This window comes from Verrucomicrobiia bacterium (assembly GCA_019634625.1).
Lineage (GTDB): Bacteria > Verrucomicrobiota > Verrucomicrobiia > Limisphaerales > CAIMTB01 > CAIMTB01.
Map to the genome: position 1 here is coordinate 1 of JAHCBA010000035.1, position 57,671 is coordinate 57,671.

Genomic DNA, 57,671 nt, shown 5'->3' on the forward strand with positions numbered 1-57,671 from the left:
AATTAGCCCGGCATTTTGTTATTGATGATTGACGACGGCCTGCCCGCCGACTGGGAATGGCACTTCGTTCTCATAGAAAGTGCCCGACGCTATAATTTTACTGTCAATAATAGGACCGACACTTTCTTTGGTGGTTTACAGACCGCGATCAGATCGTCCCCGGTGGCCCGAACGGGTCTACTGTGATGGTGTGATGGAGGGGGTTCCCGGCGGCTACGTGGCGTTAACAACTTTTGGCCTGACATTCTATTTGTCTTGGACCCCGGTCGCCGAACTCTCCTCCCCACCCAACCCCGCACGCCTCGACTTTCCCATCGACCGCATCGACGACGCCGGACGCCTTTTTCGCCTGGTCATTCCCTGATTTCGCTTCCCGCTTCCCATCCGCCGCCCCGCGTTCCCGCTCGCCCCCTGCCCCCTGCCCGCTAGCCTTCCCCCATGTCCGGCCCCCGTGTGGTCGTCGCCGGCGGTGGCGCGGCCGGGTTCTTCGCCGCCATCGCCTGCGCCGAAGCCAATCCAAACGCCTCGGTTCTGCTTCTGGAACGTTCCCCCCGGTTCCTCGCCAAGGTCCGCATCTCCGGCGGCGGGCGCTGCAATGTCACCCACGCCTGTTTCGATCCCCGCGAACTCGCCACCCGCTATCCCCGGGGCGGTCGCGCCCTCATCGGTCCCTTCCAAAAATTCCAGCCCCGCGACGCCCTCGCCTGGTTCGAATCCCGCGGCGTCCCCCTCAAGACCGAACCCGATGGCCGGATGTTCCCCGTCTCCGACTCCTCAGCCACCATCGTCGATGGACTCACCCGCGCCGCCCGCACCGCCGGGGTCACGCTCCGCCACTCCTGCGGTCTCGATCGCGTCACCCGCCATCCCGACGGTGGATTCGCCCTGGTCACCTCCACTGGAGAGACCCTTCACACCGACCGGTTGCTGCTTGCCCTCGGCGGACTTCGCGGTTTGGAGGCCGCCGAACCCGCCATCGCCCTCGGCCATGCCATCGAACCCCCGGTGCCCTCCCTCTTCACCTTCCGCATCGTCTCCCCCTTCCTCCGCGATCTCCCGGGCCTCTCCGTTGATCCCGTCGAACTCTCCGTCCCCGGTCTCCGCTGGCGCGAACGCGGGCCTCTCCTGATCACTCACGCCGGACTCAGCGGCCCCGCCGTGCTGCGCCTCTCGGCCTGGGCCGCCCGCGACCTGCACCACCTCGACTACCGGTTCCCCCTCCGCATCCACTGGGCCCCCGGCCTCGACGCCGCCGCCCTCGCCGATTCCCTCGCCCGCACCCGCGCCGCCTTTCCCGCCCGCCGCGTCGTCAATCAAGCGCCCCTTCCCCTCCCCGCCCGCCTCTGGCGCGCCCTTGCCCTCGCCCCCGATCTCACCCCGGAAACCCGCTGGGCCGAACTCCCCCGCGCCACGTCTCATCGCCTCGTCGAACGGCTCCTCCGCACCGAACTCCCGGTGGACGGCAAGAGCCTCAACAAGGACGAGTTCGTCACCTGTGGCGGCATCCGCCTGGCCGACGTGGATCTGCACACCATGGAAAGCCGCCTCTGCCCCAGCCTCCACTTTGCCGGCGAAATCCTCGACATCGACGGCCTCACCGGCGGCTTCAACTTCCAGGCCGCCTGGACCACCGGCTGGATCGCCGGCCGCGCCATCGCTGCCGCCCCTGCAACGGCCCCCTTCGCGCAGGGCCAAGGCCCGCGAGACCCCACCCACGCGTGATGCGGATCATGCACCCTCCCACCTCACCCCCCCCCACCACCCGGAGGACCGAACTCCGCGAGGACGCACCCACCCGATCCCCGGGCTTGCCACATCAAGCCTACGCCCGTAGTCTCCAGGCCTCCCATGGAGCAGGTCCCGCCTGACAAACCCCTCGGCCGCCTGATCGCCTGGTCCCGCCAACGCGGCGCCACCGACCTCCACGGCCGCGCCGGCCACCCCTGGATCGTCCGTGTCGAAGGACACCTCGAATCCGTTCCCCACGATGTCGCCCCCGAACCGGACGACGTCAGCCTCCATTCCTGGCTGATCGACGCTTTCAGCCCCGCCCTCGTCGCCCGCATCGTCCAGGAACGCGAGGTGGACGCCTCCTTCCAGTTCGCCGACGTCCGGTACCGCGCCAACTTCAGCAAACAGCGCGGGCGCCAGTCGCTCTCCTTCCGCGTGGTCCCCCAGCAGCGGATGCGCCTGGAAGACTGGCAACTGCCGGAATCCCTCCGCGGCATCGCCGACCTCCCCCGCGGCCTCCTCCTCCTCACCGGCCCCACCGGCCAGGGCAAAAGCACCACCGCCCGCGCCCTCATCCAGGAACTCAACGAAACCCGCGCCCTCCGCATCGTCACCATCGAAGACCCCATCGAATACGTCTTCAACGATGCCCTCAGCCATTTCGAACAGCGCGAGGTCGGCATCGACACCGCCTCCTTCGCCGACGGCATCCGCAACGCCATGCGCCAGGATCCCGATGTCCTCTTCATCGGCGAACTCCGCGACCGCGACAGCATCTGGGCCGGCATGCAGGCCGCCGAGACCGGCCATCTCGTCCTGAGCACCCTCCACGCCGATTCCGTCCCCCAGGCCATAGGCCGGATCCGCGAGTTCTACCCGGCCGACGAACAATCCGCCGTCAGCGCCCTCCTCGCCCGCAACCTCGCCGCCGTCGTCAACCAGCGCCTCCTCCCCAACGTCTCCGGCGGCCGAACCCCCTGTGTCGAAATCCTCCGGCGCGACGCCGGCGTCGAGGCCGCCATCGCGCAACACGAACTCCATCTCCTCCACGGCATCATCGAGGCCTCCCTCCACGTCGGCATGCATACCTTCGACCAGTACCTCATCGAACTCCTCGCCCAGGGTCTCATCACCGAACACACCGCCCGACGCTACGCCGTCCACCCTCACGCCCTCGACATGCGGCTCCGGGGCATCCTCAATCCCCAGGCCATCCTCCGTCCCGACCCCGGACGCTGAACCCGCCCATGCTCGCCCTTCTCCGCATCGTCTTCGGCTTCGCGCTCTTCGCCGTCCTCGGCCGCGCTGTCGAAACCGCCGGCCCCACCCCCCGGACCGACGGCATCACCGACGCCGCCTACCTCGCTGTCGCCGTCCTCCTCGGCATCGCCAATGCCGTCGTCTGGGCCCCCTGGATCGGGCGCCTCCTCGCCGACCCCCTCACAGGTGCCTTCACCGCCGGGCATCCTGGCGACATCCGCAACAGCATCCTCCAGTTCGCCAACAAACTCGCCCATCGCGGCTGGCGTCGATGTGCCCTCCTCTTCGCCTTCCTCGACGGCATCCGCCATCCCGACCTCCCCGGCGCCTTCGTCCTCGGCCTCCGCCACGCCCGCCCCGGCTCCTGGCTCGAAAAGGTCTTCGCCCGCGAAGTCTGGCGCTTCGACAACGCCGAGAACTGCCTGCGCGCCTGGCACGTCTTTCGCGCCCGCGGCCTCCATCCACCCCCCCATCGCCGCCCCGAGGTCCATCTCCTCATCCTCTCCGCCCAGCGCGAACGCCTCCCCGATCCCGAACGCCTCGAAGTCCCCCCAGCCCCGCCTCCACCCCCGCCCGAACGCGATCCGCGCATCCGCCTCTTCCAAAGCCATCCTCCCCCAGCCGGAACCCCACCCAGCCCCAGCCCCGGCCAGGACCCGCCGTCCCCAGGCCGCTGATCCCGCCATGTTCTGGTTCCTGCACTACGCCACCAAGGCCGCCCTCGGCCTCGCCCTCCTCGGCCTCGCCGCCCTGCTCTACCTCCATCGCCACTGGTTCGAACCCGCCGACGCCTGGGTCGAAACCCTCCGCCGCACCCGCACCGAAACCGTCCCCGTCCTCGGCCAGACCACCGGCATCGTCGTCCGCCTCCCCACCGGCGATTCCGTCGCCCTGCGCACCGCCAACGCCACGGTCGAAACCTACCGCCTCAATGGCATCGTCGCCCCTCCCTGGTCCCGCAACCCCCTCAGCGAACGCGCACGCACCTTCCGCCGCACCCGCGACGCCCTCGCCTCCCTCGTCCTCTCCAACGAAGTCCGCATCGCCTACACCTTCCATGTCCCCGGTCGCGGCGGCTCCGGCTCCCTCTACCGCGACGGCACCAACATCGCCCTCCCCCTCCTCCGCGAGGGTCACGTCATCGTCCATCAACCCTCCCTCCACGCCGTCCCCGTCCTCGACCAGGTCCAGTTGCTCGCCGCCGAAAAGGCCGCCCGCGACGCCGCCCGCGGCGTCTGGTCCGACCCCAATACCCTCGCCGCCCTCCGTGATCCTTGAACGATCTGCATCCCGCCCGCCTCGCCGCAGCTCCGGCCATTTCTCCCGTTGGATACGACCGGACGAAAAGCACCAGCGATGAGCGACAGCGCCACACCAGCACCGGTCGAGATGCCGCACGTGGAGATTTACACTGACGGCGGGTGCGAACCGAACCCTGGGCCGGGCGGTTATGGGACCGTGCTCATTCATCCCAGGAAACGTGCCGAGATCAGCGGCGGATTTCGCAATACCACCAATAACCGGATGGAAATCTTCGCCGCCATCGCGGGGCTGGAATTGTTGAAGGTCCCTTGCAGGGTGACGCTTTACAGCGACTCGCAGTATGTCGTGAAGGCGATGTCGGATGGGTGGTTGGTGGCGTGGAAACGGAAGGGCTGGTGGCGCACCCGGACCGAACGCCCCGAGAATGTGGATCTATGGCGGCGCCTGGACGCACTGTGCCAGACGCACCAGGTGGAGTTCCGCTGGGTGAAAGGGCACGCGGGGCATCCGGAGAATGAGCGGTGCGATCAACTCGCGATGGTCGCCCTGCGCCAGCCCGGTCTCCCGGTGGACGACGGTTACGAGAAGAAGTCCGAAACCGACCGCGTCCGCCCCGACATGCAGGAAGGCGAGCCGTGCGGGAAATGTTCGACGCCGATCATCAAGCAGACGTCGAGGAAGAAGCCGAAGGGCGATTCCTATTACGAGTACTACTTGTGGTGTCCCAGGTGCCACACGACGTACACGATTGAATCTGCCAAACGATCCTTGGAGCAGTCGCCTTCGCTCTTCTGAATTTCAGGCCAATGACCCACCCACTGAAGCCATGGCATCCCGGCATGGCCGGATCGCCCTGACGGCCTTGCCAGGGCTTGGTGGCGCAGACGCATGAGCCGGCACCGAGGGTGAACGTCGGGGAGGGAATACCGATCCGGGCAGGAGTCCGGGGAAGACTCGGTCGGGAGGAGAGCGCGGATTGATTTCGATCCCCGCCGCCGTCACCGGCAGGATTGAGGAGTGCGCGGTTAAACGCTAATCCATGGACATGAATCGAGTCGCCATCCAACCGCAGTTGGTACACTGGGCGTGCGAACGCGCAGGGATTGATGCGGCTGACTTGGCGGGCAAATTTCCGCAACTGTCGGATTGGTTGGCCGGGGCGGCACAACCGACGCTGAAGCAGTTGGAAGCGCTCGCGAAGACGACGCACACGCCAGTGGGTTATCTCTTTCTGCCCGAACCGCCAGTGGAGACGATTCCCATCCCGGACTTCCGCACGCCGGGCAACGAGCGCATCGGGCATCCTTCGCCGAACTTGCTGGATACCATCTACGTCTGCCAGCAACGGCAGGAATGGTTTCGGAACTACGCCCGCTCCATGGGCGAGCAGCCGCTGGCGTTTGTCGGCTCGGCCCGGGTGCAGGATGACGTGGTGTCCAGCGCCGCGCGCATCCGGTCGGAACTGGGCTTCTCCGTCGAGGCACGGCGGCGGATGGCGACCTGGACCGACGCGCTGCGGCATTTCATCGAACAGGCCGACGGGCTGGGCATACTCGTGATGTGCAATGCGGTGGTTCATAACAACAATCACCGGCATTTGGATCCTCAGGAGTTCCGCGGGTTTGCCATGGCCGATGACCTTGCACCGCTGGTGTTCATCAACGGCGCGGATACCAAGGCGGCACAGATGTTCACGCTGGCGCATGAACTGGCGCACATCTGGGCGGGGGAATCGGCAGTGTCGGATTCCCAACCGACCACCGTTCCCGTTCAACAGGTGGAGCGCTGGTGCAACGAGGTTGCCGCTGAATTGCTGGTGCCGCTCGACGCCATGCGGCAGGCCTACCATCCCGACCGGGAGTTGAAGGAGGAAGCATGCAGGTTGGCCCATCGCTTCAAAGTGAGCACGTTGGTCATCTTGCGCCGCATCCTGGATGCAGGTGGGCTGACGCAGGAGGAATTCCGGGAAGCGTATCACGCGGAAGTGGCCAGATTGCGGGCAATTCCGCGCAGAAGCGGAGGCAACTTCTATCTGACCCAGGCGGCGCGGGTGGGCAAACGCTTCGCGACGGCACTATGTGCCAGCACACTGGAGGGCCAGACCCGCTACACGGATACGTTCCGAATGCTCGGGTTCTCCAAGCTGGCGACGCTTAAGGAATTGGAGCGCAGCCTCGGAGTAGGGGTCGCATGAAATACCTTCTCGACTCGGACGTTTTCATTCAGGCCAAGAACCTGCACTACGGCTTGGATTTCTGCCCGGCCTTCTGGGATTGGCTGGTTGCCTCGAACACTTCCGGGCTGGTCTTCAGCATTGAGAAAGCAGGCGATGAAATTGAAGCTGGTGCTGATGAACTGGCGGGCTGGGCCGCCGCCCGTGCGGATGGATTCTTTCTCAAACCCTACTCACCCATCCTGCCGGCCCTGAGCACCGTGAGCAGATGGGCTGCCGGCCAGAACTACGAACCGGCAGCGGTAAGCACCTTCCTGCAACAGGCAGATTTCTACCTCGTGGCGCACGCGCTCGCTCACGGCTTTGTGGTCGTGACCCACGAAGTCGCCGCGGCTTCAACGAAGCGAATCAAGATTCCCAACGCCTGCATTGGCGTTGGCGTGAAGTGCATGAGCCCGTTTGAAATGTTGCGCCGCGAGCGGGCGCGGTTCGTCCTTGGATCTTGTTCATGAACGAGACCAACGAACGCGCCGTCGAGAACTAACATGAGAAAGTCCTGCCGACGCGCGCCGGCTGGATGTCCGGCAGCAGCATCGGCAAGATTGCTGCGCAGACAACACTCGAAAGCTGATCCATGGCAGCGCGATGCCCCTTGAGTGCCTCGCGCGCAACTCGCAGAGGTTCGAGTCCCCGGATGGCCCCGGGCATCCCGTCGTTGTGGGTAGAGGTGCGGACTCAGCGAAGCATCGCCTCGGAGGGCCGAGTTCCACGAGGCCGCAACGGTGTGGAGCGTTGGGTCGAGGACTCGCGGAGCTCGTCCCTCCGATTCGCCGCCTCCTCACCCACAACTACGGGATGCACCGCGGATTGCCCCCGGCTGCGGCTCCGCCTTCCCTCCCACCGCGCCCTCGGCTATCACCCCGGGATGATCGGGCGACTCATCGGGCCGGAGCTGGAAGAGATGATCGAGGCGCGGGCGTTCCATGACCTTCGCGACGTGCTCATCGAGTTCCCGGTCGCCGACATCGCCGAGATCCTCGGCGACCTCGATGCCGACCGGCAGGCCATCCTCTTCCGCATCCTCCCCAGCGATCTCGCCGCCGAGGTCTTCGATCACCTCGACGTCGAAAACCAGCGCCGCCTCCTCCGCGCCCTCGGCACCGAGCAGGTCGCCCAGATCCTCAACGATCTCCCCCCGGACGACCGCACCAACATCCTCGAGGAACTGCCGGCCCAGATGACCCAGCAGCTTCTCACGCTGCTTTCCCCCGACGAACAGCGCATCGCCCGGACCCTCCTGGGCTTCCCCGAGGACTCCATCGGCCGGCGCATGACGCCGGAATACGTCTCGATCCAGCGCCATTGGTCCATCGCCGAAGTCCTGGCCCACCTGCGCCGCGTCGGACGCGACCGCGAAACCCTCAACCAGCTCTTCGTCATCGACGCCCAGGGGCACCTCGAAGGCGAAGTCCGCCTCCGCGACCTGGTCGTCCACGAACTGAACCAGCCGGTCGCCGACCTGATCGAACCGCCCCAATGCGTTCTCCGTGCCACCGACGACCAGGAATCCGCGGTCGCCGCCTTCAAGAAGTACGACCGCACCACCCTCCCCGTCGTCGATTCCCGCAACCTCCTCGCCGGCGTCGTCACCGTGGACGACGTGCTCGATCTCGCCGAGGAGGAGGCGACCGAGGACATCCACAAGAGCGTCGGCATCCAACCCCTGGTGGGCAGCCTCCTGCACGCCCGCTTCAGCGATCTCTACTCCCGCCGCATCGGCTGGCTGGTCCTGCTGGTCTTCGTCAATCTCCTCTCCGGCGCCGGCATCGCCCTCCACGAAGGCCTCATCGAATCGGTCGTGGCCCTCGTGTTCTTCCTCCCACTCCTCATCGGCAGCGGCGGAAACGCCGGCGCACAGGCCGCCACCCTCGTTGTCCGCGGCCTTGCCCTCGGCGAAGTCCGCACCCGCGACTACCCCCGCCTCGCCCTTCGCGAAATGATGGTCTCCCTCCTCCTCGGCCTCTCCATGGCCTGGGCGGTCTTTCTCCTCGGCTGGTGGCGCTCCGGCCCCGCCGTCGCCTGGGCCGTCTCCCTCGCCATGGTCTCGATCGTCTTCATCGCCAGCCTGGTCGGCATGACCCTCCCCTTCATCCTCAACCGGCTCCGCCTCGATCCGGCCACCGCCAGCGCCCCGCTCGTCACCTCCCTCGCCGACATCTTCGGCGTCCTCATCTACTTCGCCATCGCCAAGGCCATCCTCGGCCTCTCCCATCCCCCTCCCGTCGTCGGCTAACGCTCCTGCTCGCGCCACCCCGGCGCCCAGGACAAGTCCCCGACAACCTTCGGCACGACGCCGAAGGCACGGCCCCCCGCGCCCGGTCACCCTCCTGTCCCGCGCCCCGGCGCCACAACCCATCCATGCCCATGCACCCACACCCATCCCTCCGCATCCTCTCCTTCGCCGCCCTCCTCGCCGCCCTCGCCGCCCTCGCCGCCCTCGCCACCTGCCCCGACCGGGCCCGGGCCGCCACCAACAACTTCATCGTCCCTGCCTTCCGCGGTCTCGACCAGGGAACCCACGGCTACTGGGAGTCTTTCACGGTCCCCTTCGGCGCCCCGGGCAACGCCCCCGACCAACCCGGCTCCACCGCCTCCGCCATCCTCACCCAAACCCTCAGCCCTTCCACCTTCGTCACCGGCACCGGCAACCTCTACGACCCCTCCGGCACCGTCGGGTTCACCCTCACCCACTCCGTCCCCTTCACCCTCGGCACCGTCGTCCTCCAAACCCGGACCCTCGGAAGCGAGTGGGACTACGATTCCTTCCGCCTCACCTACTCCGTGGGTTCGGAGCAACACCAACTCGCGCCGATGCTCGCCATGGAACTCGACCGCGGCACCGTCCTCGGCGCCTCCGTCTCCACCCTCCATCAATGGGACCTCCGCGGCCTGGACATCTCGGACTACTCCCTCTCCTTCCAGGCCGCCGGTTCCAGCCTCAGCCTTGACTCCGTCACCCTCGACGCATGGGAAGGTTTTCTCGCCGTCCCCGAACCCGGCCTCCCCGCCCTCGCCCTCCTGGGTGCCGCCCTGCTCGCCGCCCAACGCCTTCGCCGTCGCAGGTCCGCCTGACCGAGCCGATCCCTCCCGCCCTGCCCCTCCCAACCCGTGAACTCCCTGCCATCCCCCGCGCTCCCCCCCGGAGGAAACCCCGCCCCAGATCCTCGTTCTCGTTCCCGCCGGCTTCCTTCGACATCCCGCCTCACCCTCGCCGTCCTTCTCACCCTCCCCGCCGCCCTGTCCCAACCCTTCGAACTCCAGCTCAACCGCCCCTCGATGGACCGCTGGATGTACCCCTTCAACGCCTCTCCCGGCTCACGACCCAGCGCCCCGGTCTTCGCCACCTTCGGCGACGCTGCGGGCGTGGACACACGCCACGGACAGTTCCTCCTCGGCTTCGATCTCGAAGGCCATGTCCCGTCCGGACTCGGACCCGAATCCTACCTCATCCGGCGCGCCCGCCTCTCCGTCACCGTGAGCCGCGACCAGTCCTTTCTCTACGACCCCACGCACGACCCCGTCGCCACCTACCTCGATGAAACCGACCCGGACCACCTCCCCGACCCCGATCCCGGCCGCCCGGTGGAACTGTTCGGCGCCGGCTTCCGCAACGGCTACACCGCCGGAACCTTCCTGGACGACTCTCCCTTCGGCGGCACCGGCCCCGGAGAACGCCATGCCTACGCCGTCGGACACGACCGCCATGGCGCCTGGGTGGACATCGGAAACCACGTCGGGAAGTCCGATCCCGCCTTCCCCGTCTTCGAAGTTCACCCCTTCGCCCTCGGCCGCACCGACGTCGTCTCCCCCGGCGACCCCGTCCCGGCCGGAACCACCCTCCACTTCGACTTTCACCTCGGGGACCCCTTCGTCCTCCGCTACCTCCAGGAAGCCTGCGACACCGGCCGATTGCGCCTGGTCATCACCAGTCTCCACTCGGGTGCCCTCGGCGGCGCCCCGGCCTGGCCGGACTTCTTCACCGCCGAAAGTGTCCTCGGCGAGGTTCCCAGACTCGAACTCGATGGAACCGCCGTCCGTCCCGATCTCGACACCGACACCGACGGCCTGCCCGACGACTGGGAAGAGTTCCACTTCGGCGATCTCCGGTACGATGCCGATGCTGATCCCGACGGCGACGGCGCCTCCAATGGGCAGGAATGGCGCGCCGGCACCGACCCAACCGATCCCCGCAACCGCCTCGCCATCACCCTCGCGTCGCCGTCCCCCGACGTCCCCTCATGGACCGTCCGTCTCAACCATGCTGCCGGACGCCGCTACCTCATCGAGACGTCCGCCGATCTCCAAGCCTGGACAACCGTCGCCGACCCCATCTGGTCCTATGACCACGCCCGAGGCCTGGCCGCGTGGAACGATCCGGCCGACTCGGCCGAAATCCCATCCGCCCGCTTCTTCCGCGTCCGGCTGCCATGAGCCGCTTCACCCTTCGGAGGGACGAGCTCCGCGAGTCCTCATCCCCATGCACCACTCCCCTGCCGCCTCGCAGAGCTCGGCCCTCCGACTTCACCACCCTGCTTCACCCTTCGGAGGGACGAGCTCCGCGACTCCACCCTCCCGGCTTCACCCTCATCGAACTTCTGGTGGTCATCGCCATCCTGGGAATCCTCGCTTCCCTACTCCTCCCCGGACTGGCCCACGCGCGTCGCAAAGCCCGCTTCATCGAGGAACTCTCGGCCGCCCGACAATGCCTCCTGGCCGCCCAACTGTACGCCGACGACCATCGTGACGCGGTGTTCCCCGGGTACGTCACCGATCCCGAGGCCCGCGACGATCTCGGTCAGCCCCTCGCCTTCCCCATCAACGCCCGCTATCCTTGGCGCCTCTCCCCCTACCTCGGCCAGTCGTTCGAAACCCTCTACAGCGCCGACAACCGCGCCCAGCTCAGCCGCCTCCGTCGTCTCGACCGCGCCAGTTATGTCTATGCGGTCAGCGTCTTCCCCTCCCTCGGAATCAATGCCCACTTCATCGGCGGCCATGAAAGCGAGTTCCCCGCCGACCTCGCCAACGCCCGTTTCGGCACCGGCACCGTCGTCACCCGCCTCTCCGGGATCTGGCGTCCCTCCCTCCTCGCCATGTTCCTCTCCGCCCGATCCGCCAACGCCGGCCCCGAAGCCTTCGGCTACTTCCAGGTCCGTCCCCCCGCCCTGGTCGAACGAATGTGGACCCCGGACTGGTCCCCGACCGCGCCTCCCCACCAGTGGGGCTTCGTCGCCCCGCGCCACAACCGCCGCGCCGTCGTTGCCGCCATGGACGGCCATGTCACCGCTGTCGGTCTTCCCGGGCTCCAGGACATGCGCCGTTGGTGCAACACCGCCGACCGCCCTGACTTCACCCTTCGCCCCCCGATCGCGCCTTAGCGCCTGTCTGAAAACTGGAAGGGGCCCTGCGACGAGGGGTTTTGGCCTGGGCCAAGGCGGCGAGGCCGGCGCATCCCCGCAGCGGGCTGTAACGGTCGAGCCAACGCAGGCCCAGGCCGAAAGGACCGTCGCCCGAAGGGTTGTCGCGGAAAAGGCCGGCTGGCTTCGTGGCTCCTCGGTCACAGACCGCTGGCGGGTAGGCTCCCTCCTCGCGCCTCGCCATCCGGCCTCTTCCGCGACAACAGGGCCCCTCCCAGTTTTCAGACAGGCTCTTAACCCCATTCCCCTGCGGATCGGCGTCGCGTCGGCGGCGGGTCGGGGACTGGCTCCCCCTTCAGGCCCCCCTCCATCCCGTCAGGCCAGAGGCGGCGGGCGAATCGAAATGGCCCGGGCCCCGGGGAGTGGGAGTCCCGGGACCCCGAACCCTCCGTCCCAACACCCTCAGACCGCCCGTCGCTGTGCGAACAGACGCCCGACGGCATCGGAAAGGACCTCCGAACGCCCGCCGCCAAGCCCGACCCGGACACACCACACCGCGCGGCGCGCCCGGAAAACTGGATGGACCTCCTTGAAGACCCATTCCCGTTAGCAGGAAGACCCGGACCGAGTCAAAACCGGAGTCCCAACTCAATTCGCTACGAAATGAAACTACTCCCGCTGCATCCCCGGGTTGCGGGTGAGGAGGCCGCATTTCGGAGGGACGAGCTCCGCGAGTCCGCACCCCATCGCTCCACTCCCTTGCGGCCTCGCAGAGCTCGGCCCTCCGGATTCACCACCCCGCTTCACCCTTCGGAGGGACGAGCTCCGCGAGTCCTCCATCAGGACAGGTTGCGCGGAATCTGCGAGGAATGGTGATGGAGGATCGGCCGGGACGCGCCCGGATCCACCACGTAGCTGAAGCGCGCCTCGAACCCGAGCAGTTCCCCGTCGATCTCCATCCGAAAACAATAAATCCCGCTGATCACCCGCAGGCTCCCCGCCAGGGGTTGTTCGCGCACGGTCCGCTGATGCAGCGACACGTTCAATCCGGGGCGTGCCCCCAGTTGTTCGAAGTATCGCCTCCGCATCTCCTCCGTCGTGATGGCATGCGGCGAAAAGGTCGGCAACAACACCGCACCGTCGGCATACAGCCCCAGCACGTCGTCGATCTGTCCCCCGTTCACTCCCCCCATCCAGGCGTGAAGCACTTCCATTGCATTCGAATAGCTCATGATTCGCCACGCAAGAATCCGCACCGCCGGTCCGGAATCAACGGCGAACTGGCGCCCCAACCAATCTGGGTGGGCCGGGCAGGGTCCTTGATATGGTCCCCAAGGTTGATCCGAGGCTTTTTGGACAGGATAAACAGGATTAACAGGATCCAGAAAACCGTCTGCCTGCCGGGTTTCGCGGTGGGTCGATCGATGCCTGTCGGTTGGTCCGCTCCATCCTGTTCATCCTGTCCAAAACCTCAGACCAGACGCCTCATGACGTTGTGAATCGCCCCGGAGGGCCGGCAGCTTCCCCTTCGATCGGCTCCCGGAAACCCGGAGGGTTTCCCTGGAGTTTGGCCATTCGACTGGCGAACCGGGGGGGGCCCCAAAGGGGCCAAATGAGATAGCCCAGGGCAACGCCCTGGGGACCCGCAATGTGAAATCTTCCGCGCCCTGTAGGGGCGCGACCTGCCCAAACCCACCCCAAACATTCATGGGACAACCAGGAGCTTTCTTACGGCGAGGTCGCGCCCCTTCAGGGCTTGCCCGAGGTTTGGCCCGTCACAACCCAGGGCTCGGTCGCCCTGGGCTATCTCATCTGGCCCCCTTGGGGCCCCGGAGTTTGGCCCGCGGGGGTATCGACCCGCTGGATCCGAAGGGGTTTCAGGTGGGAGAGCGGGACGTCAATGGGTTCCTGGGGCGGCTCGGGCCACAGCGGCGTCTGAACGGCGCAGAACTTGGGTGGCGGGTCAGATCTGGGTCGGCCCGACAATGACCGAAGAAACCCAGTGAGTTCAGCTCCCAGGCTCAGGCATTTGGAATTGGCCAAACTCCAGGGAAACCCGGAGGGTTTCCAGAGATTAGCCGGGGGTCGGACCCGGCTCCGCGGGTTCGACCCCCGGGCAGAAGCCCCACCTCGCACACGACCCCGCCAGGGGTCGCAGCCCCATCCGCAGACTGGACTCTCCCTCCTCCCGCCACACCACCGCCCAACCGCTCGTTCACCCACCCGGCGAAATACGCTTCCGAATGCCCAAGTTCCTTCACCCCCCACCTCCTTTGCGTCTTCGCGTCTTCGCGTGAGCACCGGGCGTCGCGTTGCACCCTTTGATCGAACCGCCTTGCCGGAATCTCCCGCCGCGAATGCCAAACGGCACGATCCCCAAAGGAGCAACGCCCAAATTCAACCAGCTCTCGAAAGGCAGCGCATCCCAGGTTCTTGGAACTCCCCCAAACCACCCATCGCACGACTCGTACTCAGCCCGAAGGGCGGTACTCGTCCTTGTCCTCGTCCTCGAACCCGCAGGCACACCGTTTCAGCGTCGCCTCATGGCGGGTCCAATGGGTTCGATCGTGTTCGGACCTCCCGTTCCGCATCCGAACCGGGCAGGGCGATTACGAGTACGAGTACGAGTACGATGCCTGCTGCAAAGGTCTGAAATGCGCTGGGAGGGCGGGGACCTGGGGGGGGGCAGAAGTTGGGTCGGACTTTGTTGGGTGTGCACCCTTTAGCGTGTCGGGGCGGACTTGGGAGGCTCACGCTGAAGCGTGTACACCCAACGGTCCCTCCGATCCCACCTCTCCGCTTCACCCCGGAGGGACGAGCTCCGCGAGTCCGCAATCCATCGCACCACACCCTTTCCCCCTCCCAGGGACTCGTACTCAGCCCGAAGGGCGGTACTCGTCCTCGTCCTCGAACCCGCAGGCACACCGTTTCAGCGTCGCCTCATGGCGGGTCTGATGGGTTTGATCCTGTTCGGATCTCCCGTTCCGCATGCGAAATGGGCTGGGCGATTACGATTACGATTACGAGTACGAGTACGAGGTCTGCTGCAAAGTCTGGGATGCGCCCCCCATGGCACCCCTCCCCTGCGGCCTCGCAGAGCTCGGCCCTCCGATTTCACCCCCCCGCTTCACCCTTTCTGAGAAATTCACGAATGCACCCCGCATTGATGCACGAATCCATCCCAGCTTATACCTTCCCATTCCGCCCGATAAGTCTTTGCCCATCGGCTGACAACAGTAAGCTCAACCGCGTCGAGAACGCCGCTCGACGGCGAGGCGCGGTGTCGTTCCGTGTCCCGTTTCCAACCGGCGCAGAATCGAGGTTCGGAGGGCTGCCGTCGGCCCGGTCGATGGCTCGGGTCATCGAGCCTGGCATCCTCCGTTCCTCTGCCGTCATTCGTCATGCGAACCTCCCTCCCCTCCCATCCCCGCTCCCTCGCGCGCCAACGCCCACGCTGGGTCAGCGCCCTCGCCGTCGCCACCCTCGGCTCCGCGATCCTCGCCGCGCCGGCCCAGACGCTGTTCCAGTTCGACTTCAACGAAGGCTCGGGCCAGACCGTGACGTCCGCCCAGGGACCCCTCACGGGTGTCCTTGGCCGCCCTCCTTCCAGCCCTGTCTCCGTCACCGACACCCCATCCGGTGCGGCGGGGGACCGCGCACTCCGCATCACCGACCCCGACGGCTTCCTCCTCCTCGACGCCACCGGCTCCGAAGCCCTCGCCGCAACGGACACCCCCATCACGGTCGAAGCCTGGATCTACCTCCCGGAAGACGCCGTGCCGCGCAACGAGGCGATCGTCTCGTATGGAAACAACTGGAAGTTCGGACTCCGCAGCTCCGGCTTCATCGCCTTCACCCTCTATGGCGTCATCGACGCCGACATCGGGCTGCTCCCGCCCCTGGGCGTCTGGACCCATGTGGCGGTCACCTGGGAACCGGGTGTCGGCGTGAGCTTCTACCAGGACGGTGCCTACTTCGGGTTCCTCGATGAAACCAGGCCCATGCGCGCACCCAGCAACGCCAATCTCACCGTCGGCGGGTCCAGCACCTTCACCGAACCGGTGAACGCCACCCTCGACCGGGTCCGCGTCCATCGCGCCTTGCTCACCGAGGACCAGCTCGACTCCGTCCCCGGCAGCCCCAGGGCACCCCTGGCCTCGACCGTCGTCTCGCTCGCCCTCAACGAAACGGCAGCCCCGTTCGCCAATGCCGGCACCCTCGGAGGCGCCGCCGTCGAGGCGTCACCGGTGGTCCTCGCCAGCATCTCGCCGCGGTTCGTCACCGATACCCCGTCCGGCCTGCCCGGCGACACCGCCCTCCAGTTCGATGGCAACGACATCGTCCGCGTCGATGACCCCGACTCCGTCGTCACCCTGGTCACCGACGGCGTCACCAGCGACTTCACGATCCAGGCCTGGGTCAAGCCCGGCACCCCGGCCGCCGGTCAGGCGCGCAGCGTCCTCTTCGGGAAATTCGGTGTCGCCGGCGCCTTCAGCTTCTCCATCACCTCCGACCGCCGCGTCGCCATCACCACCTACGGCATCGTGGACATGCTCTCCGATGCCGCCATCCCCAACGACGGCCTCTGGCATCACATCGCCGTCGTCCATCGCAACGGCCAGGACATGCGCTTCTACGTGGACGGCATCCTGGGCGACACCCGGCCCTACACCCAGGGGCTCAATCTGCGGGACCAGACGTGGTTCTGGATCGGCTCCGAGTTCGGCGGTGGCCTCCCCTACACCGGACTCCTCGACCGGCTCCAACTGGCCAATGTCGCCCTCGAACCCGCCGACCTCGACTTCCGGGCGATCCCCGGCGTCGATCCCGACGCCCCCGAACTCACCATCGGCACCGCCGTCTCCCTCGCCTGGCCCGCCACGGCCACCGGCTTCCGGCTCCAAAGCACCACCGACCTCAACGAACCCCGCGTCTGGACCGACGTCGCCGCCACCGGCACCGTCGTTGGCGACACCTACTACGTTCTCCTGCCCACGCCCGGCCAGGAAACCTACTACCGCCTCATCCGCCCGGAATAACCGCGGCCATCGCCGTTCCCGCACCCACCCACCCCAACCCACCGGCATCCGGCCGGTGGGTTTTTTTTCCTTCGGACATCGCGCACCCCGGAATGCGGCGTTTCCTGGCCCAACGCGTTCCGAAAGGAACCCGTCGGCCGACCGTCGATCGTGTCTCCAACGGCCCGGGCCCTGACAGGGTCCGGGCCGTCTTGCTGACAGGGAACGCTACGCTCAACCCTTCCAGCCGTGGTTTTCCCGCACCTGGATCATCGCCGCCAGAATGTTGTTCCAGGTCTCCTGCTTCATCATCAGCTCATTCGGGAACATGCAGCCGTCCCAGCAGATGTGCCGGACCTTGCGCGCCACCTTGCCGGCCTCATCCCGCAGCCAGTATCCCGCGTCCCGCGGCACGTTGAGCTTTCCGTTGGGGTCATTCACCGGACAATGCTTCCCGGTCTTCTCGTGATCGCCCGACCCCTTCACCGTGGCGTCGTTCTGCGCCACGTGGAAGTCGATGGTCCAGGGCCGCAGGGCGTTGGTCATCTTCTTCATCGCCTTGTGGAACACCTCGGGCTCCCAGAAAAAGCGGTCGGGCACGAGGCGATGTTCGGCCGCGTTGGCGCCGAGCAGGTAGAGCAGGGTGTGCGCCATGTCGGCCTGGAAACCCACCACCTTCGGCATCCCCACCGCCTCCAGCGTCTGCAGCATGTACTTCCATGAATGCATGCCGCCCCAGCAGATCTCCCCCTCGGCGGCCAGCCGTTCCCCGTGGTCCCTGGCGATCTTGCCGCCCTCCTTGAAGGTCTGCGCAATCCGCTTGGTGTTGCCCTTCGGGTCCTTGTCCCAGTCCGTCACCGAACACGCCGAATCGATCCGCACCACCCCATAAGGCCGGATGCCAAGGTCCCGCAGCGTCTCCGCAATGCCGCAGGCCTTCCGCACCGCCGTCAGCCAGTTCTTCCGCTGCGTCTCGTCCCCCATCGCCGACCCGTCGAACCACACCGGCGCCACCACCGACCCCACCACAAACCCCTTCGCCCGGATCTTGTCCGCCAGCCGCTTGATCCCCGACTCGTCCACATCGATCGAGACATGCGGGTCGTAAAGAAACAGGTCCACCCCGTCGAACTTCACCCCGTTGACCTCCGCCTTGGCGGTCAGGTCGAGCATGGTGTCGAGGTCGATCGACGGTTCGGCCCCAGGGCTTCCCTTGCCGACCAGGCCGGGCCACATGGCGTTGTGAAGCTTCGGAAAATTGTTGGCGACTGGTGTGCTCATGACAGGACGTTCGGGTCGCCCTCAGCCTAGAACGCACGCCCGAAGCCAGCCAAGTCGTATCCATGCAGCAAGGAAAGCGATGGCGTGCAATCGGAGGGCCGGGTTCCACGAGGCCGCAGGAGAGGGGGGCGAAGGATTCGGGACTCGCAGAGCTCGTCCCTCCGAAGGGTGAAACAGCGTGATGAACCCGGAGGGCCGGGTTCCACGAGGCCACAGCGGACGGGTGCGATGGATTCAGAACTCGCAGAGCGCGCCCCTCCGGGTTCTTCGTGGTTTCCTACGCGGCGATCGGCCGTATCCCAGGTTCCTGGAATTCGCCCAAGCCATCCCTCGTGGGGATTCGTACTCAGCCCGAAGGGCGGTCCTCGTCCTCGTCCTCGAACCTCCGGGCACACCGTTTCGAGCGCCGCCTGTGGGCCGGGCCGATGGGTTCGATCCTGCTCGGACCTCCCTTTCGGCGTGGGAACAGGTTTCAGGTTTCAGGTTTCAGGTTTCAGGTTTCAGGTGTCCCTGAGTGCCCGTCCCTCCGGAGCTTTCGGCTCAGAGCCTGTCTGAAAACTGGGAGGGGCCCTGTTGTCGCGGAAAAGGCCGGATGGCGAGGCGCGAGGAGGGAGCATACCCGCCCGCGGTCTGTGACCGAGGAGCCACGAAGCCAGCCGGCCTTTTCCGCGACAACCCTTCGGGCGACGGTCCTTTCGGCCTGGGCCTGCGTTGGCTCGACCGTTACAGCCCGCTGCGGGGATGCGCCGGCCTCGCCGCCTTGGCCCAGGCCAAAACCCCTCGTCGCAGGGCCCCTCCCAGTTTTCAGACAGGCTCTCAGGCTCCTGTGGCGCCCAGTTCGTGGGCGAGCGTGTGGACAAAGGCGGCGTTGTCGCAGGTCAGGTAGTGCATGGCACCCCCCATGCGGGAGTAGCTCTTGCAGAAGCGGAGGTAGTACCCGGGATGGGTCTTGGGAGGTTCGCCCCGGGTCCAGTCCCAGCCGCCGCCCTCCTGGAGATCGACGACGTAGATCGTGTGCCCGGAGACGTTCGGACGACCGTCCTGGCGCCGGAGGTTGTGGACGCAGCTCAGGCTCTTCTCGAAGACCTGCGGGCCCATGATGGCGGACCCGACGTTGAGCACGACACCGCCATCGAGTCCCTCGACCGATGCGGCGAAGCGCTTGAAGTCGATCTCGGCCGCCCGGCCCAGGACGGCGCCGTTGAACATGGGATGGCAGGCCACGATGTCGTATCCGATCCCGGGATGGACGGTGAGCGGCACGCCGCGCCGGAAGGCGGCGGCGACGATCGAGGCGTGCTTCCAGCGGTGAACGATCGGATGCGGCCCGTCCACGATCCCGTGCTGCCGCATGGCAACCAGCAGGTCCGCGGCGGCCGGCGCGAGGGGATCGGCAGGGAACTGAGCCAGCAGGCCGGCGAGTTCGTCGGGGGCCGGGAATGTGCAGCCATCCTCGTTGATGTACCGCCCCAACGCCGCCCCGTAGCCGTCGCCGCGCAGCCCGCCGGCGAGGAGCGCAAGGTGGATGTTCCTGCCCGTCTCGTCCCACGTCCCGAACGTGCCCGTGGCCACGTTGTCCTCGACCGATTCCGTCGAGCGGCCGTGCCAGGCGTATTCCCAGTCGTGGATCGTCCCCGCGCCATTGGTGGCGAGATGGGTGATCCAGCCACGTTCCATGAACCGGTCGAGGAGCAGGGCGGCGCCGTTGCGCAGAAGATGGGCGCCGTAGATGAGCATCACGGTTGCGCCCCGGGCGCGGGCGGCACGCACGGCGTCCGCGGCCTGTCGGATCTGGGCGGCCAGCGGTTCCGCCAGCGGCGCCACCGGTCCGTCGGGGTCGATGAGAATCTCCTCCACCCGGGTCATGCTGCGGCGCTCGGACAAAGGGAAGACGCGGAGTCGGGCATGGTCGAAGGAAGTCATGGCAAATGGGATGGCGTCTTCGGAAACAGAACGACGCTGGAGTGGCGGAACCGCGGTTCAGTGGGGGAGCGGCACGAATTCGAGCCGGTGATGGGCCCCGGGGTGGCGGAGCGAAGGGCCGGCCACGAGGAGGACACAATCGCCGCGAAGCCCGTTCTCGCGCGTCCAGTCCGCGGCAAAGGCGCGCCAGTCGTCCGGTTCCTCGCGGAGTTCGATGGGATGGACGCCGTAGGAGAACTGGAGGGCCTGGCAGGCGGTGCGCTCGGGTGAAAGGGCGGCGACCCAGACGGCGGGCTTGAGTCGGGCGATGAGACGGGCGGTGGTGCCGGAGACGGTGGGGACGAGTGCCGCGACACACGGCACCCCCGAGAGGGCCTGTTCCACCACCTCGGCGAATCCGCTCCAAGGGGGAACGCCCGGATCGCCGCAGCGTTCCTGGAGACCCCGGAGGCGGGCCATGGGCCGGCGGGATTCCGTCACGGCGGCAATGCGGGCCAGCATGGCGACGGATTCCTCGGGGAACCGGCCCATGGCGGATTCGGCCGACAGCATGACGGCGTCGGTGCCGTCCAGGATGGCGTTGGCGACGTCCGTGGCCTCGGCCCGGGTCGGGATGCGGCTCGACACCATGGACTCGAGCATCTGGGTGGCCGTGATGACCGGTTTGCCTGCGAGATTGGCCCGGGCAAGGAGATCCTTCTGGGTGATGCCGATGCGTTCGATGGGGACCTCGACCCCAAGATCGCCGCGGGCGACCATGATGCCGTCGGCGGCGGCCAGGATCTCGTCGAGGTGCCGCAGGGCTCCGGACCGCTCGATCTTGGCGACGAGGAAGGGGCGATGCCCGAGGGCGGCCGCGGCGGATCGGACCGCCTCGATGTCGGCGGCGTTCTCGACGAACGACTGGCTGACGGCATCGACCCCTTCCGCGAGGGCGAACTCGAGGCAGCGGCGGTCATCGTCGGTGAAGGCCGAGATGCCCAGGGCGATGCCGGGAAGGTTGAGGCCCTTGCGGGAACGAAGTTCACCCCCGACGACGACGCGACAGGAGACATCGGGGCCGGTGATACGTTCGACCTCGAGATGGATGAGACCGTCGTTGAGGAAGAGGTGGTCGCCGGGACGCACCACCTTCGGGAGGGTGAGGAAGCTGACAGAAACACGATGCGCGTTGCCGAGCGCGGGATCCGTGGTGAGGACGAAGGGCCGGCCCGGTTCGAGTTCGACGGGTTCCGGATCGATGCGGCCGACACGCATCTTCGGTCCCGGAAGGTCGGCCATGATGGCGACGCGGCGGCCCGTGGCCCGTTCGGCATTGCGCAAACGCCGGATGCGTTCGCGATGGCTGGCGAAATCGCCGTGGGAGAAGTTAAGCCGGGCCACGTTCATGCCGGCGCGGAGGAGCCGCTCGAGCATGGCGGGCGAATCCGAGGCAGGCCCGATGGTGGCCACGATCTTGGTCTTGTGGTCGGGAAGCGGCATGGGGATCGAACGCCGGGCGCGGGGCGCGACGCACCAGAATGCCGGGCCCGCACGGCAAAGTAGAAGCGGGAATGTTCCGCACAGACGCTAAAACTTCTCATCCGTGGCATGAGCCCATGGTGCCATGGGATGCGGACTCGCGGAGCTCGTCCCTCCGAAGGCTTGGGGAGGGGCGCATCTCAGATTTTCGGAAGGGGAATGGATGACGGAGGGTGAAACTGGGGGATGAGGGGACGAAAAAAGCCGTATTTTTCTCGGGACTCTGAATCTCCCTTCCGGTAAACCGGTGGGGATGTCACAGGAGGAGTCCATTCTGCAGGGCCTCCGGTTGGGCCCCCGGCAACTGGAGGAGGTTCGGGCCCTGGTGGCCGATCACCCGGATTGGAGTCGTTACCGGCTGAGCCGCCAGTTGGCCACACTTTGGCAATGGCGCGGCCTCAACGGTCAGCTCAAGGACATGGCGGCCCGGACGCTCCTGCTAACCCTGGAGAAGCGAGGATGGATTCGCCTGCCCGAGCGGCGCTGGGCTTCGCCCAATCGGATGCGCCATAAACGCATGCCGTCCGGAGAAGAGCCCTCCGTCGTCCCGATCGCCGGACCGCTGGCTGAACTGCTGCCCCTGCGTTTGACCGAACTGAGCGACGGAGGCGATCCGCGCAGATCCTCACTCTTCGAGAGTCTCCTGCACCGCCATCACTACCTCAGTTACCGCAGTCCGGTCGGCGAGAACCTTCGTTATCTGGTGGAAGACCGCCAGGGCCGTCCGGTGGCTTGCGCCTTGTTCGGCGCGGCCGCGTGGCGCTGCACCGCGCGGGATCGGTTTCTTGGGTGGGATCCGGCCACCCAGGCTCGACAACTCTCGCTGCTCACCAACAACACCCGCTTTCTCGTCCCGGCCTGGGTGCGGGTGCCTCAGTTGGCCAGCCACGTGCTCGGCCGCCTCGCCCGTCGCTTGAGCGGGGATTGGCAGCGCAAGTACGCCCATCCCATCCACGTCGTGGAGACTTTCGTCGAGCGCGACCGCTTCGAGGGCACCTGCTACCAGGCCGCCAACTGGATTCGCGTGGGCGAGACTCGGGGACGCGGCCGTCAGGGCCCCGACCCGCGCCTGCGCTCCACCTCGATCAAGGACGTTTACCTCCTGCCGCTGCACCCCCGGTTCCGCGAATGCCTCCTGAGCCCTCCGACTCCTCCCAGCCCCACCCACCCATGACCCCGACCCAGCCCGCCCGCACGTCCCGCCTTCCCCCTCCGCTTCCCCGCCTCCCGCCCTGGTTGCGAGACTCCGAACTGCAGGCCTGGCAGGCCGACCTCCACCAGCGCGTGGAGCGCGTGCTCGCCGACGGCGAGCAAGGCCTGGGTTTCCTTGAGGAACACATCGAGCAGGCCAGCCTCGAGCCGCGCCGCCTGGCTTTGGAGCGAGCCCTCCAAGCCAAGGCGGAAGCGGTTCCTTGCCTTTGTACCACCTGCCAAGGACCCCTGCGTCGACTGGAATGGTTGTCGCGCTCGATCCGCTCGCGCTTCGGCCCGGTCGAGTTCGCCCGCGCCCACGGATGGTGCGCCCGCTGTCAGACGTGGAGCTTCCCCGCCGACCTCGCCCTGGGATTGGCCCCCAACGCCACCGCCTCACCGTTCCTCCAGGAAGCCGCCGCCTTGTTGGTCAGCAAGATGCCCCCGGCCCAGGCCGAGGCCGTCGCCCAACGCCTCCTCGGCGTGCCCCTGACCCGCTGCTCCTTGGATCGGGAGGCCCGGCGCCAGGGCCAGCGCGCCCAAAAGCTCCGGGCCGAACAGAACGCGCTTCTCGATTCTTGGGACACGCTGCAAGCCGAGGCCACCCGCCAGAACCAGACACCTTCGCAGGGACCTTTTACCCTGATCCTCGAAATCGACGCCTGGAACATCCGCGAGCGCGATGACTGGGGGGACACCGAGAAACTGCGTGCGCTGGCCCGGGAACCCGAGCGTTGGCATTGGGTCTATACCGCCACCTGCTTCCGCCTCGATCACCGCGGCAGCACCGCCGCCGATCGTCCCGTCATCTCCGAACGTGGCTACGTGGCCACCCGCCTCGGCATCGACGAACTCTTCCGCCAACTCCACCGCGAAGCCGTCCGGCGCGGCCTCTGGCAGGCCGCCGACGTCCTCGTCATCGCCGATGGCGCCGTCTGGATCTGGAACGCCGTCGCCGACCGCTTCCCCAAGGCCCGCCAACGCCTCGATCTCTTCCATCTCCGCCAGCATCTCTGGGAAATCGCCCATGACCTTCACGGGCGCGACACCCCGGAAGCCCGGGCTTTCGTCCAACCCCTCCTGACCCACATCCACGACGACCGCGCTGCCGACGTCATCGCCCAACTCGATCAACTCCGCCCGCGCCTGGCCGAAGCCCAGCGCCTCAAGCTCGAAAGGCAAACCCAATACCTCCGCAACAACCTCGGGCGAATGCACTACCAGCAAGCCCTCGCCGCCCAGCAGGCCCAACGCGCCCGCTCCAAAAAGCGCGCTCCCGCCGCCCACCCGACCTCCTCCCCTTCACCCCTTCCAGAACCCGTCGGCTCCGGGGCCATCGAATCCACCGCTCGCCAGTACCAGTGTCGCTTCAAACGCACCGGCCAGTTCTGGACCCAAGTCGGCGACGAAGCCCTCCTCTGTCTGGAAACCCTCTGGCGCAACCAGCGCTGGACAGACCTGTTCCCTCACGCCCGCCTCACTGCCAAAAGCCGCAACTGATCTTCCTCGCTCCCTTCATCTCCTCGCCCTCCTCCTGACCTTCTTCCGTTCTCTCCAGGCCCTTCCGAAAATCTGAGATGCGCCCCTTGGGGAGGCGCACAAGCTCCGGCGCTTGCTGCGCCCCGGGGCGGGCCCGTAGCGTGGCCGGGTGAATGCGCTGGTCACCGGCGGGGCCGGGTACATCGGGTCGGTCTGTGTGGAGGAACTGCTGCGGGCGGGACATCAGGTCACGGTGTTCGATAATTTCAGCGAAGGACATCGCTCGGCGGTGCCATCCGGCGCGCGGTTGATCGAAGGTTGCCTGAACGATGCGGCGGCGGTGGAGCGGGCGGTCCGGGAAAGCGGGGCGGAGGCGGTGCTGCATTTCGCGGCACTGGCCCTGATTGCGGAGTCGATGCGGGATCCTGGGAAGTACTTCCGGAACAACGTGGGCGGCGGGATGAACCTGCTCGAAGCCTGCGCCAGGGCCGGCGTGCGGAAGTTCGTGTTCAGTTCCACCTGCGCGACCTACGGGATCCCGGAACGGGTGCCGATCGACGAATCGTTTCCCCAGCGACCCATCAACCCGTACGGAGCCTCGAAGCGGATGTTCGAGGAGATCCTCGACTGGCACGCCCGCGTCCACGGACTTGAAGTGGTCGTCTTCCGGTACTTCAACGCCGCCGGTGCCAGCGAGCGGCTGGGCGAGCATCACCGCGTCGAAACCCACCTGATCCCCAACGTCCTCCGCGTCGCCCTGGGCCAGGCACCGGAGGTGGGGGTCTTCGGCACCGACTACCCCACGCCCGACGGCACCTGCGTCCGGGATTACATCCACATCGTGGATCTCGCCGACGCCCATATCCGGGCCCTCGAGCCGGGACGCCGCGGAGCCTACAACCTCGGGATCGGCGGCGGGCATTCCGTGCGGGAGGTCATCCAGGCCTGTGAACGGGTCTCCGGCAAACCCATCGCCGTGCGGGCCCATCCCCGGCGGGACGGCGACCCGCCCAGCCTGGTGGCGTCGGCCGACAAGGCGCGTCGTGAACTGGGATGGGAACCGCGCTTCACCCGGCTCGAGGACATCGTCGCCACCGCCTGGGAATGGCATCGACGCCATCCGGACGGCTACCCCGACTAGGCCGGGACCCGCACTGGCCCCCTGAACGCCGTCGCACGCTCCGATGAACGAGATCGCTTCCTGGCAGGCCGCACACCCGGTGGCGAGCGCGGTGCTGATCCTCAGCGGCGTGGCGGTGGCGGGACTGGCGCTCGGCAACCTCAAGGTGCGGGGCATCGGTCTGGGCGTGGCCGGCGTGCTGTTTGCCGGGATCCTCTTCGGCCACCTCGGCTTCAGCCTCGAACCCTCGACCCTGGCGTTCGTCCGGGAGTTCGGACTGATCCTGTTCGTTTATACGATCGGGATGCAGGTGGGGCCCGGCTTCGTGGCGTCCCTGCGGAAGGAGGGATTCCGCATGAACGTCCTGGCGGCCGCCATCGTGTTGCTGGGCGGACTGCTGACCGTCGGGCTCGGCCTGCTCTTCCGGCAGGATCTGGCCGCGATGATGGGCGTGTTCGCCGGGGCGACGACCAACACCCCGGCCCTTGGAGCGGCCCAGGAGGCGTTGAAGGCCCTCCCCGGCGGGGCGGAACGCGCGCCCCTCGCCGGCATGGGATACGCCGTGGCCTATCCCGGCGGGATCGCCGGCCTGATCTTCGCCATGCTCTTCTTCAAGGCGGTCTTCCGGGTCCAGCCCGAGGCCGAGGCCGAAGCGCTCCGGCGCGAAGAGGAAGCCGCCCGGCCCCGGTTGCGACGCATGAACCTCACGGTCGAGAACGCCAATCTCGACGGCGTCGCCGTGTCGGAACTGCCCGGGCTTCGCGAGCTGGGCGTGACCCTTTCGCGCATCAAACCCGGCGGGGAGGAAACCGTGCGGCCGGTACGTGCGGAGACCCGGCTGCACCGTGGCGACATCCTCCTTGCGGTGGGCACGGAGGCGAGCCTGCAGCGCTTCCGCCTCATCGTGGGCCGCGAAGCCGCCGAGGATCTCATGCAACTCCCGGGCGAGGTCACCACCCGGCGTGTGGTGGTCACCCGCCGCGAGGCGCTCGGCGAAACCCTCGAACGCCTCGACCCGCCAGGCCGCCTCGGCGTCACCCTCACCCGCATCAGCCGCGGCGAGGTCGAATTGTCGCCCACCCCCGGCATGCGGCTCCAGTTCGGCGACATCGTCCAGGTGGTGGGCCGCGACGAGGACATCCAACGGGCGGCGACCGCCCTGGGCAACTCCGCCCAGGCTCTGCACCAGACCAACTTCCTCGCCATCTTCGTCGGCATCGCCCTTGGCGTCCTCGTCGGCCTTTACCCCCTCGACATTCCGGGACTCCCCATGCCGCTGCGGCTCGGGCTGGCCGGCGGCCCGCTGGTGGTCGCCCTCATCATCAGCCGCCTGGGCCAGATCGGCCCCGTGGTCTGGCACATGCCCTTCAACGCCAACCTGGCTCTCCGCGGCCTCGGACTCACCCTCTTCCTCGCCTGCGTCGGTCTCGCGTCCGGGGGCCAGTTCATGGCCACGCTGCGCTCCGGGGCGGGCCTCATCTGGATGGGCCTCGGCATGATCGTCACCCTGGTGCCCCTCCTGATTGTCGGCTGGCTGGGACGTCGCTGGGTCGGCCTCCGGTTCGCCAGCCTCTGCGGTCTGCTCGCCGGGAGCCTCACCGATCCCCCGGCCCTCGCCTTCGCCACCGGCATGAACAAGTCCGAGGCGCCCACCTACGCCTACGCCACCGTGTATCCGCTCACCATGCTCCTCCGCATCCTCGTCGCCCAGGTGCTGACGCTGGTCTTCTGCAATTAGACACCTTGCTATTGACCTCGCCCGTCCGGAAGAGGAGCTTATGCATCCCCGGGCGCTCCGCGGGTCGTCCGGGAACGCGGCATCGTCGCGACCGTGACGTCCCGGCGGGTTATCGGGCCCGGGCGGCGGCGCGGCGGCGATTCCATCCGCAACCGTCACCTATGAACATTGCTCTGCTCGGTCCCACCGGTTCCGGCAAGGGAACCCTGACCCAGGCGCTGGCGGCGCCGCGGTCGCTGCATCCCATCAACCTCGGCGACGTCCTCCGCCAGAAGACCTCCTACGGCACGGCCCTGGGACTGCTGACCCGGGAATACGTGCAAAACGGGGAACTGGTGCCGGACGAGTTCGTGGATGCCATGATCGAGGAGGTGTTCCGGCATCAGCCGCCGGGCCAGGGGACGCTGCTGGACGGGTTTCCGCGCACGGTCACCCAGGCGCGCTTCCTGGACGACCTCCTCGAGGATCTGGGCAAGAAGCTGGACGCGGCGATCTACCTGCACGTGCCGGAGCCGGTGATCTTCGAACGGGTGTCGCGACGCCAGCCCCCGCGGCAGGACGACGAACCGCACATCCTGCGGCACCGGCTCCATGTGTTCCGCCGCATGGTGGCCCCGGTGCTGAAGCACTACTACGAGACCGGCCGCCTGGTGCTGGTGCGCGCCGACGCCCCGATCCACGAACTGGAGATCACCCTGAACGGATTGCTGGACGGGGTGGCGGCGGGACACCATCCGGCCTTCACCGAGGAGGACTTCCAGTTCCTGGACGGACTGATCAAGGCGAAGCCGGCGGCGCCGACGCATCCCGAGGTGGCACTCAACCTCGTGCTTCTCGGCGGTCCGGGCAGCGGCAAGGGCACCCAGGCTTCCCATATCTGCCAGGCGTTCCGCCTGCCCCACATCTCCACCGGCGACCTGTTCCGCGACAACATCAAGAAGCAGACCGACCTCGGACGCCTCGCGCGGTCGTACATGGACCGGGGCGACCTCGTGCCGGACGACGTCACCGAACGCATGGTCTCCACCCGGCTGGCGCAGACGGACGCCGGACGCGGCTTCGTGCTGGATGGCTTCCCGCGCACCGTCTCCCAGGCCGAGGCGCTCGACGAGATCCTCCACGAAATCAACCGCAAGGTCACCGGCGTCATCCACCTCCGCGTGGCCGACGAGGAAATCCTGCGCCGCCTCTCGGGACGTCGCATCTGCCGCCAGTGTCAGACGCCCTACCATATCCTCTTCAAGAAGCCCCGGCGCGAGGGGATCTGCAACGATTGCGGCGGGGCGTTGTACCAGCGGGACGACGACAAGGAGGAGACCATCCTGGTCCGGCTGCGGAACTACCATCGCCAGACCGAACCCCTCATCGCCTACTACCGCGACGCCGGGGTGCTCACCGAGGTCCACGGCGAAGGCGAACTGTCAGCGATCCGGGCCGCCATGCTGGCCGCGGTGAAACTCTTCACCGAGGAACCCGAGGTCGCGGGCACCGTCTGAGCCCGGTTCACTCGGAACCCGGGGCGGAAGTCCGGCCCAGCGCCACCACCGCCTCGAACGCCGGCTTCGGCCGGCCGTCCCGTCCAAACAGCAGCGGGTAGTTCGTTCGCCCCCGGATCGGAAAGTTGTTCAGCCAGGAGCTTGCGTCGGTGACCCCCCAGAAGGTGACCCGCGAGAGGCTGTGCCGATGGTTGAGGAAGATCCCGAACAGCTCGGCATAGCGATCCGCCAACCGTCGCTCGACGTCCGCGGGCAATCCGTCCGTGTACGGATTCCATTTCGCATCGGCGGCCAGTCGCACCGACACATCAGCTCCCCCGCCCCAGGGCGTCGGCAGGACATTCACGTCGAGTTCCGTGATCATCACCCGCAGCCCGAGGGCGATGAAGGCCTCGAGGGTCTCCTCGATCTGCCGGGCGGAGGGGTGTTCGAGGCTGTAATGCCCCTGAAGCCCCACCGCCGTCACCTTGGCGCCCGCGTCGAGGAGCTGCCTCAGCAACCGGACCGCGCCCGCCCGCTTGCGGGGTCCCTCGAGGGAATAGTCGTTGTAGTACAGCTCCGCCTCCGGATCGGCCTCCCGGGCGAACTCGAAGGCCTTCACCAGGTAATCCTCGCCCACCAGGTTGAACCACGGCGACTGGCGCATCGTCCCGTCGTCGTTCAATGCCTCGTTCACCACGTCCCAACCCCGGATCCGGCCCCGGTACCGGCCGACCACCGTGTGGATGTGGTCGCGCATCCGTTCCAGAAGCAGCTCGCGCGACGCCGGACCCCCTTCCCCGTCCTCGAACACCCATCGCGGCGTCTGCTGATGCCACACCAGCGTGTGCCCGATCAGCACCATCCCGTGCTCTTCGCCGAACGCCACAAACCGGTCCGCCTCCGTGAACGCGTACGCCCCCGGCCGCGGCTGCAGGGGTCCCCACTTCATCGCGTTCTCCGGGGTGATCGTGTTGAAGTGGCGCCGCACGATCCCGACATCCGCCGCGGCGCTTCCCTCGACCTGCCGCCGGTTCACCGCCGCGCCCACCAGAAAATCCCCCTCGAAGACCGTCTTCAGCGCAGGTTCGGCGGCGTGTGTCACCACCCCCATGGCGGCAAGGGCGCACGCCAGCAGCATCGGGTTCGGGCTCGTCTTCATGGTCTTGACCCGGGACCTTACCGGCGACGGTGCCCCGGAGGAAGCCCATCGGAACCGCACACCCAGGCGGCGGTGCATCCCCAAGTTGTCGGTGAGGAGGCCCGGTATTTCGGAGTGCCGCGAATCAACCACGGCCGGGGACGGGCGCTTCCTCGGGGGGAAGGGTCACGGTGCCGCGTTCGAAGTCCTCGGCACTGGGGGTGCACTGGAAGTTCGAGGCCATCATCTCGTCCCAGGTGACGAGTTGCCCGTTGTAGGCGGACATGCGGCCCATGACGGCGGTGAGGCTGGATTCGGCGATGTTCTGGGCCTCGTTGATGGGATTCCCGTCGAGCACGCTGCGGATGAGGTTCATGTGCTCGCGGACATAGGACGTGGGGGTGCGTTCCCAGCGCCCGAGGTCGATGGGGGAGCGTCGATCGGCGCCACCGACATAGACGCGGTCGGCAAAGACGAGGCCGGTGACGTCGGCCATGCCGCGTTCGCCGCGGAAGAACTGTCCAATGCGGCTCCAGGTGCCTGTGACCTGGCGGGCCATGCTGTGGATGTGGACCCCGCCGGGGAACTCGTAGTCGGTGCTGAAGAAGTCGTAGCAGTTCCCGCCGCGCCGGCGAAGGCGGTGTCCGAAGCTGACGCAGTTGACGGGGTGGGTGCCGAGGAACCAGTTCATGACGTCGAGGCTGTGGACGTGCTGTTCGACGATGTGATCGCCGCACATCTCGGCCCAGCCGTTCCAGGAGCGGATCATCCATTCGGCGTCGGACAGGCCGGGCGGACGGCGTCCGATGCTGCCACCGTCGAGGCAGAAATGAACGGTGCCACCGACGATGCGGCCGATGGCGCCGTCGTGGATGGCCTTGGCGATGGCGAGGTAGCCGGGTTCATGGCGGCGCTGGGTGCCGGCGACGATCGAGAGCTTCTTTTCGGTGGCGATGCGGCCGGTTTCCATGGCGCTGCGGCAGCCGACGGGATCCACGGCGATGGGTTTCTCGACGAAGATGTGTTTGCCGGCGGCAACGGCCGCGGCGAGGTGGCGCGGCCGGAAATTGGGCGGCGTGGTGAGGAGGACGATATCGACGTCGGCCTCCGCGATGCGCCGGTAGGCATCGAAGCCGAGCATGGTCTGACCGCGGGAGATCTCGATGCCGACATTGCGGAGGGCGCTGATGCTGCGTTCGAGGCGGTCCTCGAAGACGTCGCCAAGGAGCACCAGACGGACATCCACGCCGAGTTCGCGGGCGGCCTCGAGATGATCGTTGGCGGCGCCGGTGCCGCGTCCGCCCGTGCCGATGAGCGCCGTGCGCAGCGGTCGGGTGCGGGCGGCTCCGAACACGCCCGGGGAGAGGGCGGCGAGGGCGGAGGCGGTGGAGGTGGTCTGGACGAAGGACCGTCGGGTGATGGGACGCGTGTTCATCGGGTTGGGGATGGGCGTGGCGCGGGACCTGCCCGGGGGAGTTGGTGAAAGCAGCAAGCCCGGCTGCGGGATTGCCGTCAAGGCTTCCCCGCCGGGCGGGCCGGCAGGACTCGAGGAAACCGTGGAGGTCGGGGAGACGGACGGGCCGTCGCGAAGGCCGCTTCGCCCGAAAACGGCTCAGGCCGGGCGGGAAGCGAAGGGCTGTTCGCGGCCTGCGGTTCCCACGAGGCGGAAGGCGGCTGGCACGAACGATGCATCGGGGAGGCATCCGGTGATGCGAGGTTTGCGGACCTCCCAAAATGCCCGGAGGCAAATCAATACCCAAGGATCGTTATGCCCTACGAAGCACCTGAAACCTACGAAGCCGATCTGGATGGACCGCCCGTTCGTGGCGAATACGCCTATGAGTACGTCGAGGGCGAGGGGGAGGCGGAGGCGGATTATGAGGCCAGTGGAGAGCTGCTGGATGAGGAGTCCGAAATGGACCTGGCGATGGAACTGCTGGATGTCGCCAGCGAGGGGGAGCTGGACCAGTTCCTGGGCAATCTCGTTCGCCGCGTGGGGGGCGCCGCCGCCCGGTTTGTGCGCTCGCCCACCGGACAGCAATTGGTGGGGGCGTTGCGCGGCGCGGCCCGCAAGGCTCTGCCCACCGTCGGCGCCGCCATCGGAGGGCGCATCGCGGGACCCACGGGCGCCCGCATCGGAAGCCAGGTGGCCCAGACGGCCGGACGGGTGTTCGGCCTGGAACTGGAGGGGCTCAGTCCCGAGGACCAGGAGTTCGAGGCGGCCCGGCGCTTCGTGCGATTTGCCAGCTCCGCAGCCCATAGCTGGGTGCGGCGCGGCGGGTCGCCGGGATGGGCGCTTCGTCACGCGGCCCGGCGGTACGCGCCGGGTTTGTATCGGTGGCCGTCAGGGGGCCGGCCGGGATACGGCGGAGGATACCGGGCCCGGCGGGCCTGGCGCGCCTGGTGAAGCGCCGCAACACGCGGGGCGCGGGCGATGGGATCGAAGGGGCGGCGCGGTGGCCGGTAAACGGCGACCGCGGGGGTTCGATCCCGGTCCCTTCCATCCCCGGCATCCCCATCCCCACATCAACCACGGAGATACCCATGCATGACATCGACACATCCCAGCGCGAGATGGAACAGGACACGGCCGGCATCGATCCGGAAGCCTACGAGGGCGAGATGGAGGCGGAGGATGCCTTCGAGGCGGCGCCGACGAGGACGTTGGGTCCCGAGGAGGAGCTGGACCTGGCCAACGACCTGCTCGAGATCGAGTCGGAAGAGGAGCTGGATCAGTTCCTTCCCGCCCTGATCGGAGTGGGAGCCAAGCTCCTGCCCGGCATCGCCAAGGGCATCGGCAGTCTGTTCGGCCGCAAGCGACGGCGTCGGCGCCGGGCCCAGCAGGAACGGGAGGCCGTGCTGAGCGATGTCCTGGGCGAGATCGCCCGGACCGCGCTGGGCGGCGAGCCCTCGGCCGGCGGAAACGGTGTGGCCCGTGCAGTCGGGCCGGCCGTGGGGGAACTCTTTGAAGCGGAGTTGCCCGGGGCCGGTGCCGAGTCCCCGGAACTGGAGCGGGCGCGGCGGTTTGTGCGCCTGGCGACCACCGCGGCGCAGAAGGCCGCCCTGATACCGTCCACCGTCGATCCCCGCGCGGCCGTGCAGAATGCCGTTCGGGCGGCGGCCGAGGGATTGCTGGGAAGGGCGCGGCGGGCCCTCGGTGGCCAGGCTCCGCAACAGGAGGGCCCGGCGGCGGACGGGCAGTCCGGACGGTGGGTGCGACGCCGCAATCGGATCGTCCTCTACGGAGTGTGATCATGGAGTTGCCTTCCCCATCGTTCCGGTTGTTGGAGCAGGAGGCGCAGGCCCTGCTGGCGCGGTTGGAAAGCGTGCGCCCGTTCTCCTTGCAGATGGCGGCCGTCCCCGCGGCCTGTGTCTCTCCCGCGGCACAAACCGCCATCGACACGCATCTGGAGCGGGTGCGCCGCGAACTCCACGCGATGGGCCGCGCGTTTCTCTCTTGGCTCCAGTCACCCCGCGCGGAGATGGAATCGCCGGCCCGGGCCCAGCGCCGCTTCACGATCCTGCGCCTCCGCTTCAACGCCATGCTGTCCCAGCTCGACATCTTTGCCGACGTCCTGGTCCAGCGTGGCGAACACGAGTCCGGCGTATGGGTCTCCGGTCTGGACGCCCTGGCCGCCGATGCCCTGGCGATGCCGGGCTACTACCAGCCGCCCCCCGTGGTCTGCTATCTCGACCGGGGCCACGGGGCGGCGATCCGTCGCGCCCGAACGCGGTTGCCGGGCGGGGACGAGAATCCTGTCGCCATCATCCGGGTGCCACGCGAGCGGATGGTGGGAAGCGGCATCGCCTCCTCGCTGATCCATGAGGTCGGGCATCAGGCTGCGGCGCTCCTTCACCTGGTCGAGTCTCTCACCGTCGAGCTGCGCGACCAGGCCGCCAGGCACCCAGGGCAGGCCCAGGCGTGGCAGCTCTTCGAGCGATGGATCTCGGAGATCGTCGCCGACTTCTGGTCCATGGCACGGGTCGGAGTCGGCGCCACGCTCGGGTTGATCGGGGTGGTGAGTCTCCCCAGGGCGTTCGTCTTCCGCATCAACCTCGACGATCCCCATCCGTTTCCCTGGATTCGCGTGAAGCTGAGCTGCGCCATCGGCCGCGCCCTCCACCCGCACCGGCAATGGAACCGCCTGGAATCGATCTGGGAATCCTTCTATCCGGTCGAGGGACTCGAGACGGAGAAGGCCCGCCTGGTCGCGCTGCTCGAAGACACCCTGCCCGGGTTTGTCCAGTTGCTGGCGAATCATCGGTCCGGACCGCTGCTCGGCCACACCCTGGCGGAGGCCGTGGCGGATCCCCGGCGTCATCCTGTCCGGTTGACCGCCGAGTACGAGGCGTGGGGCGCGTCGCCCCAACGCATGCGCCGCGTGCCCCCGACGATGGCCTTCGCCGTCATCGGCCAGGCGCGCGCCAACGAGTCGCTCGATCCCCTGACGGAGACGCGCTGGATCGGCGCGCTCCTGACCCACTGGGCCCTGCACGCCACCCTCGACACCACCGCCCTCTGCGCCGAGGTCACCCCCCTGCTGTCCAGGGCCCGACCGTCGTCCCTTCCAACCCCCGTGAATGTTTGAGACAGGAGAATCCCCTATGAAAGAAACCCTTGTCAGAGTGATTGTGACCGTGACGGACCACGGCGACCCATCCCTGCCCGTCCGGAATGCCCGCGTATGGGTCCGCCCCGCAGCCGGCCGGACCCAGGCTCGCGCGGCCAAGGCGTCCCCTCCCGAGTGTGTGGCCGAGGAACCGGTGTCGGCGCGCACCGATGACACCGGTCAGGCCCTCCTGCAGTTGAAGCCAGGCGATTGGCAGATCGCCACGGATGCCTTCCGCCAGCAGGATGAGAAGGAATACGTCAAGGACATCCGAGTGAGTGAGACGTGCACCGATCAGCGTGTCTCCTTGGAAATCCCGGTGTACTTCAAGCTGGGCATTTCTGTTTGCGGGCGGGACAACAAGCCCGGCACATGCCAGGGCCCGGTCCCCGCGGGCGCGCCACTTCTGTTTGAGGTGCGGACGGGCGACGGTTCCAGGGCGATCCGGTTCGCCGATCCGGTCGTGGCAGAAGTCTTCTCCCCGTGGGATCGGGCCATTCCGCTCGGCAATCCCGCCGAGTTGCGGTTCGTCTCGTACGCGGGCCACTCGGGCGCCGGAAACCTGGAGATCACGGCCATCCTGCGACACGGGAACGATCCTGAAGGTGCCCACATCGTGACGCAGGAAACGGTGCCGGTGGCGCCGGTGCCGCTGACCGCGGTGAGCGGCGACGTGTCCGTGACCATGCGTCGTACGGCGACGATTCCGACCCCGGACCTGCCGCTCTGGGTGGTGATCCGGAAGAGCACGGAGGCCCTCTCCTTCGATCGGTATCTCGAGTACATGAACCTGGTCCTCTGCGGCGTCGATCCGGAGACGAAGCAGTTGCTGACCCGCCCGGGGGAGTGGCAAAACCGGGTGTTCGGAGACCGCTCGAAGACGGTCTTTGAACGGCTGCGCCAACGACGATTCCTGCCCTACACCGATTCCGACGCCTACCGGGTGCTCAAGACCGCGACCGAGGCCTTTGTCCTCACCAACTGCGGGATCAAGACGGACGAACTGTTCCGTCATCCGTTCACCGATGCTGACGCCCGCGACGTGGCGGAAAGGGTTGGCTTCGACGGCACCTTCACGCGGCGGCGGTTGGAATCGCTCTGGCGCGGCGATCCGGTTTCGGGCGAGTCGGGCTATCTGGAGAAGGTCAACGGGGCGAAGACCCTGGTGTATCTCAAGCTGATCGCCGACAAGTTGCCGGATGTCCGGATCAAGCGGGCGCTGTTCGACGGGGACCGGGACTTCTGGGCCGGCCTCCCCGAGGGCTGTTTTGGAATCGTGGAGAGCAAGCTGACGAATCCCTGCCTGCTCGAACTGATCTGGTCGTACTGGAACGAGGAGGGAATGCTGGTGCAGACGATGAACGCCATCAGTCTGCGGTTCCAGAACCGCCGCATCGCGGAGAACGACCCGCTGGCGAACATGGAGATCGACCCGCTGCGTCCGCTCAACAACCTCCTCTGGGGGTACATCCAGGATGAGCAGCATCGACTCACCCTCCAGCGGCGCTCCTACGAGTACGAGCACCACTACGGGCTCCGCCTCGAGGGCAGGGCGGTGGGCGAACCCCGCGTCGCCGACACGCGGTCGAAGCTGATCGAGGCCTTCCACAACCTGCTTCACCTCTGCTCGGTGTTCTTCAGGCAGGACGACGACACGACCTTCAAGGCGGACGGATTCCCGCTGCTCAATGCCCTGAAGGAAGTCCACCGGATCATCGCCGAGGGGGCGCACAACCAGTTCGGGGATCTTCCCTCGACCGCCCGCATCGAGATGCTGATGCAACAGTGGCTCCTGGCGCGGCCGGAGTTCCGGGAGTACCTGCCGACCCGCCTCATGGTGGCCTATTCCGAGCCGTGGATGGACCGGGTGGACGCCATGAAGAAGCTCCAGGGATGGACCGATTCGTCGATCGCGGACTTCCATACCCTGGCGACGTTCGGGGAGCAGATCCTCCTGACCATCCGCTATGGAAGTTGGAGCGAGGTGAACGATCGCGAGCACGCCTCCAACTGGGCCCGTTACTGGCGGTCGGAGATCCAGGGCTACATCCACTCGTATCGGGCCGTCACCAGCGTGGACCTCACCTCGGAATTCACCGAGACCCGGCTGCATCGCGAGGCGTACCTGCCGCCTTCGGTGCACTTGCGACGGCGACTCGAGGCCCAACGCGGCGGTGGGCCAACCGCCGACCCCCCCCAGGCAGCCCCCGTTCGTCGGGCCGGACGTGTCGCAACGACACGGATCCGGGAGAGTTCACGCGTGGTCCGTTGAGGGAAAGGTGACCTATGCACGACCTCGAATCCCCGTGGGGACCGCCCAGCCATTCTTCGGACTGGGAAACGGAACCGGTAGCCAATGATCCCCGATCGTTGGCCTCATTCCGGGAAGCCGGGTGGGGCGAAGAATTCGAAGCTCCGGAGCCGGGACAGGCCGAGGATCCCGAACAGCCCCGGCTGGTGCTCGACAGATTCCGTCGGGGGGACGCGGCGCTTCGACCGCACCACACGGCCGACATTGAGGGCTTTGTCCGCCAGCTCGCGGAGAACCCGCCGGAACCAGGGACCCGGATCGTGCTGATTGGGCACGGGGACGGTTCGGGCGATCCGGAATCCGAGGAGCCGCTGGCCACGGACCGGGCCCGCGCCGTCCGCCGTGCCCTGCGCCCGGCGCTGCGGCAAAGCGGCCTGACCCTGCCGCTCCGTCACCAGGGCCAGGGCGAAGACGAACCGGTGGCGGACGGCAGCACACCCGAAGGCCGGCAACAGAATCGGCGGGTCGAGGTGTACCTGTGTCCCGCCGAGGAGACCGGGCCGTCGTCCGCTCCTGGCCCGCTTCCCGGTCCCGGCGGCCCCCGGGTCATCCATCGACCGTACGGATGGTCGGCACGCCGGCGCTACATCCCGCGGCATCCAGGCTGGCGCGGCCCTCATCGGGCGTTCCGACCGATCCGACCGATCCGTCCGATCCGTCCCCTCCGTCCGATCCGCTCGATCCGTCGGTTCCGCCCGATTCGACCCCGCATCGTCGGGGCCTCGCGATTCCGCCGCCCGCTGGGGCGCCTCCCGTTGAGGCGTCCCGTCATCCGGCGGGCGATCACGCCCCGGCGCCGGATCGTCGTTCGCCGACCCCTCGTTCGACCGCGTCCGGCCCGGTTTTCACGACCTGTGATCCGGCGGACCCTCCGGCCTCGCCGATGATCATCGACTGCCATTGTCATGCCGGGGCGGGGGACGGACTCACGGGTCCGTGGGACACACGCGCGCCCCTGCGGGACTTCCTGCGATGGAGCGCCGCGGCGGGGATCGACCGGACGGTGCTTTTCGCGGCGTTTCATTCCGACTACCTGGCCGCCAACCGCGAGGTGGCGGCGTGGGTACGACGCCAGCCGGACCGGTTCCTCGGGTTCGCCTTCGTCCATCCGGAACGGGATCGGGGAAGAGTACAGGCCATGGTGCGCGAGGCGGTGGAGGTTCACGGGTTTGTCGGGATCAAGGTGCACCGCCACGACGCGCGGATCACAAGGGAGATCTGCGAGGTGGCGCGGAGGTACCGGTTGCCCGTGCTCTACGACGTGATGGGGGAGGTCTGGGTGTGCGAACTGCTGGCAAGGGAGTATCCCGAAGTGAATTTCATCATCCCGCACCTGGGGAGCTTCGCCGACGACTGGCGGGCCCAACTGGCGTTGATCGATCACCTGGTCCGACACCCGAACGTCTTCACGGACACGTCAGGCGTGCGCCGCTTCGATCTGCTGGAGCAGGCGCTGACACGGGCCGGCCCGCACAAGCTGCTGTTCGGTTCGGACGGCCCGTGGCTGCATCCCGGGGTCGAGTTGGCGAAGGTGCACGCCCTGGAACTGCCCCCGCGGGAGGCAGCGCTGGTGTTGGGCGGGAACCTCCTACGCCTGGTCAACCGGGCCGGTCTGCAGCGGCGACCGCCGGGGCCCATCACTCCCCGATCCGTGGCGACGGAGGTGGCGCCCCGGGATCCGTGGGAACCTGTTGCGGAAATTCTGGTGCAGTGAGCTGGCGGACCATCCCGCACGTCCCGCCCCGTCGGGCGGCGCGGCGCATCTGCACCGCCCGGTCGGTGACGCGCAATCGAAGCGCCGCCTGATGAACATTCCCGCGGGCATCGCGCAGGGCGATGCCGATGGCGGTGTCGGCGGTCCGTTCCTTGATCTCCTGGAGTCCCGCGCCGCCGGCCAGGGCCCGGCGAAGGGCGACTTCAAGGTCGCCGGAGGTCCAGTCGGACCCCAGTTCCCGGGCGGCCTCCAACCGGTCGCCTTCCGGGATCGATCCAACGGTGACCGGTCCGGGACCCACATGGCGGGCCACCATCCTCAGAACCAACTGGCGCAACTCGCGGACGTTGCCGCGGTAGGGGCGGGTCAGGAGGAACTCCTCGACGGTCGGATCGAAGACCGTCTCCGCGGCCCGGAGGATTTCACTGGCGGCGGCGGCAAAGTGCCGGGCGAGCGGCAGGATGTCCTCGCGGCGTTCCCTCAGCGGCGGCGCCTGCAGCGTCCATGTGGCGATCCGGTGATAGAGATCGAGTCGGAACCGGCCCCGAACCGAGGCGGCCACCAGGTCGCGGTTGGTCGCGCAGATCAGGCGGAACCGGGTTTGCTGCCAGACGTTGCTGCCGACCCGCTTGAAGCTGCGTTCCTGCACGGCGCGAAGCAGCTCGGCCTGCAGCACCGGCGGAAGCTCCCCGACTTCGTCGAGAAACAGCGTGCCCCCGTCGGCGAGGGCGAAGGCCCCATCCCGGGCCGCGACGGCGTGCGTGAAGGCGCCGCGTTCGTGGCCGAAGAGTTCGCTTCCGGCCAGTTCGGGCACCACGGTGGTGCAATCCACCACCACAAACGGTCCCTTCCCGGGCCGCGCATCGAGGGCATGGACCAGGCGCGCCAGGAGTTCCTTGCCGGTGCCGGTTTCGCCAGCGATCAGCAGCGAACTGCCGGTGAATCGAGCCGCCTCCACGACCTGGTGCATCAGGCGTCTCCACGACGGACTCTCTCCCACCAGGCTGTCCCGGACCGTGGGCGACTGACACAACGCGTCCACTTCCCGGCTTCGTTGAATCCGTTCCGCAAGCGCCTCGGCCAGGGCCGGATGCTCGCTCCAGACCAGCACGTCGGCGGCCCCGGCCTGGATCAGGCGCCAGACCGTCCCCTGGTGAAGCCCGTCGCGGACGGTGGCCACCGCCAGCATCAGGCAGGGATGGCGGGCCGCCAGTTCATGCACGCGGCGTACGACCTCGTCGTCGCCGTCCTCGAACACCACCACCACCGCGTTCGCCTCGGAGGCCTCAGGGGATGCAATCCCGATCCCGCACCGGCGCAATTCCGATTCGATCTCCGAGGCCGGCGGTCCGCCCGCCCGGCCCAGCGGGAGAATGCAGACCGTCGGGCGGCTCATTGCGACAAAGAACCTCCGTCCCTGAAGGATTAGGGAGAGTTTCCAAGGTCATTAGAGCCCTTGTCGAGCTTGGGGCGCAAGCGCCATTTCAGGGGCGTGGGATTCAGGCGGCCCTGGCCTCCACCGGGAACCCGAGGCGCTGGCTGACCTCGCCGGCGAAGATTTCGTAGGCGGCCGCGGCGGCGCTGTAGGGATCGTAGTGGATGATGGGCTTGCCAAAACTGGGCGCCTCGGCCAGCCGCGTGGTGCGGGGGATGACGGTGTCGAAGACGACGCCCTGGAAGTGTTCGCGGACCTCGGAAACGACCTGCTGGGAGAGGCGGGTGCGCCCGTCGAACATGGTCATCAGGACTCCAAGCAGGTGAAGCGACGGATTGATCTGGCCCTCCTTCAACTGGTCAAGCAGGCGGCGGATCGTCGAAATGCCCTCGAGCGCGTAGTACTCGCATTGCAGCGGGATGATGAGGTGCTGCGTGGCGGCAAGGGCGTTGAGGGTCAGGAGACCCAGGGCGGGTGGGCAGTCGAGGACAACCACATCGCAGACGCCTTGTTCCCGGACCGGGTCGAGGAGTTGGCGGAGGCGGAAGAGACGGTCGTCGAAGCGGCCGAGTTCGAGTTCGACCCCGCAGAGATCCACTTCGCTGGGGATGATGGCCAGGCGCTCGAAGGGGGTCGGCTTGATGCGGTCGAGCGCGGTGCCTTCTCCGAGCAGGGGGCCGTAGAGGCTGTGACCTTCGGTCTTCTCCAGGCCGACCCCGCTCGTGGCATTGGCCTGGGGATCCAGGTCGATCAGCAACACCCTCCGGCCCAGTGCGGCAAGACAGGCCGCCAGGTTGATGGACGTCGTCGTCTTGCCGACGCCGCCCTTTTGATTCGCCACGGCGATGATGGGTGCAGCCACGGGGCGATTTAAGGAGCCGCGGGCCGGACCAGCAAGGCTTTGGAACCTCGATGCCGCATCGGCAGGACCGGCAGGCGCCGATTCACGGTCGGGTGCCGTCGAGAGGCCGGCGTCCCTCAATGGCCCGGGCCAGCGTGACATCATCGGCGAAATCCAGCCCGGTGCCTGCTGGCAACCCGGCGGCCAGGCGGGTCACGTTGAGTTCGGGGCGGGCAAATCGTCGGGCGAGGTAATGGGCGGTGGCGTCACCTTCGACGTCGGTTCCAAGGGCGAGGATGAGTTCCCGGACCGGTTCCTCCGCGAGACGTTTCTCCAGCGCGTCGATGCGCAGATCCTCGGGGCCGACGCCGTTGATGGGGGAAAGCCGGCCGCCGAGGACATGGAAGCGTCCCGGGAACCCGCCCGCCTTCTCGACGCTGAGGACGTCGGTGGGCCGCTCCACCACGCAGAGGAGCGACGGGTCGCGGGTGGGGCTGGCACAGACGACGCAAGGACTGTCCTCGGTGAGAGCACCGCACCGCTCGCAAAGCCGGATGCGATGGCAGGCCTCGGTCAGGGCGTGGGCGAGTTGATCCGCCTGGGCGGGATCGGATTGAACGACGTGCAGGGCTATGCGCTCGGCGGACCGCGGTCCGATGCCGGGAAGCCGGCTCAGGGCCGCGGTAAGGCGAATCAACGGTTCGGGGAGTCGGATCACGACGGGAGTGGGCTGGCCGATGCCCAACAGGCGACCGGCTCAGTGCCTCGATTTGCGGGAGGGCAGGACCGGCCGGCGAGGTGCGACGGCTGTCGCGGCCGGTCAGATGAGGCCGGGGAGCTGGAGCCCCCCCGCCACGGAGCCCATTTCCTCGTTCTGAACCTTCTTGGCCTGTTCGAGGGCGTTGTTGGCGGCGGTAAGGACGAGATCCTCGAGGAGGGTGATGTCGTCCGGTTGAACGGCCTGCGGATCGATCTTGATCGAGGCGATGGTGCCATCGCAGCGGGCGATCACCTTGACGGCTCCGCCACCGCTGGTGGCCTCGATGGTCTTGGCGGCCAGTTCGGCCTGCTTGACCTCGAGCTGCTTCTGGATCCGCGCCGCCTGCTTCATCAACTTGCCAATGCTGGACATGGGAAAAGGGGGTTCCGGACCGCCGCGTGGTTGGGCGCCCGTGCGATCCAGCTAAACCAAGCCCATCGGACCCTGCAACCCCCTTTTGGAGCTTTCCGCGATCCTCGAGGCCATGGTTCACAGTATGCCTGACATGGTTTAAATTATGCCATCCATTTTATTGTTGACCTCAACCATACATTAGGCCCGGCGATTTACTATTTACCCCCGACAGCAGCCTCAGCCCTCCTCCATCTCCAACGACGCTCGGGACGTTGTCGGAATTGTTTGTCGGCAACCGAAAATTGCCATTAAGCCCGGCATATTCTTGTTGACCGGATTCATTCATTGAGCCCGGCATTTTACTATTGACCCTTGACCCCCCGCCTGCAGCCTCACCCCCCTTGCACCCACCTTCGGCAACTTCGTCGGCAGCCGTGCTATTGAGCCAGGCAGTAGAATATTGACTGTTTGCCGGGCTTCGCACCCGTATGGGGGACCGGCATTTGTGTAATGCCCGATGGGAGTTTCCTGGGGGTCGAAGCGGTTTGCAGACCCGATAGAAATGGTCTGATGCCTCCCGTACGCCCTGTTCGGTGTCCCGGCCGCAGCGGGCCACGGGTCCGGACTCAAGTCTCTAGCCCTAACACACTCAAGCGTGGACACCCAACCGCCGGTCCCCATTCCTCTTTTGCGGTGAATGTTCCGCCGGGTGAACGGGGACGGAGGCGCAAAGGTGGAGGCCTTGCGAGCAGGCAAGTCCGCCTGCTGCCTCCGATCGAGGTTGTGCCGCCGCCCGCGGAGCGGGAGGTTTCGGGCCACGCGACCGTGCTCGCCCTAGCCTGCCTTTCCTGAACCGCCCATGAAGAAGACCTCCGTCGAGATCCCCACCCTGGTGCGGATGAAGCCGGGAGCGCTGGATCGGCTGGGCATTTACTGCCGGCGGGCCGCCTTCCGGCAGGTGGCCCTCCTCAGTAGCACCGGCCTGCCCTACCCCATCCTGAACCGTGTCAAGACCGCCCTGGGCAGCGAACAGATCGAGGTGACGCACCACCTCGAGGTCGGCTCGTCCGATTACGATGCGGCGCAGGAGACCTTTCGCTCGCTGCCCGTCGATCTCGGCGCGGTCGTGGGTCTGGGCGGCGGCAAGGCGCTCGACGTCGCCAAGTACCTGTCGTTCCTCCTGCGCCGGCCTTACCTGGCGGTGCCGACATCGCTGTCCAACGACGGCTTCTGCAGTCCGCAATCGAGTCTGGAGATCGGGGGGCGGCGGCGTTCGCTGGCAGCGGCCATGCCATACGGGGTCGTGGTGGACACGGCCGTCTGCCTCGAAGCTCCGACCGTCCTCTGGCATGCCGGCGTGGGCGACTCCGTGGCCAAGATCACCGCGGTGGCGGATTGGAAACTCGCATTCCATGCGTGCGGGACGCCGGTGGACGACTTCGCCGCACTGCTCTCGGATGCCACCGTATTCCAGTTGCTGGCCAGTCCGACCCGCAGCCTGGAAGGGATCCGATTGCTGGCCACCGCCCTCATGCTCAACGGGGTGGCCATGGAGATCGCGGGTTCGTCCCGCCCCGCCAGCGGGAGCGAGCATCTGATTTCGCATGCCCTCGACGCCCTGAATCCGCGTCCGCGCCTGCACGGGTTGCAGGTGGGTGTGGCGACCTACCTTGTCAGTCAACTCCAGGGGCAGGGCACCGGCCGCATCGCAGCCCTGTTCGATGCGACCGGCTTCTGGGACGAGATCCGCCGCGACCCGTTTGTCCGGGCGGACTGGATCCGGGCATTCCAGGCCGCGCCCGGGATCAAGCCGGGCTATTACACCGTGCTGTCCGGTCGCGATTGCACGGGGGAACTCGCTTCCCTGCTCGAACGCGACTCCCGCCTGGCCGGACTGTTCGTCTGACCACCACCCGTGCATCCCGGAGTTGTGGGTAGAGGCGCGAACTTCGCGAGGCATCGCCTCGGAGGGCCGAGTTCCACGAGGCCGCAACGATGGGGTGCGTTGGGATGAGGACTCGCGGAGCTCGTCCCTCCGATTGGCTGCCTCCTCACCGACAACTTGGGGATGCACCGGACCCCCACCGCTCCCTCGCTTTGGGCGCGACGGATCGAACGAATCAAGGGACGATTCAGGTCATGAGGATCGCAGGTGGAAGGCGGATAGGCGGGGTGTTCGGGTGGACCAATCGGGCTGGGGTGCGGATCGGCGTGGTGGGGATCGCCGCATTGTTGGGGTCGGGCGCCATGCCGGCCCGGATGGGGGCGGCAACGATGGAATGGACCCTGCAGACGAGGGACCTGGAAACGGGCGAGGCGGTGCTGTCGCGGGAGCGGGTGGATCCGCGCCGGGTGGGCGTCATCGCGGTGGATGTCTGGAACTACCATTGGTGCAAGACCGCCACCCTGCGGGTGGATGCCATCGTGCCGCGCCTGAACCGGGCCCTCGAGGCGGCCCGGGAACTGGGCATGACGGTGATGCTCTGTCCGAGTGACGTCGTGGACAACTACGCGGGGTTCGCCCAGAGGGAGGCCGTCCTGGCGCTGCCCGGGACCCCGGTTCCGAAAGTGATGGAGGTGACTTGTCCGCCGGTACCTGACGCGGGCGGGTGTGCGTGCGGGCGCGAGCGTTGTGCGGGCAACTACGGGTGGGACGGGATGCATCCCGGGTTGCGGATCGGGGAGGGGGATTGGATGCCTGACACGCAGGAGGAGGTGTATGCGATCTGCCGGAAGTTCGGATTGACCCACCTCCTCTACATGGGATTTCACACCCAGGTGTGCCTGCTGGGGAAGCCGATGGGGCTGCGGGCCATGAAGTCCGCGGGATTGCAGTGCGTGCTGGCCCGGGACATGACGGATGCGCATCCCGGTTACGATCCCTCGCGGGGTTTCACGCCGGATGGAAACACCGGGGAAGTGGTGTCGCATTTCGAGCGGTACCTGGCGCCCACCGTTCATTTCGGCGAGGAACTGAGGCGGATGGGGCGGTGGCGGGACGATGGCACGGTCCTGGATCCGGTTCGGATCGCGCCCTGGGGTACGACCATGCGTCCGCATCTCTTCGAGGAACCCATCGTCGTCAGCCTCGCGACTCCGCTGCAGCCGGGTGCCGAGATCCGGTTCACCCTGGATGGCACGGTTCCCCTGGTGACCTCGCCGCGGTATGGCGGACCGCTTCGGGTGACGGAGACCACGCGGTTGCGGGCGGCGGGCTTCGACGGGGGCAGGCTGGTGAGCGCGGAATCGGAGGGGGTGTTCGTGAAGCTGGCGCCGCAGCCGCCCATGCCGGACGTGCGGATCGGGGATCTCGAACCGATCCGCAACGTGGGGTTCGGACACACCTACGGGGGCGAGGTGCGGTATTCGGGGGACACGCGTCCGCCGCAGAAAGACCGGTCCAACCGCGGGGATCCGATCCGCATTCAACGGCGGGTGTACGAGCGCGGGCTGGGCGTCCATGCGCCCTGTGCGGTGAGTTACCGGATCGAGCCCGGGTACGAACGGTTCGTGGGGCTGGCCGGCGTGGACGAACACCTGCTGGACCGGAGTTACGGGTCGAATCTCGCGCGGTACCCGAGTGTGGTGTTCAAGGTGTTCCTCGACGGCCGTGAAGTGGCTTCGAGTCCGGTCATGCGCATTCAGTTCCCGGCCTGGCGGTTCAACGTGCCGTTGCCGCAGGGGGCCCAGGTGCTGACGCTGGTGGCCATGGACGCCGGGGATGGCAACCGGGAGGACCTGGCGAACTGGGCGGACGCGGGCTTTGTGCGGAAGCGGTGACGCGGAAGAGGAACGAAGCCCGGGCACTTCATGCAGCACTCCCGGTGTTTCCACAGTGGCGTCAGCGGCTCGAATCCGGGCGTGGCATCCCCACTGAACCTTCCCCGGAGCGGATGAGCATTTCCCGTGCACCCGGGGGTACGGGCCTGACGGTCAGGGTGCCGTCGGGCCAGCGCACTTGAATGTGGGATGGAGTTCCGGCGAGGCCCATGACCTGCACGGCGCCGTTCTGCGACCCGTAGCCACTGCCGGCAACCACGGCCCGGGCCGGTCCGAAGCGGGTTCCATACTGCACCCGGACGGTGGCCCCGATGCCGTCAGGGTTTCCCGCCCCGCCGTTGAGCCGGACCCGAAGGCCCGGAGTCGCGCTGCGGTTTCGGAAGAGGCCGGGCGGCCCGTTCCATTGGGCGATGACAAGATCGACCCTTCCATCCTGATCGAAATCGCTGGCGGCGGCGCCCCGCTGTTCGCCGTAGAGCCGGATGCCGCTGACGTGTCCGGGAATGGCACGAAAGCCGCCCTGGCCATCCCCCAGCAGCAGGAGACCCCGACCGGCGTCGTGGCGGGACGTGTCGGCCGGCACTCCGAAGAAGTTCTGGGCCAGGACCAGGTCCTCGTGGCCGTCGCCATCGAAGTCACTGACGGTGACACCGAAGGCCGGAGCGAACTGGGCCTCGGCGGGCAGTGGGCGCGCTTCGAAACCATCCGGCCGGTTGAGGAAGACGGTGGTCTCGAACCAGTCCGCCTCGATCCAGCGGGTGGTGGCTGCGTGGTCCACGAGGATGTCGTCGATGCCCGCTTCGGCGTAGGCGGCGTGACCGGCGAATCGGACGGCGAGGGCCGGCAGGGACTCCCGGAGCACGTCCCAGGTCTGAAAGGGCACGTACCTGGCAAGGTCCGGATCGTAATAGGCCTCGAGAAGATCGATCCGGCCGGTGCCGCTCCATTCCCCGTGGTAGAGGCGCAGGGGCCGGGCCCGGTGGCGTTGGTGACGGGTGTTGCGTCCCCAGTTGGTCGCCACGAGATCGAGCCGTCCGTCGCCGTCGAAATCGCCTGCGGCGACGCCATTCCACCAGCCGCGATACCGGGCCAGACCCAGGCGGGCGGTGATCTCCTTCCAGACGTTGTTCTCGAGGGCGAAGACGCGCAGGGAACTCCAGTCGCAGGCGAGGATCAATTCGGGCCGCCCATCGCCGTCGAGGTCGGCCCAGGTCGCGCCCTGGACCAGTCCGACCGCCTCGAACGCCGCGGTGGCCTGGGTGTCGGGATGCCAGGCGCCGACGCGCCAGGTCAGAAGCCGGGATGAGGCGGCCTCGGGGTAGCGTCCCGGCCGGACCTGCCCGCCGACGAACAGGACCGGGGTTCCGTCCACGATGCCGAGGGCCAGCGGTCCGACACTCGATGGGCTGGCGGGCAACGTTTGGGGCGGATCGGAGGATCGCAGGGGAAACTCAATGACCGCGGGTTCGGCGGGGCCCCAGCCTTCGTAGTGCGAATATCCGAACAGCATCCGCGACTGCCCGTCGGGGCTGCGCCATCCCAGCACGGTGGTCTGGTCGAGGGGGGCCCGTTCGGCGCGACGCAGCGGGCGGAAGAAACCCTGGGTGTCGTTGAGGTAGAGCACCGGGTGGCTGCCCCGGCCGCTGGCCACGAACAGGTCCTCCCAGCCGTCGCCGTCCACGTCGTACCATCCGACGCCGGGACCGCGGTTGGCCAGGGAACGTTCGAGGAGCGGTTGGAGGGAGGACTCATCGAAGGGGGGCTCCGCGTGGGCCTGACGGAGCCTGCCGCTCTGGTCCTCGAACCAGGGAAGGGGATCCGGGGGCGGGGCGGACGACGGCGTCGAGGAGGGCCGTTCGGGTTCCCAGATCTCGAGGCGATGATTGGCGGGGACATCGCGGACCAGGGAGACCGCGCCATTGCGCCAGGTGACCTGGACCTCCAACCGGTTGGCCGCGGTGCCGGCGGCGAAGGTGCGTGCGGGATCGTCGCCGGAAAGGTAACGCCCCCCGGCGATGACCTCCTGGGATTGCCTGCCGCCCGGGCCGCCGGTGACCTGGATTCGCGCGCCGACGGCCCGGGTGTTGGGAGCGCGTCCGTGGAGGCGGACCTGAACCCGGGGGGCGGTCCCCGTATTGCGATAGATCCCCACGGGTTGATCCACGTGGTTCACCACCGCATCGAGGTCGCCATCGTTGTCGAGGTCCGCCAGGGCGATCCCGTGCGAAACGCCGTGGGTGGAGAAGCCCCAATCCGCGCCCACCTCGGTGAAGGTAAGGTCGCCGTTGTTTCGAAACGCGAGGCAGGGCAGTTCGAGTCTTGAAGGCAGGGGCGGACGGGACCGGGGGCGTGCGGCGTCCAGGCGACCGGAGCGGTCCCGGCCGGAATCGGCGTCGTTGGCATCCCGCAGATTGCCGGTGGTGACGAGGATGTCCTCGTAGCCATCGAGGTCCACGTCGAGAAAGGCGGCGCCCCAGGACCAGCCGGAGGCGTCGAGGCCCGCATACTGGGCGATCTCTGCATAGGTCCCGTCGCCACGCGCGAGCGCCAGGGTATTGCGTGGGTACTCGGGACGGTAGTCGGGCCGGGTGAAGGGACGTTCGACCTGGAGATGGATGCGGCTGGCGCGATGGCGATGCCGGTCCCGATGGGTGGTGGCCAGCATGTCGAGGACGAAGATGTCGTCATGGCCATCGCGATTGATGTCGGCGAAATCGACCGCCATGGACGACAGGCTTTGATTCCGGAGGGCGAGTCTGGGGATGGCCCGGAAGCGGCCGTGCCCGTCGTTGATCCAGATCCGGTCGGGCGAGTGGAAGAAGTCGTTGCAGAGGTAGAGGTCGGGAGCGCGATCGCCGTTGAGATCCCGGAATGCCACGGCAAGTCCCCAGTCGAGGGGCGGTTCGGTCAGGGGCTCGCCCTCTTCGTCCAGGAAGGTGCCGTCGGTCCACGAGACCGGGGTGAAGCGTCCGGTGCCGTCGTTGAGGTAGAGCGTGTCGGCTTCGCCTCGTTCGAAGAGGCTGACACCGCCGGACTTGAGGAACAGCGGTTGGAAGCGGTCGGCCGGTGTGACGACGAACCGGCCGTTGACGGTCCCGGCCCGGACATCGTTGAGCAGGTGGGGTGCATCCTTGACGGTCCGGGTGTGGTAACGCGCGACGTAGAGATCGAGGTGGCCATCGCCGTTGATATCGGCCAGGGCGAGGCTCGTGCTGCCATGGGCCCCGGCAAGCCCGCTGTCCTGGGTGACCTCGGTGAACCGGCCCCGGCCATCATTGAGGAAGACGCGGGTGCCGCCGCCCAGACTGTTCACGATCAGGTCGAGGTCGCCGTCGCCGTCGATGTCGGCAAACACCGCCCCGGTGGACGCCTGTCCGGCGCACGCCACCCCGGCCGGTTCGGTCACGTCGAGGAAGGTGCCGTCACCGAGGTTGCGGTAGAGCCTGTTCGGGCCGTCGATGGCGCAGAGATAGAGATCGATCCATCCGTCGCCGTCCATGTCACCGAGGGCCACACCGGAACCCAGTTCGTAGAGCTGATTGCGACTCAGCCACGCCTCCGGAACACGGTTGGTGAAATGGACACCGGTCTGTTCGGGGGCCAGGCGGACGAAGCCGGTGGCGCCCCGGGAGGGTACATCGAGGGGCGTCAGCCGGGAACCGGAGGCGGGTGGGACTTCGGAAGAGGCCGCCTGTGCGCCTGGAACGAGAAGGCAGCATGCCCCCGCGACCGCCGCCACAGCCGGCCGCCACCCTGCCAACGGCTGCGTTCCCGGATCACAAGGCACGGAGGTGGGGCGCAAGCTTCCGGGTTTCGGGCCCGGAAAGGGAGAGAACAACGGCTTGCCAGCCGACACCCGTGTATCCCGGAGTTGTGAGGAGAGGTGCCAACTTCGCCAAGCGTCGCTTCGGAGGGCGGGGTTCCAGGAGGCCGCAACGGTGTGGAGCGTTGGGTTGAGGACTCGCGGCGCTCGTCCCTCCGATTCGCTGCCTCCTCACCCGCAACTCCGGGACGCACCGGCCGCCACTGGAGCGGCCCTGCATTTTTGAAATACGGGGCCGCTCCATCAGGGTGGCGTCGAGGTCCGGGGGGGGGTGCCCCGTTCAGTTGGCCGCGGGAATCACCACCCGGTAGTACCCGGCAGCACGGCCCATTCGGGCGGCATCGGTATCCTGATACGTCGTCGTGGCCCCCTCGCTCATCCGGGTGCCGATCGTGGTCCACGCGGCGGGCGTCAGGCTCTCGGTGTACTGGATCGAGTACGACACCCCGGCCCCGCTGGTCCACACGATGGTCAGGCTGGTTCCCGAGTGGGAGACGGATTCGATCGTGGGGGCGGTGGGCTCGGGATCCGGGTCCGGGTCGGGATCATTGGCGAGGATGGCCGCACGGCGACCGTCCCGGAGGCGGGTCAACTGTTCCGGCGAAAGGATGGCGCCATAGACGAACACATTATCGATGGAACCGACCCAGCCTTCCGCAGGGCTGTTGGGATTGATGCTGCCGATGGAGAACGTGGTGAAGCCGGGCCCATGGGTCGTGGTGGCGCGATCCGAGACCAGGGCATCGGATGTGGTGCTGGAGTCGATGTCCACATAGACCACCACCTCGTTGAGGACCTGGTTGAACGTGGCCGCCACGAAGGTCCAGTCCTCGAAGCTTTCGGGTCCCGGGAGATCGAGCGGTCCCGGGCTGTTGCCGGTGAAGGCCGTGTAGCGGAACGGGGCGTCCGGCGCGGGCCGGTTGTCGAGGCCGACCACCCGGTCCCAGCCACCATTGTCATGGCCCATGATCTTCCGGAGACCGGAGTCCAGGTTGTCCGCCCGGACCCATGCACCCAGGGTCAGTTCGGGAAGGACACTGGGATTGATGTCGATCGGGGCGATGAGCCGGGTCGAACCATCGAAGAAAAACGCGCCGCCCTCGACGCCGCCCTGCGGGTCATGGGAGGGGGTCGAGAATCCATCCGCTGTTTCCACAAGATGTCGCAGGCCGCCGCTCTCGTCCTTGAGCGGATCCGCGGCATCGTCGAACGGATAAAACCCGATCAGGGCCGGTCGGATGGGCCGGGCAAGGGTGACCGGCAGGTTCACCAGCGTGACCCGGCTGGCGGCGTCGTTGCTGATGAACCGGATCGACGCCGTGAAGGAACCCCGGGTGGAACCCTGGGCGTTGAAGGTGACGCGGACCTGGCCCGTGGCCCCGGGGGCCAGGGCGTCAGGGAACGCGTCGATCGTGTAGTGCGCCGCATCCGGGCCGACCAACGAAGCCCCCGTGATGGTGAGTGTCCCGGTCGCGCCCTCATTCCGGATGTCGAAGGTCGCGGTCCTTGGGGACGTGATGAATGGACCGAAGACCGGTTCGGACGAGACCCGAACCAATTGCGGGTCCCCGCTGCCGTCCGGCACGATTGTGGCGGCCAGATCGAGGGTTGTCCTGGGCTGGACACTGTCGTCGCTGAGCACGGTGAGGAGGCCTTCGAACCGACCGACCTGACCCTGGGGATCCAGGACCACGGTGATGGTTCCGGAGGCGCCCGGAGCCAGTTGTGCCGGGAAGGAGGTTGCCTGGTAGAACGAGGCGTCCGCGCCTGAGATCGCCGGGGCCTGGATGTTCAGCGTCTGGCCCGCACCATCGTTGCGGATGGGGAGCGTGATCGTGTGGGGGGTCGGGGACTTGGGCAGCGCGGCGAGGTCCGGCACGGAGACAGCGGAGAAGTTCGGGTCGGCCACGAAACTGAGATCGGGCGTTCCCTGATTCCGGATACGGGTGACTTCCTCGGCGGTGAGGATGCGGTCGAAGAAGAAGGCGTTGTCGATGTAGCCGATCCAGCCCTCACTCACGTTGTCCGGACGCAGATTGCCGAGGGCGGCGGTTTCGTGGCCGGGGGAGAAGAAGGCATCCACGGCCGTGGCAACGATCACTTCGTCGCCGACGGTGTTGGCGTTGATATCGACGTAGAGGGTGACCGTGGAGGAAAACTCGTCGTAGGCGGCGACGAGCAGGGTCCAGTCGTTGGTGCTGACCGGGCCGGGGACATCGTTCGGCGTGTAGTGGGTCGTGCTGCCGGCGAAGGACATGTAGCGGAACGGGCTGCCGGTTTCCCCCGGCGGATTCCGGTTATCCAGACCGATCGTGCGATCCCACCCGCCGTCGTCGTGCCCGATGACCTTGCGCAGGCCCGACGTCAGGCTCGTGGTTCGAACCCAGGCGCCCACGGTGAGTTGGCTGAGGGTGCCGGGATTGATGTCGATGGGCACCACCCAGTTCTGGGCGCCATTGTAGAAATAGGCGCCTCCGCTCAGGCCTCCTTCGGGATGGTACACGGGATCGGTCGCGCCGGCTCCCGCGGTCAGGTCGTTGCCGGATCCGCTGGCGTCCTGCAGGGGATTCCCGGCGTCATCGAACGGATAGAAGCCGACCAATTGCCCGTTCGCCGGGGCAAGCGACAACCCGGCGGCAAACAGCGAAAGGAGTAAGGTGCGCAAACTGGAAGACAGGTTCATGGATTGAGGATTCCTTGCGCCGCAGCGGACCGGCCCACACCGCGGGTTCGGAACAACACCCTCCAGCCATGGCCCACTATCGGAGTGTTGGAACCCTGATCGACCGCGGGCGGGATTGTCCAGAGGCAACTCGGCGAAATCGAGAAAGGCCCCGCATCGCCCTCCCCAGTTCCCAGGCGGAACGGGAGCTCCGGGCAGGATCGAACGGATCGGGCCAGCCATCCAACCGATCCCGACGGGGTCAGCCCTTACAGGCAACCGGTCCCGGACGAATAACCGAATGTAATGATTTGACCCCGTTGCCTCCCGCTTGGCGGGAACCGGGGAATGGGTATGCTCCCGGCCCATGCGCTACCGCTTCCTCCTGGCCCTTGCGACGGCCTGTGCCGGGGCCGTCCCCCTTTCCCTCCCCGCCAACTGGCCCGCCTGGCGCGGTCCGAGTGGCGACGGCACGACCGCGGAGGCCCGCTTTCCGCTCCACTGGAGCGCGAAGGAAAACGTCCGCTGGCGGGTAAACCTTCCGGACCGCGGCAATTCAACCCCGGTGGTGTGGGACAACCATGTGTTCGTGACGCAGGCGATCGACCGCACCCACCAGCGTCTGGTGCTGGCCTTCGATCGCGAGACCGGACGCCAGCTCTGGCAGGCCGGCACCTTCGGGGAACCGCGCGAGGAGACCCACCAGGACAATCCTTACGCCGCGGCCTCGCCGGTGACGGACGGCGAACGGGTGGTGGTCACCTTCGGATCGGCAGGCGTGTGGGCGTTCGACTTCGAAGGCGGGATCCTGTGGACCCGCAGCCTGGGCCCGCAACGCCACGAGTGGGGCTACTCGTCGTCGCCCGTCCTGCATGGCGACCGGGTGTACGTGTACCACGGACCCGGCGAAGGCTCGAAGCTGGTGGCCCTGAACAAACGCAACGGTCGCGTTGCCTGGGAGGTTCTCCTCCCCGAACCCGTGCCCACCGTGCGATTCGACGGCTTCCAGGGCCGGCTGCCGGGCATCATCGGCACGTTCAGCACGCCCCTGGTCGTCCCGGCCGGTGACCATCACGAATTGATCCTCGCCTTTCCTGAATCGGTCCGCGCCTACGCTCCGGAGACCGGCCGCGAACTGTGGCGCGATCCCGGATTGAATCCGCTCGTGTACACCTCCCCCGTGCCGGTCGGGGACGCCGTCCTGGCCATGGGCGGCTTCTTCGGCAGCAGCCTGCTGGTTCGCACCGGGGGGCACGGCGATGTCAGCCGGACCCACCGGGTCTGGCACGAGGTGCGGGCCCGCAAGAACCGGCTGGGATCGGCGGTGGTGTTCGATGGCCGCGCCTACGTGTTCAATATGGAGGGTCTGATGGAGTGCCTCGACGTGGCCACCGGTCGCCAGCTCTGGGAGGAGCGCCTCAAGGGTCCCGGACCGGCCGGCGGGTCGTGGTCGTCACCCACCCTCGTCGGCGACCGCATCTACGCCGTGAACAAGAGCGGCGACACCTTCGTGCTGCGGGCCTCACCGAACTTCGAGGTCATGGCCACCAATTCCATCGCCGAACCCATCAACGCCAGTCCGGCCATGTCCCGCGGCGACATCTTCCTCCGGACCTGGGAGGGGCTTTGGTGCCTGACGGACCGGGATGGCCTCGCCGCACGGTAGGGCGCCGCGACTCTCATCCCCATGGTTTCCGCCATCCTGGTCGCGGCCGGGTCCGGGACACGCTTCGGTCCCGACCGCGACAAGCTGTTCCTCGAAGTCGCCGGCCGGCCGGTGGTGGCCCACACCTGGTCGCGCCTGGATGCCGTCCCGGCGCTCGGCGAGATCATCGTGGTGGTCCGGGCCGGCATGGAACCGGCCTTCGAGGAACTGGCTGCCGCGCTGGCTCCCCGGCTGCCATGGCGCCTCGTCCCCGGGGGGCCCGAACGCCAGGATTCTGTGTGGAACGGTCTCCAGGCCACATCGCCCGACTGCGAATGGGTCGCCGTCCACGACGCCGCCCGCCCATGCACCCCGGTCGGCACAGTCCTCGACACCCTCGCCGCAGCCCGGGAAGCGGGCGCTGCCGTCACCGCCCAGCGGGTGACCGACACGATCAAGGAAAGCGGCGATGGCCGATGGATCGAGCATACCCTGGATCGGTCGCGCCTGTGGGCGGTGCAGACGCCGCAGATCTTCCGACGATCCCTCCTCGAACGGGCGCTGGAGGCCGTGAAATTGGCGGGCCTCCGGGTCACCGACGACACGGCTGCCTGCGAGCATATCGGGCAGCGGGTGCGGCTGGTGGAATCGCGCGCGCCCAACCCCAAGGTCACGTACCCGGGCGACGTTCCCTACATCGAATGGCTCCTGCGGGCGGCTGGAAGCGCGACGGGCCAATGACGTCCGTTCCCGCCCCACTCCGGAGGGACGAGCTCCGCGAGTCCTCAAGCCCATCGCACCCCTCCCCTGCGGCCTCGTGGAACCCGGCCCTCCGATTTCACCACCCCGTTTCACCCTTCGGAGGGACGAGCTCCGCGAGTCCTTAATCCATCGCTCCAGTCCCGGCGCTTGCCGGGTGAGGTCGGGACTTCTAGGGTGCCGGACGTTGTGGTGACGGAAGGTCTGCTATGAGCCGCCGAATGATCCTGGGGTCGGTTTCCCTGCTGCTGCTGGTCCACCTGGTGATGGGCGTCCGCTTCTATGCGGCGGAGGCACGGGCGTCGGACGGCGACAATGTCTATCCCCAGCTCGCCATCTTTTCCCGGGTCCTGCACCTGATCCGCAACGACTACGTGGACGGGGAGGACCTGAGCTATCGGGACCTGCTCACCGCAGCCGTCCGGGGCATGCTGGATTCGCTGGACCCCCACAGCGAGTTCCTCGAACCGCGGCGGTTCGACGATCTCAAGGACGACACGGAGGGGGAGTTCGGGGGCGTGGGCGTGACCATTTCCCCGCACGGCGGGAACATCACCATCGTGGATGTCATCGAGAACGCCCCGGGCGCGAAGGCCGGCCTGGTTCCCGGCGATCTCCTTGTCGCCGTCGAAGGGGAGCCGACCACCGGCTGGCAGCTCCAGGACGTCGTGACCCGCCTTCGCGGACGCCCGGGCACGGATGTCCGCATCACCACCTTCCGACCCAGCACCGACGAGACGAGTGACCACAGGCTGACCCGGGCGATCATTCCGATCTACACGGTACGGGACCTCGACGGGCGACGGAACTTCCGCCTGCTCGAGGACGGCATTGGATACGTCCAGATCACCCAGTTCGGGGAGAAGACGGCGGGCGAACTCGAGAGCGCCCTCGAAGTCATGTCCCGGGCCGGCATGAAATCCCTGATTCTCGATCTGCGCGACAATCCCGGCGGCCTCCTCGATTCGGCGTTCCGTGTGTGCGACAAGTTTCTCGCCCGCGATCAACTGGTCGTCTCCACCGTGGGCCGGCGCGGGGTCAAGCAGAGCGAATTCCGGTCCTCCGGCCGCGGTCGCTACCCCAGGCTGCGCCTCGCGGTGCTCGTCAACGGGGGCAGCGCCAGCGCTTCGGAGATCGTGGCCGGCTGCCTGCAGGACCTCGACCGTGCCCGCATCTTTGGGGAGCAGACCTTCGGCAAAGGATCCGTCCAGAGCGTGCTCCCTCTCCCGGATGGATCGGCCCTCCGCCTGACGACGGCCAAGTACTACACCCCCAGCAACCGCGTCATCCACGAGCAGGGCATCACCCCCGACAGCATCGTCGAACTCTCCGACGAGGAGGAACGGGACCTTCTCCGACGACGCCTGCCCGGGGCCCTGGATGCGCTGGGACCGGCCGAGCGCGAGCGCGCCCTGCAGACCCGCGATCTGCCGCTCGAACGCGCCCGCGACTACCTGCGCGGCCTCCAGATCCTGGCCGCCGAGAGGTCCGGACGCGCCTGACCCCGGCGTCGTCCCCCGCCCGTGCGCGTCCTTGCCATCGAGACTTCCTGCGACGAGACCAGCGTGGCCGTCGTGAGTGACGGAGCGGTGCTGGCCAATGTGGTCTCCTCCCAGACGGCCCTCCATGCCGAGTATGGGGGAGTCGTTCCGGAACTGGCGGCACGCGAGCACCTGCGAAATCTGCCGCCGGTCGTGAGACTCGCCCTCGAACAGGCCCGGCTGGAGGCGTCGCAGATCGACGCCGTGGCGGCCACCCGCGGCCCCGGGTTGCCGCAGGCCCTGCTGATTGGCGTCCGTGCCGCCCAGTCGTTCGCCTTTGCCCGCCACGTGCCGTTTCTTGGCGTTCACCACCACGAAGCCCATCTCTTCTCGCCCTGGATCGGCGGCGATCCCCTGCGGGCGGACTTCACGTCGTTCGAACCCGGGATCGCCCTGATCGCCAGCGGCGGACACACCGTGCTCGTCCACCTCGACACCGACCTGCGCCATCGCGTGCTGGGATCCACGCTCGATGACGCTGCCGGCGAGTGCTTTGACAAGGTGGCCAAGCTGATCGGCCTGCCGTATCCCGGAGGGCCCTGGGTGGATCGGCTGGCGGCTGAAGGGAATCCCGAAGCCCATCCCTTCCCGCGCCCCCTCCTGCGCAGCCACGGGGACGACTTCAGCTTCTCCGGACTGAAGACCTCCGTCCGGACCTTCCTCGACAAGCACCCGGACGTGGCCGCCGATCCGGCCGGGCGCCGCGACCTCTGCGCCAGTGTGCAGGCCGCCATTATTGAAGTGCTGGTCGGCAAGCTGGTCGCCGCCGCCATCCGGTTGCGGCTGTCGCTGGTCAGCGCGTCGGGAGGTGTCACCTGCAACCGGGGATTCCGTGCCCTGCTGGCCACCGAGGCGGCGCGGCACGGACTGCGGGTGCGACTGGCAGAGCCCGCTCTGTGCACCGACAACGCGGCGATGGTTGGCGTGCTGGCGGAGCGACGGCTGGCCCGGGGCGAAAGCACTCCCTACGACGCCGAAATCCGCCCGAGCTGGCCGCTGGACGAAGCGTGGGGCGACCCCGAGTGAACGCCGGTCAGGTGGAACTCTTCCAGTCGAAGGCCTTCCGCTTGAGGGCGTAGATGTAGCCCACGAAGAGAATGCCGAGGAAGCTCGCCATGGCGCCGAAAATCATCCCCGCGCTTTCGGGCAGCAGCTCCCGGTACACCACGGCCCACGGGTAGAGAAAGACCACCTCGATGTCGAACAGGATGAACAGCATCGCCACCAGATAGAACTTCACCGAGAAGCGGGCCGAACCCTCCCCCTGCGGTTCCATGCCGCATTCGTAGGGGGTGTCCTTGACCGCCGTGCGACGCGACCGCGCCCCGAGGAGCACCGAAAGCCCCAGCATCCCCGCTGCGAAACCCACCGCCACCAGGCCCAGCAGGAGAACCGGCACGTATTCCGCCAACTGCGACGACATCACGCGCCGATCCTAGGGACGAACGGCAACCGGGTCACGCGGGACTTTGTCGGGTCCGTTTTCCCAGCCACCCCCAAGAGCCTTGATCAACTGGACGGCGGCGATGCGGCGCTGTCCGGCGATCTGCCGAATCGCACGCTCGTTGCGAAGGGCCTCGCGGTCGGCATCGATGACGCTGAGGAAATCGGTCAGGCCGGTGGTGAAGCCTGCCTGGGCCAGGTCGCGGGCCCGGAGCGACTGCGCCAGCGCTTCCGATTGAGCGTCCGCCTGGACCGCCAGGTGGCG

The 57,671-nt window shown here is 67.5% G+C and carries 43 protein-coding genes (1 of these 43 running past the window's edge); 29 read left to right on the forward strand and 14 right to left on the reverse strand.

The annotated features are described in order from the left end of the window. Nucleotides 1–438: 438 nt before the first annotated feature. The 11 genes from KF833_17980 to KF833_18030 all read left to right on the forward strand — a co-directional run bounded on the left by KF833_17980 (nucleotide 439) and on the right by KF833_18030 (nucleotide 11,862). Nucleotides 439–1,722 carry an aminoacetone oxidase family FAD-binding enzyme gene (locus KF833_17980; GenBank protein MBX3747200.1) on the forward strand — a complete coding sequence of 428 codons (1,284 nt, stop codon included), beginning with the start codon at nucleotides 439–441 and terminating at the stop codon, nucleotides 1,720–1,722. Nucleotides 1,723–1,848: 126 nt separating this feature from the next. Further along, nucleotides 1,849–2,970 carry a PilT/PilU family type 4a pilus ATPase gene (locus tag KF833_17985; protein ID MBX3747201.1) on the forward strand — a complete coding sequence of 374 codons (1,122 nt, stop codon included), beginning with the start codon at nucleotides 1,849–1,851 and terminating at the stop codon, nucleotides 2,968–2,970. A gap of 8 nt (nucleotides 2,971–2,978) precedes the next feature. Beyond that, nucleotides 2,979–3,668, forward strand: coding sequence for a hypothetical protein (locus tag KF833_17990; protein ID MBX3747202.1), 690 nt, complete (start codon nucleotides 2,979–2,981; stop codon nucleotides 3,666–3,668). 7 nt (nucleotides 3,669–3,675) lie between these two features. Next, nucleotides 3,676–4,269: a hypothetical protein gene (locus tag KF833_17995; GenBank protein ID MBX3747203.1), complete on the forward strand. Its 594-nt coding sequence runs from the start codon at nucleotides 3,676–3,678 to the stop codon at nucleotides 4,267–4,269. 111 nt (nucleotides 4,270–4,380) lie between these two features. Continuing rightward, nucleotides 4,381–5,049 carry a ribonuclease HI gene (rnhA, locus tag KF833_18000; protein MBX3747204.1) on the forward strand — a complete coding sequence of 223 codons (669 nt, stop codon included), beginning with the start codon at nucleotides 4,381–4,383 and terminating at the stop codon, nucleotides 5,047–5,049. A gap of 244 nt (nucleotides 5,050–5,293) precedes the next feature. Beyond that, on the forward strand, nucleotides 5,294–6,448 hold the full coding sequence (locus KF833_18005; protein MBX3747205.1) for an ImmA/IrrE family metallo-endopeptidase: 1,155 nt from the start codon (nucleotides 5,294–5,296) through the stop codon (nucleotides 6,446–6,448). After that, a complete protein-coding gene (locus KF833_18010) occupies nucleotides 6,445–6,939 on the forward strand; it encodes a DUF4411 family protein (protein MBX3747206.1) in 495 nt (164 codons plus the stop codon). The genes KF833_18005 and KF833_18010 overlap by 4 nt, the downstream gene beginning before the upstream one ends. Nucleotides 6,940–7,352: 413 nt before the next feature. Further along, nucleotides 7,353–8,720, forward strand: a complete 1,368-nt coding sequence (gene mgtE / locus KF833_18015) for a magnesium transporter (protein ID MBX3747207.1) — start codon at nucleotides 7,353–7,355, stop codon at nucleotides 8,718–8,720. Between the two features lie 131 nt (nucleotides 8,721–8,851). Then, nucleotides 8,852–9,559 (forward strand): hypothetical protein, encoded by a 708-nt coding sequence (locus KF833_18020; protein MBX3747208.1) that lies wholly within the window; start codon nucleotides 8,852–8,854, stop codon nucleotides 9,557–9,559. A gap of 36 nt (nucleotides 9,560–9,595) precedes the next feature. Beyond that, nucleotides 9,596–10,918 carry a hypothetical protein gene (locus KF833_18025; GenBank protein ID MBX3747209.1) on the forward strand — a complete coding sequence of 441 codons (1,323 nt, stop codon included), beginning with the start codon at nucleotides 9,596–9,598 and terminating at the stop codon, nucleotides 10,916–10,918. Beyond that, nucleotides 10,915–11,862 (forward strand): type II secretion system protein, encoded by a 948-nt coding sequence (locus tag KF833_18030; GenBank protein MBX3747210.1) that lies wholly within the window; start codon nucleotides 10,915–10,917, stop codon nucleotides 11,860–11,862. Before KF833_18025 ends, KF833_18030 begins: the two co-directional genes overlap by 4 nt. Before the next feature lie 818 nt (nucleotides 11,863–12,680). Here KF833_18030 and KF833_18035 read toward each other — a convergent pair. Next, complete coding sequence (locus tag KF833_18035) at nucleotides 12,681–13,073, reverse strand: DUF4440 domain-containing protein (protein ID MBX3747211.1); 393 nt, start codon at nucleotides 13,071–13,073, stop codon at nucleotides 12,681–12,683. Between the two features lie 2,169 nt (nucleotides 13,074–15,242). On the opposite strand from KF833_18035, the gene KF833_18040 reads away from it, so the two are divergent. Beyond that, nucleotides 15,243–16,880: a LamG domain-containing protein gene (locus KF833_18040; protein ID MBX3747212.1), complete on the forward strand. Its 1,638-nt coding sequence runs from the start codon at nucleotides 15,243–15,245 to the stop codon at nucleotides 16,878–16,880. Nucleotides 16,881–17,093: 213 nt separating this feature from the next. Here the strand turns inward: KF833_18040 and KF833_18045 are convergent, their stop codons facing one another. The 3 genes from KF833_18045 to pyk form a co-directional block, all read right to left on the reverse strand. Next, nucleotides 17,094–18,140 carry a TIM barrel protein gene (locus KF833_18045; protein ID MBX3747213.1) on the reverse strand — a complete coding sequence of 349 codons (1,047 nt, stop codon included), beginning with the start codon at nucleotides 18,138–18,140 and terminating at the stop codon, nucleotides 17,094–17,096. Between the two features lie 816 nt (nucleotides 18,141–18,956). After that, nucleotides 18,957–20,063, reverse strand: a complete 1,107-nt coding sequence (locus KF833_18050) for a hypothetical protein (protein MBX3747214.1) — start codon at nucleotides 20,061–20,063, stop codon at nucleotides 18,957–18,959. 57 nt (nucleotides 20,064–20,120) lie between these two features. Continuing rightward, nucleotides 20,121–21,545, reverse strand: a complete 1,425-nt coding sequence (pyk, locus tag KF833_18055; protein MBX3747215.1) for a pyruvate kinase — start codon at nucleotides 21,543–21,545, stop codon at nucleotides 20,121–20,123. A 292-nt stretch (nucleotides 21,546–21,837) separates the two neighbouring features. Between pyk and KF833_18060 the strand changes: the two genes are divergently transcribed. From KF833_18060 to KF833_18080, 5 genes are all read left to right on the forward strand, one after another. Beyond that, the gene (locus tag KF833_18060; protein ID MBX3747216.1) at nucleotides 21,838–22,758 is read left to right on the forward strand and encodes a DUF4338 domain-containing protein; all 921 of its coding nucleotides are present in this window, start codon (nucleotides 21,838–21,840) and stop codon (nucleotides 22,756–22,758) included. After that, on the forward strand, nucleotides 22,755–24,275 hold the full coding sequence (locus KF833_18065; GenBank protein MBX3747217.1) for a hypothetical protein: 1,521 nt from the start codon (nucleotides 22,755–22,757) through the stop codon (nucleotides 24,273–24,275). The genes KF833_18060 and KF833_18065 overlap by 4 nt, the downstream gene beginning before the upstream one ends. Nucleotides 24,276–24,423: 148 nt before the next feature. Then, complete coding sequence (gene galE, locus KF833_18070) at nucleotides 24,424–25,395, forward strand: UDP-glucose 4-epimerase GalE (GenBank protein MBX3747218.1); 972 nt, start codon at nucleotides 24,424–24,426, stop codon at nucleotides 25,393–25,395. A 43-nt stretch (nucleotides 25,396–25,438) separates the two neighbouring features. Continuing rightward, a complete protein-coding gene (locus KF833_18075) occupies nucleotides 25,439–27,112 on the forward strand; it encodes a putative transporter (GenBank protein MBX3747219.1) in 1,674 nt (557 codons plus the stop codon). Nucleotides 27,113–27,273: 161 nt separating this feature from the next. Next, nucleotides 27,274–28,608 (forward strand): adenylate kinase, encoded by a 1,335-nt coding sequence (locus KF833_18080; GenBank protein MBX3747220.1) that lies wholly within the window; start codon nucleotides 27,274–27,276, stop codon nucleotides 28,606–28,608. Nucleotides 28,609–28,615: 7 nt separating this feature from the next. On the opposite strand, the gene KF833_18085 is transcribed toward KF833_18080, so the two are convergent. Together KF833_18085 and KF833_18090 are read right to left on the reverse strand one after the other, a co-directional pair. Then, complete coding sequence (locus tag KF833_18085; protein ID MBX3747221.1) at nucleotides 28,616–29,728, reverse strand: endo-1,4-beta-xylanase; 1,113 nt, start codon at nucleotides 29,726–29,728, stop codon at nucleotides 28,616–28,618. A 145-nt stretch (nucleotides 29,729–29,873) separates the two neighbouring features. Next, nucleotides 29,874–31,163, reverse strand: a complete 1,290-nt coding sequence (locus KF833_18090; protein ID MBX3747222.1) for a Gfo/Idh/MocA family oxidoreductase — start codon at nucleotides 31,161–31,163, stop codon at nucleotides 29,874–29,876. A 333-nt stretch (nucleotides 31,164–31,496) separates the two neighbouring features. Between KF833_18090 and KF833_18095 the strand changes: the two genes are divergently transcribed. From KF833_18095 to KF833_18120, 6 genes are all read left to right on the forward strand, one after another. Next, nucleotides 31,497–32,135 carry a hypothetical protein gene (locus KF833_18095; protein MBX3747223.1) on the forward strand — a complete coding sequence of 213 codons (639 nt, stop codon included), beginning with the start codon at nucleotides 31,497–31,499 and terminating at the stop codon, nucleotides 32,133–32,135. A 137-nt stretch (nucleotides 32,136–32,272) separates the two neighbouring features. Continuing rightward, entirely contained in the window at nucleotides 32,273–32,980 is a 708-nt protein-coding gene (locus KF833_18100) for a hypothetical protein (protein MBX3747224.1), read from the forward strand. Nucleotides 32,981–32,982: 2 nt separating this feature from the next. Beyond that, nucleotides 32,983–34,317 (forward strand): hypothetical protein, encoded by a 1,335-nt coding sequence (locus KF833_18105; protein ID MBX3747225.1) that lies wholly within the window; start codon nucleotides 32,983–32,985, stop codon nucleotides 34,315–34,317. Nucleotides 34,318–34,333: 16 nt separating this feature from the next. After that, nucleotides 34,334–36,610 (forward strand): 8-amino-7-oxononanoate synthase, encoded by a 2,277-nt coding sequence (locus KF833_18110; GenBank protein ID MBX3747226.1) that lies wholly within the window; start codon nucleotides 34,334–34,336, stop codon nucleotides 36,608–36,610. Nucleotides 36,611–36,708: 98 nt separating this feature from the next. Then, nucleotides 36,709–37,536 (forward strand): OmpA family protein, encoded by an 828-nt coding sequence (locus KF833_18115; GenBank protein MBX3747227.1) that lies wholly within the window; start codon nucleotides 36,709–36,711, stop codon nucleotides 37,534–37,536. Continuing rightward, nucleotides 37,533–38,363: an amidohydrolase family protein gene (locus KF833_18120; GenBank protein ID MBX3747228.1), complete on the forward strand. Its 831-nt coding sequence runs from the start codon at nucleotides 37,533–37,535 to the stop codon at nucleotides 38,361–38,363. The genes KF833_18115 and KF833_18120 overlap by 4 nt, the downstream gene beginning before the upstream one ends. On the opposite strand, the gene KF833_18125 is transcribed toward KF833_18120, so the two are convergent. The 4 genes from KF833_18125 to KF833_18140 form a co-directional block, all read right to left on the reverse strand. Then, complete coding sequence (locus tag KF833_18125; protein MBX3747229.1) at nucleotides 38,287–39,759, reverse strand: sigma-54-dependent Fis family transcriptional regulator; 1,473 nt, start codon at nucleotides 39,757–39,759, stop codon at nucleotides 38,287–38,289. The two genes, KF833_18120 and KF833_18125, sit on opposite strands and share 77 nt — an antisense overlap. Nucleotides 39,760–39,862: 103 nt before the next feature. Next, on the reverse strand, nucleotides 39,863–40,804 hold the full coding sequence (locus KF833_18130; protein MBX3747230.1) for a ParA family protein: 942 nt from the start codon (nucleotides 40,802–40,804) through the stop codon (nucleotides 39,863–39,865). Continuing rightward, nucleotides 40,743–41,357 carry a recombination mediator RecR gene (gene recR / locus KF833_18135; protein MBX3747231.1) on the reverse strand — a complete coding sequence of 205 codons (615 nt, stop codon included), beginning with the start codon at nucleotides 41,355–41,357 and terminating at the stop codon, nucleotides 40,743–40,745. Before recR ends, KF833_18130 begins: the two co-directional genes overlap by 62 nt. Before the next feature lie 102 nt (nucleotides 41,358–41,459). Then, on the reverse strand, nucleotides 41,460–41,771 hold the full coding sequence (locus KF833_18140; GenBank protein ID MBX3747232.1) for a YbaB/EbfC family nucleoid-associated protein: 312 nt from the start codon (nucleotides 41,769–41,771) through the stop codon (nucleotides 41,460–41,462). An 841-nt stretch (nucleotides 41,772–42,612) separates the two neighbouring features. On the opposite strand from KF833_18140, the gene KF833_18145 reads away from it, so the two are divergent. Then, nucleotides 42,613–43,659 (forward strand): iron-containing alcohol dehydrogenase family protein, encoded by a 1,047-nt coding sequence (locus KF833_18145; protein MBX3747233.1) that lies wholly within the window; start codon nucleotides 42,613–42,615, stop codon nucleotides 43,657–43,659. A gap of 233 nt (nucleotides 43,660–43,892) precedes the next feature. After that, complete coding sequence (locus KF833_18150; GenBank protein MBX3747234.1) at nucleotides 43,893–45,533, forward strand: NPCBM/NEW2 domain-containing protein; 1,641 nt, start codon at nucleotides 43,893–43,895, stop codon at nucleotides 45,531–45,533. 61 nt (nucleotides 45,534–45,594) lie between these two features. Here the strand turns inward: KF833_18150 and KF833_18155 are convergent, their stop codons facing one another. Beyond that, entirely contained in the window at nucleotides 45,595–49,293 is a 3,699-nt protein-coding gene (locus KF833_18155) for a VCBS repeat-containing protein (protein ID MBX3747235.1), read from the reverse strand. Between the two features lie 343 nt (nucleotides 49,294–49,636). Beyond that, entirely contained in the window at nucleotides 49,637–52,021 is a 2,385-nt protein-coding gene (locus KF833_18160) for a choice-of-anchor D domain-containing protein (protein MBX3747236.1), read from the reverse strand. A 364-nt stretch (nucleotides 52,022–52,385) separates the two neighbouring features. Between KF833_18160 and KF833_18165 the strand changes: the two genes are divergently transcribed. The 4 genes from KF833_18165 (at nucleotide 52,386) to tsaD (ending at nucleotide 56,989) form a co-directional block, all read left to right on the forward strand. Further along, on the forward strand, nucleotides 52,386–53,684 hold the full coding sequence (locus KF833_18165) for a PQQ-binding-like beta-propeller repeat protein (GenBank protein MBX3747237.1): 1,299 nt from the start codon (nucleotides 52,386–52,388) through the stop codon (nucleotides 53,682–53,684). Nucleotides 53,685–53,705: 21 nt separating this feature from the next. Then, the gene (ispD, locus tag KF833_18170) at nucleotides 53,706–54,404 is read left to right on the forward strand and encodes a 2-C-methyl-D-erythritol 4-phosphate cytidylyltransferase (protein ID MBX3747238.1); all 699 of its coding nucleotides are present in this window, start codon (nucleotides 53,706–53,708) and stop codon (nucleotides 54,402–54,404) included. A 239-nt stretch (nucleotides 54,405–54,643) separates the two neighbouring features. Continuing rightward, nucleotides 54,644–55,924, forward strand: coding sequence for a S41 family peptidase (locus KF833_18175; protein MBX3747239.1), 1,281 nt, complete (start codon nucleotides 54,644–54,646; stop codon nucleotides 55,922–55,924). Between the two features lie 21 nt (nucleotides 55,925–55,945). Next, nucleotides 55,946–56,989: a tRNA (adenosine(37)-N6)-threonylcarbamoyltransferase complex transferase subunit TsaD gene (tsaD, locus tag KF833_18180; protein MBX3747240.1), complete on the forward strand. Its 1,044-nt coding sequence runs from the start codon at nucleotides 55,946–55,948 to the stop codon at nucleotides 56,987–56,989. 7 nt (nucleotides 56,990–56,996) lie between these two features. Here tsaD and KF833_18185 read toward each other — a convergent pair whose 3' ends face one another. Together KF833_18185 and KF833_18190 are read right to left on the reverse strand one after the other, a co-directional pair. Further along, nucleotides 56,997–57,386, reverse strand: a complete 390-nt coding sequence (locus KF833_18185; protein MBX3747241.1) for an NADH-quinone oxidoreductase subunit A — start codon at nucleotides 57,384–57,386, stop codon at nucleotides 56,997–56,999. A gap of 12 nt (nucleotides 57,387–57,398) precedes the next feature. After that, on the reverse strand, nucleotides 57,399–57,671 hold the end of the coding sequence (locus KF833_18190) for an efflux transporter outer membrane subunit (protein ID MBX3747242.1). 1,164 nt of this gene lie beyond the right edge of the window; only the last 273 of its 1,437 coding nucleotides appear in the window; its start codon lies off the right edge, out of view; it ends in the stop codon at nucleotides 57,399–57,401.

Bases quoted from the DNA above. Each gene is read 5' to 3' on its own strand.
- KF833_17980 (MBX3747200.1), top strand. From the start codon at position 439: ATGTCCGGCCCCCGTGTGGTCGTCGCCGGCGGTGGCGCGGCCGGGTTC.
- KF833_17985 (MBX3747201.1), top strand. From the start codon at position 1,849: ATGGAGCAGGTCCCGCCTGACAAACCCCTCGGCCGCCTGATCGCCTGG.
- KF833_17990 (MBX3747202.1), top strand. From the start codon at position 2,979: ATGCTCGCCCTTCTCCGCATCGTCTTCGGCTTCGCGCTCTTCGCCGTC.
- KF833_17995 (MBX3747203.1), top strand. From the start codon at position 3,676: ATGTTCTGGTTCCTGCACTACGCCACCAAGGCCGCCCTCGGCCTCGCC.
- rnhA (MBX3747204.1), top strand. From the start codon at position 4,381: ATGCCGCACGTGGAGATTTACACTGACGGCGGGTGCGAACCGAACCCT.
- KF833_18005 (MBX3747205.1), top strand. From the start codon at position 5,294: ATGGACATGAATCGAGTCGCCATCCAACCGCAGTTGGTACACTGGGCG.
- KF833_18010 (MBX3747206.1), top strand. From the start codon at position 6,445: ATGAAATACCTTCTCGACTCGGACGTTTTCATTCAGGCCAAGAACCTG.
- mgtE (MBX3747207.1), top strand. From the start codon at position 7,353: ATGATCGGGCGACTCATCGGGCCGGAGCTGGAAGAGATGATCGAGGCG.
- KF833_18020 (MBX3747208.1), top strand. From the start codon at position 8,852: ATGCACCCACACCCATCCCTCCGCATCCTCTCCTTCGCCGCCCTCCTC.
- KF833_18030 (MBX3747210.1), top strand. From the start codon at position 10,915: ATGAGCCGCTTCACCCTTCGGAGGGACGAGCTCCGCGAGTCCTCATCC.
- KF833_18035 (MBX3747211.1), bottom strand. From the start codon at position 13,073: ATGAGCTATTCGAATGCAATGGAAGTGCTTCACGCCTGGATGGGGGGA.
- KF833_18040 (MBX3747212.1), top strand. From the start codon at position 15,243: ATGCGAACCTCCCTCCCCTCCCATCCCCGCTCCCTCGCGCGCCAACGC.
- KF833_18045 (MBX3747213.1), bottom strand. From the start codon at position 18,140: ATGAGCACACCAGTCGCCAACAATTTTCCGAAGCTTCACAACGCCATG.
- KF833_18050 (MBX3747214.1), bottom strand. From the start codon at position 20,063: ATGACTTCCTTCGACCATGCCCGACTCCGCGTCTTCCCTTTGTCCGAG.
- pyk (MBX3747215.1), bottom strand. From the start codon at position 21,545: ATGCCGCTTCCCGACCACAAGACCAAGATCGTGGCCACCATCGGGCCT.
- KF833_18060 (MBX3747216.1), top strand. From the start codon at position 21,838: ATGTCACAGGAGGAGTCCATTCTGCAGGGCCTCCGGTTGGGCCCCCGG.
- KF833_18065 (MBX3747217.1), top strand. From the start codon at position 22,755: ATGACCCCGACCCAGCCCGCCCGCACGTCCCGCCTTCCCCCTCCGCTT.
- KF833_18075 (MBX3747219.1), top strand. From the start codon at position 25,439: ATGAACGAGATCGCTTCCTGGCAGGCCGCACACCCGGTGGCGAGCGCG.
- KF833_18080 (MBX3747220.1), top strand. From the start codon at position 27,274: ATGAACATTGCTCTGCTCGGTCCCACCGGTTCCGGCAAGGGAACCCTG.
- KF833_18085 (MBX3747221.1), bottom strand. From the start codon at position 29,728: ATGCTGCTGGCGTGCGCCCTTGCCGCCATGGGGGTGGTGACACACGCC.
- KF833_18090 (MBX3747222.1), bottom strand. From the start codon at position 31,163: ATGAACACGCGTCCCATCACCCGACGGTCCTTCGTCCAGACCACCTCC.
- KF833_18095 (MBX3747223.1), top strand. From the start codon at position 31,497: ATGCCCTACGAAGCACCTGAAACCTACGAAGCCGATCTGGATGGACCG.
- KF833_18100 (MBX3747224.1), top strand. From the start codon at position 32,273: ATGCATGACATCGACACATCCCAGCGCGAGATGGAACAGGACACGGCC.
- KF833_18105 (MBX3747225.1), top strand. From the start codon at position 32,983: ATGGAGTTGCCTTCCCCATCGTTCCGGTTGTTGGAGCAGGAGGCGCAG.
- KF833_18110 (MBX3747226.1), top strand. From the start codon at position 34,334: ATGAAAGAAACCCTTGTCAGAGTGATTGTGACCGTGACGGACCACGGC.
- KF833_18120 (MBX3747228.1), top strand. From the start codon at position 37,533: ATGATCATCGACTGCCATTGTCATGCCGGGGCGGGGGACGGACTCACG.
- KF833_18125 (MBX3747229.1), bottom strand. From the start codon at position 39,759: ATGAGCCGCCCGACGGTCTGCATTCTCCCGCTGGGCCGGGCGGGCGGA.
- KF833_18130 (MBX3747230.1), bottom strand. From the start codon at position 40,804: ATGATGTCACGCTGGCCCGGGCCATTGAGGGACGCCGGCCTCTCGACG.
- KF833_18140 (MBX3747232.1), bottom strand. From the start codon at position 41,771: ATGTCCAGCATTGGCAAGTTGATGAAGCAGGCGGCGCGGATCCAGAAG.
- KF833_18145 (MBX3747233.1), top strand. From the start codon at position 42,613: ATGAAGAAGACCTCCGTCGAGATCCCCACCCTGGTGCGGATGAAGCCG.
- KF833_18150 (MBX3747234.1), top strand. From the start codon at position 43,893: ATGAGGATCGCAGGTGGAAGGCGGATAGGCGGGGTGTTCGGGTGGACC.
- KF833_18165 (MBX3747237.1), top strand. From the start codon at position 52,386: ATGCGCTACCGCTTCCTCCTGGCCCTTGCGACGGCCTGTGCCGGGGCC.
- ispD (MBX3747238.1), top strand. From the start codon at position 53,706: ATGGTTTCCGCCATCCTGGTCGCGGCCGGGTCCGGGACACGCTTCGGT.
- KF833_18175 (MBX3747239.1), top strand. From the start codon at position 54,644: ATGATCCTGGGGTCGGTTTCCCTGCTGCTGCTGGTCCACCTGGTGATG.
- KF833_18185 (MBX3747241.1), bottom strand. From the start codon at position 57,386: ATGTCGTCGCAGTTGGCGGAATACGTGCCGGTTCTCCTGCTGGGCCTG.